This is a genomic window from Pseudomonas promysalinigenes, assembly GCF_014269025.2.
GTDB classification, from domain to species: domain Bacteria; phylum Pseudomonadota; class Gammaproteobacteria; order Pseudomonadales; family Pseudomonadaceae; genus Aquipseudomonas; species Aquipseudomonas promysalinigenes.
Genome location: NZ_CP077094.1, coordinates 4,485,719 through 4,542,764, shown reverse-complemented (window position 1 = coordinate 4,542,764; position 57,046 = coordinate 4,485,719). Strand labels below are relative to the sequence as shown.

51 protein-coding genes, 2 tRNA genes, 1 pseudogene and 1 riboswitch (2 of these 55 cut by a window edge) are annotated in these 57,046 nt (G+C 61.6%); of the genes and pseudogenes, 41 read left to right on the top strand and 13 right to left on the bottom strand.

What is annotated here, in order from left to right:
- A protein-coding gene (gene waaA / locus HU725_RS20640; RefSeq protein WP_186476362.1) for a lipid IV(A) 3-deoxy-D-manno-octulosonic acid transferase crosses the window boundary here: on the top strand, nt 1-798 show its 3' portion. Its footprint begins 477 nt before the window's first position; the window shows 798 of its 1,275 coding nt (coding positions 478-1,275); its start codon lies off the left edge, out of view; the stop codon is at nt 796-798.
- Nucleotides 799-871: 73 nt separating this feature from the next.
- Here the strand turns inward: waaA and HU725_RS20635 are convergent, their stop codons facing one another.
- Together HU725_RS20635 and HU725_RS20630 are read right to left on the bottom strand one after the other, a co-directional pair.
- Nucleotides 872-2,062, bottom strand: coding sequence for a delta-60 repeat domain-containing protein (locus HU725_RS20635; protein WP_186476363.1), 1,191 nt, complete (start codon nt 2,060-2,062; stop codon nt 872-874).
- Nucleotides 2,063-2,168: 106 nt separating this feature from the next.
- Complete coding sequence (locus HU725_RS20630; RefSeq protein ID WP_060479260.1) at nt 2,169-3,611, bottom strand: TolC family outer membrane protein; 1,443 nt, start codon at nt 3,609-3,611, stop codon at nt 2,169-2,171.
- Nucleotides 3,612-3,774: 163 nt separating this feature from the next.
- A riboswitch (TPP riboswitch) is annotated at nt 3,775-3,881 on the top strand.
- A 154-nt stretch (nt 3,882-4,035) separates the two neighbouring features.
- Between HU725_RS20630 and thiC the strand changes: the two genes are divergently transcribed.
- Together thiC and cytX are read left to right on the top strand one after the other, a co-directional pair.
- Nucleotides 4,036-5,916 carry a phosphomethylpyrimidine synthase ThiC gene (thiC, locus tag HU725_RS20625; protein ID WP_186476364.1) on the top strand — a complete coding sequence of 627 codons (1,881 nt, stop codon included), beginning with the start codon at nt 4,036-4,038 and terminating at the stop codon, nt 5,914-5,916.
- A gap of 102 nt (nt 5,917-6,018) precedes the next feature.
- Nucleotides 6,019-7,302 carry a putative hydroxymethylpyrimidine transporter CytX gene (cytX, locus tag HU725_RS20620; RefSeq protein WP_186476365.1) on the top strand — a complete coding sequence of 428 codons (1,284 nt, stop codon included), beginning with the start codon at nt 6,019-6,021 and terminating at the stop codon, nt 7,300-7,302.
- On the opposite strand, the gene HU725_RS20615 is transcribed toward cytX, so the two are convergent.
- On the bottom strand, nt 7,271-8,017 hold the full coding sequence (locus HU725_RS20615; RefSeq protein WP_060479257.1) for an RsiV family protein: 747 nt from the start codon (nt 8,015-8,017) through the stop codon (nt 7,271-7,273). The two genes, cytX and HU725_RS20615, sit on opposite strands and share 32 nt — an antisense overlap.
- 186 nt (nt 8,018-8,203) lie before the next feature.
- Here HU725_RS20615 and HU725_RS20610 point away from each other — a divergent pair, with 186 nt between their 5' ends.
- From HU725_RS20610 to HU725_RS20570, 9 genes are all read left to right on the top strand, one after another.
- Nucleotides 8,204-8,821, top strand: a complete 618-nt coding sequence (locus HU725_RS20610) for an NUDIX domain-containing protein (RefSeq protein WP_060479256.1) — start codon at nt 8,204-8,206, stop codon at nt 8,819-8,821.
- Nucleotides 8,812-9,264 carry a DUF1249 domain-containing protein gene (locus tag HU725_RS20605; RefSeq protein WP_060479255.1) on the top strand — a complete coding sequence of 151 codons (453 nt, stop codon included), beginning with the start codon at nt 8,812-8,814 and terminating at the stop codon, nt 9,262-9,264. The genes HU725_RS20610 and HU725_RS20605 overlap by 10 nt, the downstream gene beginning before the upstream one ends.
- Nucleotides 9,265-9,349: 85 nt before the next feature.
- Nucleotides 9,350-10,153 (top strand): 3',5'-cyclic-AMP phosphodiesterase, encoded by an 804-nt coding sequence (cpdA, locus tag HU725_RS20600; RefSeq protein ID WP_186476366.1) that lies wholly within the window; start codon nt 9,350-9,352, stop codon nt 10,151-10,153.
- Nucleotides 10,154-10,298: 145 nt separating this feature from the next.
- Nucleotides 10,299-10,907 (top strand): YqiA/YcfP family alpha/beta fold hydrolase, encoded by a 609-nt coding sequence (locus HU725_RS20595; protein ID WP_186476367.1) that lies wholly within the window; start codon nt 10,299-10,301, stop codon nt 10,905-10,907.
- A gap of 35 nt (nt 10,908-10,942) precedes the next feature.
- On the top strand, nt 10,943-12,847 hold the full coding sequence (gene parE, locus HU725_RS20590) for a DNA topoisomerase IV subunit B (RefSeq protein ID WP_060479253.1): 1,905 nt from the start codon (nt 10,943-10,945) through the stop codon (nt 12,845-12,847).
- On the top strand, nt 12,844-13,830 hold the full coding sequence (locus HU725_RS20585) for an esterase-like activity of phytase family protein (RefSeq protein WP_186476368.1): 987 nt from the start codon (nt 12,844-12,846) through the stop codon (nt 13,828-13,830). Before parE ends, HU725_RS20585 begins: the two co-directional genes overlap by 4 nt.
- On the top strand, nt 13,827-14,345 hold the full coding sequence (locus HU725_RS20580) for a retropepsin-like aspartic protease family protein (protein WP_186476369.1): 519 nt from the start codon (nt 13,827-13,829) through the stop codon (nt 14,343-14,345). The genes HU725_RS20585 and HU725_RS20580 overlap by 4 nt, the downstream gene beginning before the upstream one ends.
- Nucleotides 14,346-14,355: 10 nt before the next feature.
- Nucleotides 14,356-16,614 carry a DNA topoisomerase IV subunit A gene (parC, locus tag HU725_RS20575; RefSeq protein ID WP_186476370.1) on the top strand — a complete coding sequence of 753 codons (2,259 nt, stop codon included), beginning with the start codon at nt 14,356-14,358 and terminating at the stop codon, nt 16,612-16,614.
- A gap of 175 nt (nt 16,615-16,789) precedes the next feature.
- Nucleotides 16,790-17,500 (top strand): PqiC family protein, encoded by a 711-nt coding sequence (locus HU725_RS20570; RefSeq protein ID WP_060479249.1) that lies wholly within the window; start codon nt 16,790-16,792, stop codon nt 17,498-17,500.
- 270 nt (nt 17,501-17,770) lie between these two features.
- Here the strand turns inward: HU725_RS20570 and HU725_RS20565 are convergent, their stop codons facing one another.
- Nucleotides 17,771-19,228 (bottom strand): histidine kinase, encoded by a 1,458-nt coding sequence (locus HU725_RS20565; RefSeq protein WP_186476371.1) that lies wholly within the window; start codon nt 19,226-19,228, stop codon nt 17,771-17,773.
- Between the two features lie 134 nt (nt 19,229-19,362).
- On the opposite strand from HU725_RS20565, the gene serB reads away from it, so the two are divergent.
- Complete coding sequence (serB, locus tag HU725_RS20560) at nt 19,363-20,577, top strand: phosphoserine phosphatase SerB (protein ID WP_060479281.1); 1,215 nt, start codon at nt 19,363-19,365, stop codon at nt 20,575-20,577.
- A gap of 50 nt (nt 20,578-20,627) precedes the next feature.
- Here serB and asd read toward each other — a convergent pair whose 3' ends face one another.
- Genes asd through HU725_RS20545 form a run of 3 tightly spaced genes read right to left on the bottom strand, consistent with a single transcriptional unit; the run spans nt 20,628 to nt 23,901 of the window.
- The gene (asd, locus tag HU725_RS20555) at nt 20,628-21,497 is read right to left on the bottom strand and encodes an archaetidylserine decarboxylase (RefSeq protein ID WP_186476372.1); all 870 of its coding nucleotides are present in this window, start codon (nt 21,495-21,497) and stop codon (nt 20,628-20,630) included.
- A 14-nt stretch (nt 21,498-21,511) separates the two neighbouring features.
- On the bottom strand, nt 21,512-22,321 hold the full coding sequence (locus tag HU725_RS20550) for a rhodanese-like domain-containing protein (RefSeq protein ID WP_186476373.1): 810 nt from the start codon (nt 22,319-22,321) through the stop codon (nt 21,512-21,514).
- 44 nt (nt 22,322-22,365) lie between these two features.
- Nucleotides 22,366-23,901: an HDOD domain-containing protein gene (locus HU725_RS20545; RefSeq protein ID WP_186476374.1), complete on the bottom strand. Its 1,536-nt coding sequence runs from the start codon at nt 23,899-23,901 to the stop codon at nt 22,366-22,368.
- 130 nt (nt 23,902-24,031) lie between these two features.
- Between HU725_RS20545 and motA the strand changes: the two genes are divergently transcribed.
- Entirely contained in the window at nt 24,032-24,883 is an 852-nt protein-coding gene (motA, locus tag HU725_RS20540) for a flagellar motor stator protein MotA (RefSeq protein WP_060477964.1), read from the top strand.
- A 3-nt stretch (nt 24,884-24,886) separates the two neighbouring features.
- Complete coding sequence (gene motB / locus HU725_RS20535) at nt 24,887-25,906, top strand: flagellar motor protein MotB (RefSeq protein WP_186476375.1); 1,020 nt, start codon at nt 24,887-24,889, stop codon at nt 25,904-25,906.
- Between the two features lie 33 nt (nt 25,907-25,939).
- Here the strand turns inward: motB and rsgA are convergent, their stop codons facing one another.
- Nucleotides 25,940-26,971: a small ribosomal subunit biogenesis GTPase RsgA gene (rsgA, locus tag HU725_RS20530; protein ID WP_186476376.1), complete on the bottom strand. Its 1,032-nt coding sequence runs from the start codon at nt 26,969-26,971 to the stop codon at nt 25,940-25,942.
- Nucleotides 26,972-27,112: 141 nt separating this feature from the next.
- Here rsgA and orn point away from each other — a divergent pair, with 141 nt between their 5' ends.
- Both orn and HU725_RS20520 read left to right on the top strand, forming a co-directional pair.
- Complete coding sequence (gene orn / locus HU725_RS20525) at nt 27,113-27,655, top strand: oligoribonuclease (protein ID WP_060477961.1); 543 nt, start codon at nt 27,113-27,115, stop codon at nt 27,653-27,655.
- Between the two features lie 91 nt (nt 27,656-27,746).
- Nucleotides 27,747-28,358, top strand: coding sequence for a trimeric intracellular cation channel family protein (locus HU725_RS20520; RefSeq protein WP_021783871.1), 612 nt, complete (start codon nt 27,747-27,749; stop codon nt 28,356-28,358).
- A 91-nt stretch (nt 28,359-28,449) separates the two neighbouring features.
- Here HU725_RS20520 and queG read toward each other — a convergent pair whose 3' ends face one another.
- Nucleotides 28,450-29,514: a tRNA epoxyqueuosine(34) reductase QueG gene (gene queG / locus HU725_RS20515; RefSeq protein ID WP_060477960.1), complete on the bottom strand. Its 1,065-nt coding sequence runs from the start codon at nt 29,512-29,514 to the stop codon at nt 28,450-28,452.
- 63 nt (nt 29,515-29,577) lie between these two features.
- Here queG and HU725_RS20510 point away from each other — a divergent pair, with 63 nt between their 5' ends.
- The 17 genes and pseudogenes from HU725_RS20510 to HU725_RS20435 all read left to right on the top strand — a co-directional run bounded on the left by HU725_RS20510 (nt 29,578) and on the right by HU725_RS20435 (nt 46,689).
- Nucleotides 29,578-30,438 carry an NAD(P)H-hydrate dehydratase gene (locus HU725_RS20510; RefSeq protein WP_186476377.1) on the top strand — a complete coding sequence of 287 codons (861 nt, stop codon included), beginning with the start codon at nt 29,578-29,580 and terminating at the stop codon, nt 30,436-30,438.
- Between the two features lie 2 nt (nt 30,439-30,440).
- Nucleotides 30,441-30,899, top strand: a complete 459-nt coding sequence (tsaE, locus tag HU725_RS20505; RefSeq protein ID WP_189657910.1) for a tRNA (adenosine(37)-N6)-threonylcarbamoyltransferase complex ATPase subunit type 1 TsaE — start codon at nt 30,441-30,443, stop codon at nt 30,897-30,899.
- A gap of 11 nt (nt 30,900-30,910) precedes the next feature.
- Nucleotides 30,911-32,341, top strand: coding sequence for an N-acetylmuramoyl-L-alanine amidase (locus HU725_RS20500; protein ID WP_060477957.1), 1,431 nt, complete (start codon nt 30,911-30,913; stop codon nt 32,339-32,341).
- Nucleotides 32,338-34,236: a DNA mismatch repair endonuclease MutL gene (gene mutL / locus HU725_RS20495; protein ID WP_186476379.1), complete on the top strand. Its 1,899-nt coding sequence runs from the start codon at nt 32,338-32,340 to the stop codon at nt 34,234-34,236. Before HU725_RS20500 ends, mutL begins: the two co-directional genes overlap by 4 nt.
- 1 nt (nt 34,237) lies before the next feature.
- A complete protein-coding gene (gene miaA, locus HU725_RS20490) occupies nt 34,238-35,209 on the top strand; it encodes a tRNA (adenosine(37)-N6)-dimethylallyltransferase MiaA (RefSeq protein ID WP_060477955.1) in 972 nt (323 codons plus the stop codon).
- A gap of 95 nt (nt 35,210-35,304) precedes the next feature.
- Nucleotides 35,305-35,565, top strand: coding sequence for an RNA chaperone Hfq (hfq, locus tag HU725_RS20485; RefSeq protein WP_027920748.1), 261 nt, complete (start codon nt 35,305-35,307; stop codon nt 35,563-35,565).
- 12 nt (nt 35,566-35,577) lie between these two features.
- A complete protein-coding gene (hflX, locus tag HU725_RS20480) occupies nt 35,578-36,879 on the top strand; it encodes a ribosome rescue GTPase HflX (protein ID WP_186476380.1) in 1,302 nt (433 codons plus the stop codon).
- 96 nt (nt 36,880-36,975) lie between these two features.
- On the top strand, nt 36,976-38,154 hold the full coding sequence (gene hflK, locus HU725_RS20475) for an FtsH protease activity modulator HflK (RefSeq protein ID WP_060477953.1): 1,179 nt from the start codon (nt 36,976-36,978) through the stop codon (nt 38,152-38,154).
- On the top strand, nt 38,154-39,023 hold the full coding sequence (gene hflC, locus HU725_RS20470) for a protease modulator HflC (RefSeq protein ID WP_186476381.1): 870 nt from the start codon (nt 38,154-38,156) through the stop codon (nt 39,021-39,023). The genes hflK and hflC overlap by 1 nt, the downstream gene beginning before the upstream one ends.
- A 301-nt stretch (nt 39,024-39,324) precedes the next feature.
- Nucleotides 39,325-40,512 carry an ATP phosphoribosyltransferase regulatory subunit gene (locus tag HU725_RS20465; protein WP_060477951.1) on the top strand — a complete coding sequence of 396 codons (1,188 nt, stop codon included), beginning with the start codon at nt 39,325-39,327 and terminating at the stop codon, nt 40,510-40,512.
- A gap of 56 nt (nt 40,513-40,568) precedes the next feature.
- Entirely contained in the window at nt 40,569-41,861 is a 1,293-nt protein-coding gene (locus HU725_RS20460; RefSeq protein WP_028688256.1) for an adenylosuccinate synthase, read from the top strand.
- 522 nt (nt 41,862-42,383) lie between these two features.
- A pseudogene (locus tag HU725_RS23240) lies at nt 42,384-43,076 on the top strand (methyl-accepting chemotaxis protein); the annotation flags it as partial.
- A 21-nt stretch (nt 43,077-43,097) separates the two neighbouring features.
- Nucleotides 43,098-43,982, top strand: a complete 885-nt coding sequence (locus tag HU725_RS23235; RefSeq protein ID WP_409489147.1) for a methyl-accepting chemotaxis protein — start codon at nt 43,098-43,100, stop codon at nt 43,980-43,982.
- A gap of 158 nt (nt 43,983-44,140) precedes the next feature.
- The gene (locus HU725_RS20450; RefSeq protein WP_186476383.1) at nt 44,141-44,593 is read left to right on the top strand and encodes a DUF2867 domain-containing protein; all 453 of its coding nucleotides are present in this window, start codon (nt 44,141-44,143) and stop codon (nt 44,591-44,593) included.
- A 249-nt stretch (nt 44,594-44,842) separates the two neighbouring features.
- A complete protein-coding gene (locus tag HU725_RS20445; RefSeq protein ID WP_186476384.1) occupies nt 44,843-45,331 on the top strand; it encodes an Hcp family type VI secretion system effector in 489 nt (162 codons plus the stop codon).
- A 9-nt stretch (nt 45,332-45,340) separates the two neighbouring features.
- Complete coding sequence (locus HU725_RS20440) at nt 45,341-46,315, top strand: hypothetical protein (RefSeq protein WP_186476385.1); 975 nt, start codon at nt 45,341-45,343, stop codon at nt 46,313-46,315.
- Nucleotides 46,312-46,689 (top strand): hypothetical protein, encoded by a 378-nt coding sequence (locus tag HU725_RS20435; RefSeq protein WP_186476386.1) that lies wholly within the window; start codon nt 46,312-46,314, stop codon nt 46,687-46,689. Before HU725_RS20440 ends, HU725_RS20435 begins: the two co-directional genes overlap by 4 nt.
- A gap of 72 nt (nt 46,690-46,761) precedes the next feature.
- Here the strand turns inward: HU725_RS20435 and HU725_RS20430 are convergent, their stop codons facing one another.
- The 4 genes from HU725_RS20430 to HU725_RS20415 form a co-directional block, all read right to left on the bottom strand.
- Complete coding sequence (locus HU725_RS20430; protein WP_060477947.1) at nt 46,762-48,327, bottom strand: ABC transporter permease; 1,566 nt, start codon at nt 48,325-48,327, stop codon at nt 46,762-46,764.
- Nucleotides 48,327-49,340 (bottom strand): extracellular solute-binding protein, encoded by a 1,014-nt coding sequence (locus tag HU725_RS20425; RefSeq protein WP_186476387.1) that lies wholly within the window; start codon nt 49,338-49,340, stop codon nt 48,327-48,329. The genes HU725_RS20430 and HU725_RS20425 overlap by 1 nt, the downstream gene beginning before the upstream one ends.
- A 179-nt stretch (nt 49,341-49,519) precedes the next feature.
- A tRNA-Leu gene (locus HU725_RS20420) sits at nt 49,520-49,606 on the bottom strand.
- Between the two features lie 86 nt (nt 49,607-49,692).
- A tRNA-Leu gene (locus HU725_RS20415) sits at nt 49,693-49,779 on the bottom strand.
- Nucleotides 49,780-50,052: 273 nt separating this feature from the next.
- On the opposite strand from HU725_RS20415, the gene rnr reads away from it, so the two are divergent.
- The 7 genes from rnr to dnaB form a co-directional block, all read left to right on the top strand.
- Nucleotides 50,053-52,641 carry a ribonuclease R gene (rnr, locus tag HU725_RS20410; protein WP_186476388.1) on the top strand — a complete coding sequence of 863 codons (2,589 nt, stop codon included), beginning with the start codon at nt 50,053-50,055 and terminating at the stop codon, nt 52,639-52,641.
- Complete coding sequence (gene rlmB, locus HU725_RS20405) at nt 52,638-53,384, top strand: 23S rRNA (guanosine(2251)-2'-O)-methyltransferase RlmB (protein WP_060477944.1); 747 nt, start codon at nt 52,638-52,640, stop codon at nt 53,382-53,384. Before rnr ends, rlmB begins: the two co-directional genes overlap by 4 nt.
- Nucleotides 53,385-53,687: 303 nt before the next feature.
- Nucleotides 53,688-54,113: a 30S ribosomal protein S6 gene (gene rpsF, locus HU725_RS20400; protein WP_013974420.1), complete on the top strand. Its 426-nt coding sequence runs from the start codon at nt 53,688-53,690 to the stop codon at nt 54,111-54,113.
- A 28-nt stretch (nt 54,114-54,141) separates the two neighbouring features.
- Complete coding sequence (rpsR, locus tag HU725_RS20395; protein ID WP_003249563.1) at nt 54,142-54,372, top strand: 30S ribosomal protein S18; 231 nt, start codon at nt 54,142-54,144, stop codon at nt 54,370-54,372.
- Between the two features lie 33 nt (nt 54,373-54,405).
- Entirely contained in the window at nt 54,406-55,269 is an 864-nt protein-coding gene (locus tag HU725_RS20390) for a hypothetical protein (protein ID WP_186476389.1), read from the top strand.
- Between the two features lie 20 nt (nt 55,270-55,289).
- The gene (rplI, locus tag HU725_RS20385; protein WP_012316464.1) at nt 55,290-55,736 is read left to right on the top strand and encodes a 50S ribosomal protein L9; all 447 of its coding nucleotides are present in this window, start codon (nt 55,290-55,292) and stop codon (nt 55,734-55,736) included.
- A gap of 111 nt (nt 55,737-55,847) precedes the next feature.
- A protein-coding gene (gene dnaB / locus HU725_RS20380) for a replicative DNA helicase (protein ID WP_060477967.1) crosses the window boundary here: on the top strand, nt 55,848-57,046 show its 5' portion. Its footprint extends 199 nt past the window's final position; only the first 1,199 of its 1,398 coding nucleotides appear in the window; the start codon lies at nt 55,848-55,850; its stop codon lies beyond the right edge, outside the window.

Here is a 57,046-nt window from a genome sequence, read left to right as displayed (position 1 = left end):
CGTTCGGCACGTGGATATGCGCGTTTTGCCAAGCTGACCCGGCCCATGCTTGCCGAAATGAGCTTCATCGCAGTGCAGACAGAGGCTGAGGCGCAGCGCTTTCTTGACCTGGGGGCGCGGGCTGAATGCGTGCAGGTGACTGGCTCGATCAAGTTCGACCTCAAGATCGATGAGCAATTGGTGCCCCAGGCCAGAGCCCTGCGCGAGCGATGGGGCGCCACCCAGCGCCCGGTATGGATCGCCGCCAGCACCCACGAAGGCGAAGATGCCTTGATTTTGCAGGCCCACCGGCAATTGTTGCAGGTGCATGGGGATGCGCTGCTGATCCTGGTGCCGCGCCATCCTGAGCGCTTCAATGCCGTGCATGCCTCGTGCGCTGCGCAGTTCGCCACGGTACGCCGCTCCAGTGGCGCAGCGGTAACGGCCCAGGCCCAGGTGCTGTTGGGCGACACCATGGGTGAGTTGCTGTTCCTCTACGCGCTCGCCGACATTGCATTCGTGGGGGGCAGCCTGGTCGCTACGGGGGGGCATAACCCACTGGAGCCCGCCGCGTTGGCGTTGCCAATGCTGATGGGGCCCCACGTGTTCAATTTCCTTGAAATCAGCGCGATGTTGCGCGAAGCCGGCGCTTTGCAGCAGGTCGATAATGCCGATGGTCTGGCCGAAGCCGTGCGGCGCTTGATCGAGCTGCCGCAGGATGCACAGCGCATGGGTGAGGCGGGCCGGGCGGTGATGAGGGCCAACCAAGGCGCCTTGCAGCGTCTGCTGGAGGGCCTTGCCCGTTTGCTGCGCGACTGAACCGGCTTCTGCGTAGGGCTTGCGCCAAAAGACTGGGCGTCGGCCCTTACGCAGATGCTCAGGGGGTGGGCTTTCATTCGGCCAGCGGGTACCAGGCGACGAAGCCTTGGCTACCGACATACCCGCAGAGTGCTAACTCGTTGGAGCCAACCAGGTCGCACCCCAGTACGGTTGAGTTCACTTGCGCTACCACCAGGCCGCCGGGGAAATCATCGGCAACCGTGCCATCGGCATGGCGGGAGGCGATGTAGTAGCGAGCGTCACGATTCTGCTCGGTCGTTTGCCCCAGTCCATAGATGCGCTGCTGTGCGCTTTGGTCTGTGCGGGACATGACATACCTCAAGTCGGCTTCGCGGTTTGCCGGCGCTATCACCACTGGCTTGAGCAGCAGACTACCGTTGGTTTTGAGGCGAGCCAGGCATCCACGATTGTTGCCGTCGGTGTCGGTTACCCCGACTACGTTCAGCGACTGCCCATCTTCACCTGGCGCAAGCGCTAGCAGTTTGGTCGCGATGTTCACCATGCCACCTTCACCAAAGCTTTCGTCCAGTTCACCCTGCGGCGTGTAGGCCGCTACCGTGCCACCTTGCCGCTGCTGACCAGTGAGGTAAAGGCGCTTGCCCAGCACAATGGCGTTGCTAGCTTCGAAGTTTGACGGTTCGAGCACGCCGTCTTTGGCGAACGAGGTGTCCAGTGTGCCTGCCGATGTCAGTTTCAGTACGAGACCTGTTTCGGCCGGGGAGAGTAGATAGCCACCATCGGCTAGGGTTGCGGCACCAGCACCCGTCATGCCGAGAGAGGCAATGCGCTGACGGCAAGATGCAGCCTTATAGTTCGCCGGTGACGCCGTGTAGCGTGAATCATTGAAAATGAACAGTCCCTGGTCGGCAAAGCTGTCGTCCAGGCTTCCAGAAGCCAAGCAGCGGGCAGCCGCTGGATAGATGCCCTGCTCAGCGAAAAGTACGCCGCTTATAAAGATCTTCGCGTGCTCTTGGGCGTTGGATGGCTCTAGATGCACAGACAGTGCGTAGAAAATCGCCTGCTCGTCGAAGGCATGCTCGATCAAGCCCCTTTCATTGAAAGAAGTATCGAGCTCACCATCGGGCAGCAGGCGAGCCAGAGTGAATTTGCCATCTTCCTGCGCAGAGTTGCCCACCACCAGCAGCTTGCCTTCAGCTGCAGGGCACAGGGCGCCCAACCATTCGGTGAAGTTGTACTGTATTAACCGGGGGGCGGGGGGCGTAGTCTGGGGATTGTTGTACATGCTGGCCTCTCTCCAAGCGGTGGGTCAGCCACTACGCTATGAAAAAAGGCCAGCATGCGAAACTGACAGAAATACTAGTCAGGAGGGTTGGCCTGGGCGATACCTTTCAAGGCGTCGAGGGCCTGCGCTCGAAGTTTTTCGCCGCCGCCGCCGCCAGGTCCGGTGGTAGGAAGTCCTTGTCCGGGTTGTAGTCCGGTTTCAGGTACTGCCTGAGGTCCTGCAGATCCTGCGGGCTCAGCGTGCCGGCTGCCTGTTTCAGGCTCAGGTTATCCAGAATGTAGTCATAGCGGCTGTTGTTGTAGTCACGCACCGATGTGTACAGCTGGCGCTGTGCGTCGAGGACGTCGACGATGTTGCGTGTGCCAACCTGGTAGCCGATCTCGGTGGCCTCCAGCGCGCTCTGGTTGGAGATGATCGACTGCTTGCGGGCCTGCACCTGTTCCACGTCGGTATTCACCGCGCGATGCAGGTTGCGGGTGTTCTCGACTACCTGGCGGCGCAGACTTTCGCGCTGCTGCTCGCTCTGGGTCAGGCGGGCGTAGGCCTCACGGACCTGCGAGCTGGTCAAGCCACCGCTATAGATCGGGATGTTCAGCTGCAGGCCGACGCTGGTCTGCTCCACATCGCCGCTGTAGCGCTGGCCGAACGGTGATGGGTTGTTGAAGCCCAGGTTATCGTTGTCGCCTTTCTGGTATTTGGCCACGGCATCGAGGGTCGGCGCATGGCCGGCCTTGCGCTGGCGCAGGGTTTGCTCGGCGGCGGCCACGGCGTAGTTGGTGGCCAGCAGATTGAGGTTCTGGCGGCCAGCGGTTTCCACCCAGGCTTTGGCGTCGTTAGGGGTCGGCACCCTGACCGGTAGCGTGTGCACCACGCCCTGGATCGAGCTGTATTCGCGGTTGGTCAGCGTGACCAACGCCTCGAAGGCATCCTGTACCTGGCGCTCGGCGATGATCCGGTTGGCGCGGGCGGTGTCGTAGCTGGCCTGGGACTGCAACACGTCGGTCTTGTCGGAAAGGCCGACATCGAAGCGTTCGTTGGATTGGTCCAGCTGGCGCTTGAGGGCTGCTTCCTCGGCCTTGGTCGCAGCAAGATTGTCCTGGGCACGCAATACGGAGAAGTAGTTTTGTGCCGTTTGCAGAATCAGGTTCTGTTCGGTGGCCGACAATTGCAGCGCCGCCTGTTCATCGACCGCTTCAGCAGCCTGAAGCTGGAACCAGCGATCGGCGCGGAAGATCGGTTGCGCCAGGGTAGCGCTCCACGTGTTGCCGCTGCGGTTGGCCGTAGCCGAAGGCTGGTCGATTTTGGTGCGGGTGTTGAGCATCTCGGCGCCGGCCGAAAGGTTGGGCAGCAGGCCAGCCCTGGCCTGCGGTACGACTTCTTTCTGCGCGCCGTAATCGGCACGTGCGGCAGCAAGATCGGCGTTGTTGTCGACAGCTTCCTGGTAAACACTCACCAGGTCGGTCTTTACCGTCGTGGGCATGTCAGCTGCCCAGACCCCTGTATTGGACGCACAAGACACGGCTATTGCCAGTGAAAGTTTGCGCAGCATAGAGGCAATCCTTGTACGAAAAATTTAATTACTGAACTGTTGAGTATCGAACGATGGGCCAGTGTAGTGCCATGCGCATCTGCCAACAATCACAGGCTCTGCCTTTCATCCCCCTGGCCATTTACCCGCTTGGCTTTACCGGCCACACCAGTCTAGACTGCGCAGGTTCTTGTCGGGGTGCCTTGAAGCAAAGGCTGAGATCGCAGAGGTGCGGATCCCGTTGAACCTGATCAGGTTAGCGCCTGCGTAGGGAACAAGATTGCTCGCCTTCCCGGGGAGCCTCTTGTGCCAGGTCCGGGAATGTCGCAGCTGCATGCAGCTTCAGGCACCCCCATATCTGGCACTGCACTAATCAAGAGTGCGTCCATGCCGTTCAGGTTCACCCCGACATTCCACTGCTAGGAAGCCGTCTGGAGAGCCTGTGATGAGCCAACAAGAAAAAACGATCAACCTCAGCGAGTCGGCGCAAGTCGATCAGCAATCCGTGCAACCCTTCCCACGTTCGCGCAAGGTTTATGTCGAAGGCTCGCGCCCGGACATCCGCGTACCCATGCGTGAAATCAGCCTGGACGACACACCGACCGACTTCGGCGGCGAAACCAATGCCCCCGTGCTGGTCTATGACACCTCCGGCCCCTATACCGATCCCAACATCATCATCGACGTGCGCAAGGGCCTGGCCGACGTGCGTTCAGCCTGGATCGAGGCCCGTGGCGACACCGAGCGACTGGATGGCCTGAGCTCCGAATTCGGGCAGCAGCGGCTGAACGATGCGCAATTGGCCAAGCTGCGCTTCGCCCATGTGCGCAACCCGCGCCGGGCCAAGACCGGCGCCAATGTTTCACAGATGCACTACGCTCGCCAGGGCATTATCACCGCCGAGATGGAGTACGTGGCCATCCGCGAGAACATGAAGCTGCAAGAGGCGCGCGCCGCCGGTCTGCTCAACGAGCAGCACGCAGGCCACAGCTTCGGGGCCAACATTCCCAAAGAGATCACCCCGGAGTTCGTCCGCCAGGAAGTCGCCCGCGGCCGTGCGATTATCCCGGCCAACATCAACCACCCGGAGCTGGAGCCGATGATCATTGGCCGCAACTTCCTGGTGAAGATCAATGGCAACATCGGCAACAGCGCCCTGGGTTCCTCGATCGAAGAAGAAGTGGCCAAGCTGACCTGGGGCATTCGCTGGGGCTCGGACACCGTCATGGACTTGTCCACCGGCAAGCACATTCACGAAACCCGTGAGTGGATCATCCGCAATTCGCCGGTACCGATCGGCACCGTGCCAATCTACCAAGCACTGGAAAAGGTCAACGGCGTGGCCGAGGACCTGACCTGGGAGCTGTTCCGCGACACGTTGATCGAACAGGCCGAGCAGGGGGTCGATTACTTCACCATCCACGCCGGGGTGCTGCTGCGCTATGTGCCTCTGACCGCCAAGCGCGTCACCGGCATCGTCAGCCGCGGCGGCTCGATCATGGCCAAGTGGTGCCTGGCCCATCACAAGGAAAACTTCCTGTACACGCACTTCGATGAGATCTGCGAAATCATGAAGGCCTACGACGTCAGCTTCTCCCTTGGCGACGGCCTGCGCCCGGGTTCGATCGCTGACGCCAACGATGCGGCCCAGTTCGGTGAGCTGGAAACCCTGGGCGAGCTGACCAAGATCGCCTGGAAACACGATGTGCAATGCATGATCGAAGGCCCTGGCCATGTGCCAATGCAACTGATCAAGGAAAACATGGACAAGCAGCTCGAATGCTGCGACGAGGCGCCGTTCTACACCCTTGGCCCACTGACCACCGACATCGCACCCGGTTATGACCACATCACCTCGGGTATTGGTGCGGCCATGATCGGCTGGTTTGGCTGTGCCATGCTCTGCTATGTCACCCCCAAAGAGCACCTGGGCCTGCCGAACAAGGATGATGTGAAAACCGGCATCATCACTTACAAGATCGCCGCCCACGCCGCGGATCTCGCCAAAGGCCACCCTGGTGCGCAGATCCGCGACAACGCTTTGTCCAAGGCGCGTTTCGAGTTCCGCTGGGAAGACCAGTTCAACCTCGGCCTGGACCCAGACACCGCGCGAGCTTTCCACGACGAAACCCTGCCAAAGGAATCGGCCAAGGTCGCCCACTTCTGCTCGATGTGCGGGCCTAAGTTCTGTTCGATGAAAATCACCCAGGAAGTGCGTGAATACGCCGCCAAGATCGAAACCGTCGATGTGACGGTCGAGCAAGGCATGCGTGAGCAGGCCGAGCGGTTCCGCCAGGAAGGCAGCCAGCTTTATCACAAGGTGTAACTGGCTTTATAGCTGCCTCGAACCGGCCGGCTCTTCGTGGGTGACCCCGCGAACAGGCCTGCCGGCTCAGCAAATACCTCAACACTTTCGGCGATCACAACAATGACCACCCCAAGCCAATTTTCCCCCGACCACCCGGTCCCCACCCACCAACGCATCTTCGGTGCCCGTGACCTTTTCTCGCTATGGTTCTCCCTGGGCATCGGCCTGATGGTGCTACAGGTCGGCGCCATGCTGGCGCCTGGGCTGGGCCTTGCCGGCGCGGTGCTGGCCATTGCCTTGGGCACCGGTGTCGGTGTGCTGCTGCTGGGGGCTGCCGGTGTCATCGGCAGCGACACCGGCCTGTCGGCCATGGGTACCCTGAAACTGAGCCTGGGCCGCCACGGCGCACGCCTTCCGGCTCTGCTCAACCTGCTGCAATTGGTGGGTTGGGGAGCCTTCGAGATCATCGTCATGCGCGATGCCGCAAGCCTGCTGGGCGCGCGGGCATTCGGTGAAGACAGTGCCTGGAACAGCCCGATGCTCTGGACCCTGTGCTTCGGCGCCTTGGCCACCTTGTTGGCGGTCAGCGGGCCCTTGGCGTTCGTGCGCAAGGTGTTGCGCGCCTGGGGGATCTGGCTGTTGCTGGGGGCGTGCCTGTGGCTGACCTGGAACCTGTTCGCCAAGGCCGACCTTGGGCAATTGTGGAACCGCGCCGGGGACGGTTCGATGTCCCTGGCCGTGGGCTTCGACATCGCCATCGCCATGCCGCTTTCGTGGTTGCCGCTGATTGCTGACTACTCGCGCTTCGCGCGCAATGGCAAGCATGTGTTCGGTGGCACCGTGGTTGGCTATTTCATCGGCAACACCTGGCTGATGAGCCTGGGCGTGGCCTACACCCTGGCATTTGCCGCCAGTGGTGAGGTCAATGCGCTGCTGCTTGCCCTGGCAGGCGCGGGCATGGGTATACCGCTGCTGCTGATTTTGCTGGACGAGTCGGAAAAAGCCTTCGCCGACATTCACTCGGCGGCTGTTTCAACTGGTGTGTTGCTGCCGCTCAAGGTAGAGCACCTGGCGTTGGCTATCGGCGTGCTGTGCACCTTGATCGCCCTGCTGGCGCCATTGGCCCAGTACGAGAACTTCCTGCTGTTGATCGGCTCGGTGTTCGCACCGTTGTTCGGCGTCGTGCTGATGGACCACTACGTGATCCGTCGGCGGCGCCTGCCCGCCCAGGTCGAGGGGTTGCACTGGCAGGCGCTGGTGGCTTGGGTTGTGGGCGTGGTGGCCTATCACCTGATCGCCGCCAAGGCGCCAGAGCTGGGCGCTACCCTGCCAGCACTGTTGCTGGCAGGTAGCTTGCACGGGCTGCTGAGCTTCAGCCGCGGCCGGGAAATAGCTCGGGCTTGAGGATGCCGTTCAGGCGCGGATAGGGGATTTTCAGTTCGACGTGGCCCATGGAATAGGGCGCAATGGCATACACCTCGTACTTCACCACGACTGCGCCGTAGGTCAAGGCGATGTGTGGCGAGCGCTTGAATGGCCAGGTCTTGACGAACTCGGCATCCTTGTCCATGCCAACGCTGATCAGCCAGGCGCGGTGGGACTCCTCGACGGTCTTCCAGAAGGCTTGCTCCTGGCCTGGCACCAGCATGTCCTGCAGGGTCAGGACCTTATCCAGCTTGCGCGAGTAGTTGATGAAACCGCGCCCCGGCATACCGTGGGCGCCGCCACTGTCCAGGTAGCTGGACAGCTCGATGATCACCAGCCCGTCATGCTGCTCGCGTACCTTGGCTTGCAAGTAGCTGCTGTTGCGTTTGTCGGCACTGGCCAGGTATTGCTGCTCGTAGGCCTGCAGGGAGCTTGGCGCGGTGCCATGCTGATTGTCTTCGGTCAGTTGCAGCAGGCGTTTTTCGACAATGGCGTCGAGCTTGGGCTGGGCCGGGAAATGAACGGTGTCGATGTTCACCAGCGGGCAGTCGCTGGCGCTGCAGCCGGGCTTGACGTGCTCCCAGGCATCACGCTTGACCTCCAGCGGGGTCCGGTAGTTGGGCGCGAACAGGCTCTGGCAGGCGCCCAGAGCGAGTGCCAGCACGGCCACGGAAGTCAGTTTGACGAGTGTCATGATGATCCTTGCAGAACAGGGAAAAGTCGGACTATGACCGTCTGCGCGGCCTTCGGTTCGCCACTAAGCTAACAGAGTGAAGACGTACTGTCCCGAGTGTGCGAACGGTTGCCGGAAAGGGGTGAAACGCGCAAGCGTGCAGAGTAGGATGGCGCGATGCGGTATTCGAGGTAGATGGGGGTTGCAATGACAGATACGTTGAATTCGGTGCCCAAGGCGGTCGAGATCGTCAACCGGGCAAACTGTTTCAAGGGCTTTTACAAACTCGACAAAGTGCAGCTGCGCCACGAACTGTTCGCTGGCGGCATGGGCCGCGAGATCAGCCGTGAACTGTTCGTGCGCCACGACGCAGTGTGCGTACTGCCCTACGACCCGCTGCGCGACGAGGTGGTGTTGATCGAGCAGTTTCGCGTGGGCGCTCTGGAAAAAATCGATAACCCTTGGCTGATCGAAATGGTCGCCGGGCTGATCGACAAGGACGAGCAACCGGAAGAAGTCGCCCATCGCGAAGCCGAAGAAGAGGCGGGGCTGAGTTTCAGCGCCTTGTGGCCCATGACTCGCTACTTCCCCTCTCCTGGTGGTAGCGATGAGTACGTTCACCTGTTTCTGGGGCGTTGCAGCAGCGAAAGCGCCGGGGGCCTGCATGGGCTCGAAGAAGAGGGCGAGGACATTCGCGTGCGGGTCTGGTCGTTCGAAGATGCGCTACAGGCAGTGCGTGACGGGCGCATCTGCAACGCGGCGACCATCATCGGCCTGCAGTGGCTGGCGCTGAACAAAGATGAAGTTCGAGGTATGTGGAAGTGAACCTTTTGCGTGAGCGTTATCGGGTCGATCTGGCCGGGCTGCAGGCAGCCTGCGAGGCCAACTACGCCCGGCTCATGCGCCTGCTGCCCGATATGCGTACAACGCAGAGTTCCCGGCGCATTGGCATGACCCAGGGTGACCAGATGCTGGGTGTGCTAGTGCTCGATGTGCTGTTGGCTTGCCCATACACCACCACCGTGCGCGTGCGCCAGGAGCACAGCCTGCCATGGCTGCCGGTGCCGCAGCTGGAGGTGCAGGTGTATCACGATGCGCGCATGGCCGAGGTGATCAGCGCCGAGCATACCCGGCGCCTGCGCAGCATTTACCCGTACCCCAACAAGGCCATGCACCAGCCGGACGAAAAGGCGCAGCTCAATCTGTTTCTGGGTGAATGGCTCAGCCACTGCCTGGCCTGCGGCCATGAACTGGCAAGTGTGCGCTGAAATGTGATCCGCTTCGCCAGCGAGTGTTTGCTCGCCGCCAGCGCGGGCTCATAATCGGTGCAGTACCTGTTGGAGGAGACGGCCGTTGCCGCACCCAGACCCCTGCCCAGCACCCGTGCACGTGGTGCAACTGACCGACGCCCATTTGTTCGCCAGCCCGGCGGGCACCATGCTCGGTCTCAATACCCGTGAGAGCCTGCGCCATGTGGTTGCACAGGTCCGCAGGGAACAGCCGTGCGTCGACCTGTTGCTCTGTACGGGCGACCTGTCCCAGGACGGCAGTGTGGCGTCGTATGAAGCCTTTCGCCAATTGACCGGGGAAATCGCCGCGCCTACCCGGTGGCTTGCGGGAAACCACGACGAAGCCAGGCTCATGGCCGAAGTGGCGCCAGAGCTCGTGCAATCGGTCACCGATGTTGGCCGTTGGCGGGTAGTGATGCTGAACTCGGCGGTGCCAGGGGCCACCCACGGTTTGCTTGCCCAGGACCAGCTGTCGATCCTCGATGACGCGCTGGCCACGGCCGGCGAGCGCTATTGCCTGGTGTGCTGCCACCATCAGCCGGTAGATGTGGGTTGCGCCTGGATAGCCCCGATTGGGTTGCGCAATGCCGATCAACTGTTGCAGCGCCTGCGCAGCCACCCACAGGTAAAGGCCTTGCTCTGGGGGCATATCCATCAGCCGTGGGATGAACGGCGTGACGGCTTGCGCTTGCTGGCTACGCCGTCGACCTGCATCCAGTTTGCGGCGGGCAGTGAGGCTTTCAAGGTCAGCGAAGAGCAACCGGGGTATCGCTGGCTGCGCCTGCATGCCGATGGGCGCTTGGAAACCGGCGTGCAACGGGCCACTGACTTTACCGTGCAGCTGGATTTCGACAGCCCAGGCTATTGATACAGTGGGGGCGAGCAATCGCGCCGGCTGCCGGATGAAAGTGTTGCGAAATAGGCCATCCAGCGCCAAAACCCGGCGAACACGCTACACTGCGCGTCCCTGCGCCCGTATCAATGGGCGCGAAGCCGCAGATTTCGGGGGCAGCATGTCGGGTTCCATCCTCTATATCCATGGCTTCAACAGTTCGGCACAGTCCACCAAGGCGCGCCAGCTGGCGGCTGCCATGCAGCAGATGGGCCTGTCGCAGCAGCTGCGCATCCCGGACCTGCACCACCACCCGCGCCAGGCCATGATCCAGCTCGAAGCTGCCATCGCCGAACTCGGGGCGCCCCTGCTGGTAGGCAGTTCGCTCGGCGGCTACTATGCCACGCACCTGGCCGAGCGCCATGGGCTCAAGGCGCTGCTGGTCAATCCGGCGGTCACTCCCCACACCCGGTTTGACGGTTACCTGGGTACCCAGCGCAACCATTACACGGGCCAGGCCTGGGAGCTGACCCTGGACCATGTGCAGGCGTTGGCCGAGCTCGAAGTACCGGCTCCGACCGAGCCAGGCCGCTATCAGGTGTGGTTGCAGACCGCCGACGAAACCCTGGACTACCGCCATGCCCAGCAGTACTACCGGGCGTGCGCCCTGCGCATTCAGGCCGGTGGCGACCACAGTTACCAAGGCTTCGCTGAGCAGTTGCCCGGGCTGCTGGCGTTCGCTGGCATTGCCCGGCAGCAGTATGCGGCGCTCGATTTTTCTGTATTTTGATCTTTTTGCATTCACCAGACTGACGACGAGAACCCATGGCCAATCCCAGCGCTAGCGCTTATAACGCAGACGCCATCGAAGTCCTCTCCGGCCTCGACCCGGTGCGTAAACGCCCGGGTATGTATACCGATACCAGCCGGCCCAACCACCTGGCCCAGGAAGTCATCGACAACAGTGTCGACGAAGCCCTGGCCGGTCACGCCCGTTCGGTGCAGGTCATCCTGCACGCTGATCATTCCTTGGAGGTCAGCGACGACGGCCGTGGCATGCCGGTGGATATCCACCCTGAGGAGGGTGTGTCAGGGGTCGAACTGATCCTCACCAAGCTGCATGCTGGTGGCAAGTTCTCCAACAAGAACTACCAGTTCTCCGGCGGCCTGCATGGCGTGGGTATTTCGGTGGTCAATGCCCTTTCGACCCAAGTGCGCGTGCGTGTAAAACGCGACGGCAACGAATACCAGATGACCTTTGCCGACGGCTTTAAGGCCAGTGAGCTGGAAGTGGTCGGCACGGTCGGCAAGCGCAACACCGGTACCAGTGTGTATTTCAGCCCCGACCCGAAGTACTTCGATTCCGCGAAGTTCTCCATCAGCCGGCTCAAGCATGTACTCAAGGCCAAGGCCGTACTGTGCCCAGGCCTGCTGGTCAGCTTCGAAGACAAAGCCAGCGGTGAAAAGGTCGAGTGGCATTACGAAGACGGCCTGCGCTCTTACCTGGTCGATTCTGTCAGCGAGTTCCAGCGCCTGCCTGACGAGCCATTCTGCGGCAGCCTGGCAGGTAACAAGGAGGCCGTGGACTGGGCGCTGCTGTGGCTGCCCGAGGGCGGTGACAGCGTTCAGGAAAGCTATGTCAACCTGATTCCCACCGCCCAGGGCGGTACCCACGTCAACGGTCTGCGCCAAGGCTTGCTCGATGCCATGCGCGAATTCTGCGAGTTCCGCAACTTGCTGCCTCGCGGGGTGAAGCTGGCGCCTGAAGACGTCTGGGAGCGCATCACCTTTGTGCTCTCGATGAAGATGCAGGAGCCCCAGTTCTCTGGCCAGACCAAGGAGCGTCTGTCATCCCGCGAGGCTGCGGCGTTCGTCTCCGGTGTGGTCAAGGACGCGTTCAGCCTGTGGCTCAACGCCCACCCTGAGCTTGGCATGCAGCTGGCGGAACTTGCCATCAGCAACGCCGGCCGGCGCTTGAAGGCCAGCAAGAAGGTCGAGCGCAAGCGCATCACCCAAGGCCCCGCGTTGCCTGGCAAGCTGGCCGATTGCGCAGGGCAGGACCCAATGCGTGCCGAGCTGTTCCTGGTGGAGGGTGATTCGGCCGGTGGTTCGGCCAAGCAGGCGCGTGACAAGGAGTTCCAGGCCATCCTGCCGCTGCGCGGCAAGATCCTCAACACCTGGGAGGTGGACGGCGGCGAGGTGCTGGCCAGCCAGGAGGTGCATAACATCGCCGTGGCGATCGGTGTAGACCCTGGAGCGGCCGATCTGTCGCAGCTGCGTTACGGCAAGATCTGCATCCTCGCCGACGCCGACTCCGACGGCTTGCACATCGCCACCTTGCTATGCGCCCTGTTTGTCCAGCACTTCCGCCCGTTGATCGAGGCCGGCCACATCTACGTGGCCATGCCGCCGCTGTATCGCATCGACTTGGGCAAGGAAATTTACTACGCCCTGGATGAAGCCGAGCGTGACGGTATCCTCGACCGCCTGGTGGCCGAGAAGAAGCGCGGCAAACCGCAGGTTACCCGCTTCAAGGGCCTCGGTGAGATGAACCCGCCGCAGCTGCGTGAAACGACCATGGACCCGAACACCCGGCGCCTGGTCCAGCTGACCTTGGACGATGTACAGAGCACCACCGAAATCATGGATATGCTGCTGGCCAAGAAGCGCGCAGGCGACCGCAAGAGCTGGCTGGAAACCAAAGGCAATCTGGCTGAGGTACAGGTTTGATCCGTCTGCTGGTCGCGGCCTGTCTAACGCTGGTGGCCTTGCCGAGCCTGGCTGCCAACTGGCCTGAACTCAAGTTGGCCTCCGAGCACCCTATCGAGGGCATGCGCGGCGGCAACTTGTCTGGCCTGGCTGCATGCCGTGGTGGGCTTTGGGGTGTTTCCGATCGTGATGACGATCGCATCTACCGCTTTGACCAGCAGAACGCCGTCTGGCGCGCCCAGCCGCTGACATTCACGCCACCGCCGGTGCCCGAAAGCGGCCTGCCGTGGGGGTTGAAGTCGCGAAACTGGGCGGCGTCCTACATCCGGGGTGGCGAACTGGATTATGAAGGCATCACCTGTGACCAGGCGGGCAACCTCTATCTGGTCAGCGAAGCCCACGCCGCGGTGCTGCAACTGCCGACCGAGGGTGAGCCGAGCTGGTTGAGGATCGACCCGGCAATGGTGCGCCAGGCCCGTGCCAGTGGCATGCTGCTCAATTTCAATGCGTTGTTCGAGGGTTTGGCCATCAGTCCGGCAGGTGACCGTCTGTGGCTTGCAGCCGAGCGTGAACGCCGGGGGCTGGTGGCCATCGAGCGCCAGCAGTCGGTTTGGACCTGCGGGCGCAGTTGTGTGCTGCTCAGCGAAGCCGGCGTCGAAATGCAGCCAGCGCAGATGCCCAACCCCCGTGCGCTGTCGCGTGACTTTGCCGACCTTGCCTGGTTCGAAGGCAAGCTGTTCACCCTCGAGCGAAACGCCTACCGGGTATGCCGTCGTGATGCCAATGATGGCAAGGTCGAGCGTTGCTGGTCGTTCGCAGCCGAGGCCTTGGTGCCGCAGCGCCTCTATGATCAGCCGTTCGGCCTGGCTGAAGCGTTGGTGATCGATGCCAAAGGCGCGTGGATCGGCCTGGACAACAACAACGGTGACCGTGCCGATGGCGAAAACCGGCCGATCGTCTGGCGCTTCCACGCACCACCAGGTGGCTGGAGCGTTACGCCATGAGTCAGCCAGCGGGCAAGCGTGCCGGCAAGATACTGTTGATCCTCGCCTGGGCGGCGGGCCTGTTCCTGGCCACGCGCTTTTTCGGGCAGTGGGAAGACCACCAGCGCAACCCGAACGCGCAGGTGCAATCCGAGCACGGTGACGGTTTCATCGAAGTACGCCTGGTTGGCAACGGCCAGGGGCATTTCGTGGCCGATGGTGCGATCAACGGCCAAAGCGTGCATTTCATGCTCGATACCGGCGCCACCGATGTGGCGATTCCAGAGTCATTGGCCCAGAGCCTTGACCTGCAGCGTGGCAGCTCGGTGGTGCTGAGCACCGCCAACGGCCGTACCGAAGGCTATCGAACGCGCCTGAGCAGCCTGCAGTTGGGGGATATCCGGCTGCACGATGTGCGCGCTCTGGTAGTGCCTGGCCTGGACGGGGAGACCGTGCTGTTGGGCATGAGCGCCCTCAAACAACTTGAATTTACCCAGCGCGGCGGCACCATGCTGCTGCGCCAGAACCTGAAATGACGAGGCCCGCATGAGCGACCCATTGGAACTCAGCCTGGATGGCGTCGAACGCCGCTCGCTGGCTGACTACACCGAACAGGCCTACCTCAACTATTCCATGTACGTGATCATGGACCGGGCCTTGCCGCATATCGGCGATGGCCTCAAGCCGGTGCAGCGGCGCATCGTCTACGCCATGAGCGAGTTGGGGCTCGATGCCGACGCCAAGCACAAGAAATCCGCCCGAACCGTCGGCGACGTGCTTGGCAAGTTCCACCCTCACGGCGACTCGGCCTGCTACGAAGCCATGGTGCTGATGGCACAGCCATTCAGTTACCGGTACACCCTGGTCGATGGCCAGGGCAACTGGGGTGCGCCGGATGACCCTAAATCCTTCGCGGCCATGCGCTACACCGAGGCGCGTCTGTCGCGCTATTCGCAAGTGCTGCTCAGTGAAGTGGGGCAGGGTACCGTCGACTGGGCGCCAAACTTCGACGGCACCCTGCAGGAGCCTGCTGTTCTGCCTGCGCGCCTGCCCAACATCCTGCTCAATGGCACCACCGGTATCGCGGTGGGCATGGCCACCGACGTGCCGCCGCACAACTTGCGGGAAGTGGCCAGCGCCTGTGTGCGCCTGCTCGATGAGCCCAAGGCCACCATCGAGCAGCTGTGCGAGCACATCCAAGGCCCTGACTACCCGACCGAGGCTGAAATCGTCACCCCCCGCGCGGAAATCCAGAAGATTTACGAAAGCGGCCGTGGCTCCATTCGCATGCGAGCCGTTTACCGGGTCGAGGACGGTGATATCGTCGTGACGGCGCTGCCGCACCAGGTTTCCGGGGCCAAAGTGCTGGAGCAGATCGCTGCGCAGATGCAGGCCAAGAAGCTGCCGATGGTGGCCGACCTGCGTGACGAGTCGGACCATGAGAACCCCTGCCGTATCGTCATCATTCCGCGCTCCAATCGCGTCGATGCCAACGAATTGATGCAGCACCTGTTCGCCACCACTGACCTGGAAAACAGCTATCGGGTCAACGTCAACATCATAGGCCTCGACGGCCGCCCGCAGCTTAAGAACCTGCGTGCGCTGCTGCTGGAGTGGCTGGAGTTCCGTACCAACACCGTGCGCCGCCGCCTCCAGCACCGGCTGGACAAAGTGCAGAAGCGGCTGCACCTGTTGGAAGGCTTGCTCACTGCGTTCTTGAACCTGGATGAAGTGATCCACATCATCCGTACCGAGGAGCATCCAAAACAGGCTCTGATCGAGCGCTTCCAGCTAACGGAAATCCAGGCCGACTACATACTCGAGACGCGTCTGCGGCAATTGGCGCGCCTGGAAGAGATGAAAATCCGTGGCGAACAGGATGAACTGCTCAAAGAACAGGCCAAGCTGCAAGCCCTGCTGGGCAGCGATGCCAAGCTGCGCAAGCTGGTGCGTAGCGAGCTGATCAAGGACGCCGAGACCTACGGTGATGACCGCCGCTCGCCGATCGTCGAGCGTGCCGAAGCCAAGGCGCTTTCGGAAAACGAACTGATGCCGACTGAGCCTGTGACCGTAGTGCTGTCGGAAAAGGGCTGGGTGCGTTGTGCCAAAGGCCATGATATCGACGCTACCGGGTTGTCCTACAAAGCTGGCGACGGTTTCAAGGCTGCCGCCGCCGGGCGCTCCAATCAGTTCGCGGTGTTGATCGACTCTACGGGGCGTAGTTATTCGCTGCCGGCCCATAGCCTGCCATCGGCACGTGGCCAGGGCGAGCCGCTGACCGGCCGCCTGACGCCACCGCCAGGGGCGACCTTCGAATGTGTGCTGTTGCCGGAGGATGACGCCTTGTACGTGGTGGCATCCGACGCCGGTTACGGCTTCGTGGTCAAGGGTGAGGACTTGCAGGCCAAGAACAAGGCTGGCAAAGGGCTGCTTAGTCTGCCCAACGGCGCCAAGGTCATGAGCCCGCGCCCGGTGGCCGATCGAGAGCAGGACTGGCTTGCGGCGGTGACCACCGAGGGGCGTCTTCTGGTGTTCAAGGTTTCCGACCTGCCACAACTGGGCAAAGGTAAGGGCAACAAGATCATTGGTGTGCCGGGCGATCGAGTTGCCAGCCGTGAAGAGTTCGTCACCGATCTGGCAGTGCTTGCCGAGGGTGCGACCCTTGTATTGCAAGCCGGCAAGCGTACGCTTTCGCTCAAGCCGGACGACCTTGAGCACTACAAAGGTGAGCGTGGTCGGCGCGGTAGCAAATTGCCACGTGGCTTCCAGCGGGTCGACAGCCTTCAGGTGGAGATGCCGGGATAGCGCTTGGCAATGTCTGGAACGGCATTTTCAGCGCCGTTGCGGGCAGAAACGCTGGAGTCGAACGGATATTTCGCGGATGATAGTGCCCCTGTGGGGCCGGCGTCGCCGTGTGCCCTGACGAATCTCTATCAGTATCACTGCGGTTTGCCTGGTGGCGACCGCCTGGATGGGTTGAATGAAATTCCTGCGCCTTCCATTTGCGCTGTTGATGACGGGTTTACTGGGGCTGGCCGGGTGCAGCGTGCACCAGCCAGTCGCCCTGTACCAACTCGACAGCGGTGATCCTGGCCAGCCCACGCAAAGTGCGGGCATGGCCGTTGTGCTCGGCCCCGTGTCGGTGGCCGATTACCTTCAGCGCGAAACCTTCTTGCAGCGTCAGGCCGATGGCAGCCTGAGTTCGGCAACCGATGGTCGTTGGGCCGGTAGCCTCTCGTCGGACATCGACCAGTTACTGGTGCGGCAGCTGGCCTGGCGCCTGGACAGCCAACGCGTGGTGCTGGCCCCGGCCAGCAGCGGCTTCAGCCCGGACGTGCAAGTACTGCTGTCGATCACCCGCCTGGATTCGGGCAAAAACCAGCCTGCCGTGCTCGATGCACAATGGCGTCTGCTGGACCGCCGAGGCCGGGTGCGTGACAACCGCATCGTCCACTTGGAGCAGCCCCACGAGGGCAGTGAGTCGTCCCAGGTCCAGGCCCAAGGGCAATTACTGCAAAAGCTTGCCGAGCAGCTCAGCACAGCGGTGAAGCCGCTGGCCAATCAGCCAGCGATTGCGGAAGAAGCGCCCAAGAAGCCCGCCGCGCCGGTACAGGTCAGGAAAGAACCAGAAAAGTCGAAGATCCCTATGGCTTCGCCGATCCGTACGGATATGGAAGTCTATCGGTTCTGACCGAACACCCGCATCAATGCCCGCCATCTAGCGTGGTGCTGTTCATTTGGAAGGCCGGGGCCGCTTGCGGCCCTTCGCACCATGCATCCCTCACAGGCCTGCACAAGGTAAGAGACCAGCCCAACCTGAGGGCGCGGCTCTAGCCGCGAACACTGGCACCAACCGGTGCCATCAGGACGTTGCCATGTTCGCGGTTGAATCCGCCTGAGGGGCGCACAAGATGCCAGTCACCCTGTGGGCGAGCTCAACCGCAGTAATGCCGCCGGGCAGTCAGGCCCGGCGCTCGTGCATTCGGGCCAGCTGACGTTCCAGCATCGATGGGTAGGGTTCCATCAGCCGTTCTACGCAGCATGCGCCTTCAGGGCTGGCTATGGGGCGAATGCGGGCGCGCTTGCGAATCAGCTCGTCGTCACTGATCTGGCGCTCCACCAGCAGCAGGTTGCGGCTGTGCTGAGACAGCGCCAGGGCATCCTGAGCCTTTTCGGCCATCAGCAGGTCGACCTGCTCCAGCCCTTGCAAGTCGTCGCCCAGGGCCAGGCCCAGTTGCAGTTGCAAGGTGATGCCGCTGTCAGCCACTTCGATTTGCAGAGCATGCCCCAGCGCGCGCAACAGCTCGCCACAACAGATGGCATTGGTCAGGTAATCCTCGCCGCAGTCGCGGCTGTGGAAAAGCACCAGCGTGCTGCCATCGTTCAATGTGTGGATTTCGCCTTCATACAATGAAGCTGCCTGCTCAAGGCAACCGCGATAGCGTTCCAGCAGCTCGGTCAGGCGGGAGCGCGGCAGCCTGCGCAGTTGCTCCTGCGAGCCCAGTTGCACGGCCAGCACGGCGGTATTCTGGGGCTCGTCGGACTCCACTACCGCCGTGTTGGCTGCAGGTTGCTTGTCGTCATCGAGTAGCCCGGCGAATGCCTCGTCGTCGTCCTCATCTGCCTGGACCACAGCCTTGGCGCGTTGCGCGGGTTTCAGCGGGGCGTCTTCATCCAGCTCGAAGGCATCTTCGTCTTCTTCCTCAGGCTCTGGCTCCGGTGGCGGAGGCGGGGCCAGACGGGCATGCAACTGGCGGGCGATGTCGCCAATCTCGTCCTGACGGTCGATGGCCGGCGTGTACGGATGCGGGTCACGCAGCCAGACTCTCAGTTGCAGCAACGGCAGGGTGATGTGCCGGCCTTGGCGCAGGCTCAGGCTCAATGCCAGGGCCAGCAGGATGGCCGCAAGGATACCCATGCTCTGCAGGCTGATCAGCATCGGCTGCTGGAACTGGCTCATATCCAGGCTGATACGCAGCTGCCCGGCGGTCACGTCCTGGAAGGTGATCTTCGTCTGGTAAAGGCCTTCGGCCTCGCCCAGCAAGCTATTACGTGGGCGCTGGCCTGCCTCAGCGAGGATGCGGTTGTCCACGCTGTAGATGGCCGCGTGGGCCACCAGCGGGTTCTTCACCAGGTTGCCCAGCAGCACGTTGAGGCTGAGGATGTCGTTGGACACCAACAGTTCGGTCGCCGAAGTGGCCGTCTGGATGGTCAGGCTCTGGCCCAGGGCGTCCGCCTGTTCGTGCATGGCCTGCTTGAACTGCAGGCCCATCACGCAGGCATAGATCACCAGTGCCAGTGCCACCAGGAATATGTTCGTGGTGGCGATGCGCAGTGCTAGGGGCACGCGACGTTGGCGCAGGGCTCGGAAGATCATGATGAAGAAATTGTCGGTTTTGACTGGCGTGGGCCGGTTCACAGAGCTCGGCTCTTAATGGCATGAAAGTGTCGGCAGTATAGCGAGCAGTGTTTTGTCGGCAAAGTAGAGTTGGCGCCCGATGGTCATGGAAAATCGGTAGAATGCGCATTTTTCATCGAAGTCGGAGCCAGGTTGTGCGCGAAATCGTTCTGATCAACATCACCGGTGAGGACCGTCCGGGTCTTACCGCCGCCCTTACCGGCGTCCTTCTCCAGGGCGGTGTGAACATCCTCGACATCGGCCTGGCGGTCATGCATGGCACCCTGTCCTTCGGTATTCTGGTCGATATTCCGGACAACGAAGTGGCCACGGCGCTGCTGCAAAGCGTGCAGTCCAAGGCCCACGAGCTGAACCTTCAGGCGCGCTATACGCCGATTTCCGAGGCCGACTATCAGCACTGGGCCGATGCACAGGGCGAAGCGCGACATATCGTGACTCTACTCAGCCGCAAGATCACCCCCGAGCAGTTGAACCGCGTCAGTGCCGTCATCAGTCAGTACGGCCTGACCATCGAGCGCATCGAGCGCCTGTCGGCACGGGTGGCTTTGGATGCACCGAGTGAAAAGGGCAAAGCGGCCGTTGAAATTTCCGTACGTGGCGTCCCGAGCGATGCTCAAGCACTGCGCAGCGACTTTTTCACTTTGGCCCAGACGCTGCAGGTCGACATCGCGTTCCAGCAAGACGACCTGTTCCGTCGCAACCGTCGCCTGGCTGTGTTCGACATGGACTCCACGCTGATCGAGGCTGAAGTCATCGACGAGCTGGCCAAGGCGGCTGGTGTAGGCGAGCAGGTTGCGGCGATCACCGAGCGCGCGATGCGCGGCGAGCTGGATTTTCGCGCCAGCTTCAAGGAGCGCATGGCGCTGCTCAAGGGCCTGGATGTGGGTGTGCTGGACCAGATCGGCGCTTCGCTGCGCCTGACCGAAGGTGCCGAAAACCTGTTCGCCGAGCTCAAGCGCCTGGGCTATAAAACGGCGATTCTCTCTGGTGGCTTCTCGTACTTCGCCAAGCAGGTGCAGGCGCGCCTGGGTATCGATTACGTCTTCGCCAACGAGCTGGAAGTAGTCGACGGCAAGGTCACTGGGGTTGCGGTGGAGCCGATAGTCGATGCCCAGCGCAAGGCTGAGCTGTTGCAGCAACTGGCCAACGAAGAAGGCCTGCAACTCGAACAGACCATCGCCGTGGGCGATGGCGCCAACGACCTGCCAATGCTGGCATTGGCCGGGCTTGGCGTTGCCTTCCGCGCCAAACCGCTTGTGCGCCAGTCGGCCAAGCAGGCGATCTCCACCTTGGGGCTCGATGGCGTGCTTTACTTGCTGGGCCTGCGCGACCGCGACGCCCGCGGCTGATACACGCCAAAACAAAAGGCCCTGCATTTGCAGGGCCTTTTTCTTTCAGGTCAGGCTTGGGCTTGGGCGGGCGTTGCCAGCAGCTCACCCATGCGTACTGCCGATGCCGCACCTAGTGTCTGTGCCCATTCCACCTGCTCTGGCCCGAACAGCACGATCGCGGTCGAGCCCAGCTTGAAGCGACCCAATTCGGCGCCCTTCTCCAGGTGAATAGGCGCACGGGCGCCTTCATCGTAGCGGAAGGTCTTCAGTTCACGCTTGGGTGGCGTGACCAGCCCGGCCCAAACGGTTTCGATCGAAGCCACGATCATGGCGCCGACCAGCACAACAGCCATCGGCCCGCGCTCGGTGTCGAACAGGCACACCACGCGCTCGTTGCGGGCGAACAGTTCAGGCACGTTTTCGGCCGTGGTCTGGTTGACCGAGAACAGCCGGCCTGGCACATACACCATCTCGCGCAGGGTGCCGGCCAGTGGCATGTGCACGCGGTGATAATCCTTGGGCGACAGGTAGATGGTCGCAAACTGGCCGCCCATGAATGGCGCGGCCAGGGCTGGGTCGCCGCCCAACAGTTCCAGGGCACTGTAGCTGTGGCCCTTGGCCTGGAAGATACGGCCGTGCTCGATCGGGCCTAACTGGCTCACGGCGCCGTCGGCTGGGCACAGAACTGCGCCCGGCGTTTCATCCAGCGGGCGAGCGCCTGGCTTCAGGGCGCGGGTAAAGAAGGCATTGAAGTGCTCGTAGGCGGTCAGGTCTTCGACCAGCGCTTCGCTCATGTTCACTTGGTAACGCTTGGCGAACCAGGCGGTGAAGGCGTTTTTGAACCAGCGCACGCGGCACTCGGCGATGCAGCCAGCCAGGCGCGACAGCAGATGGTGCGGTAACAGGTACTGGCTGAGAATGAACAGGCGGGATTTCATTACGTTGAATGTCCTTAAACTTCGACAGGCGTGTCCGGGTGGTTGCCCCATTCGCTCCACGAGCCGGCATAAGCCTTGATGCGTGGATAACCGAGGGCCTTGGCCACCAGGTAAGTGAAACCGGAGCGGCGGTGGGTCTGGCAGTGGGTGATCACTTCCTTGTCAGGGGTGATGCCCAGTTGCTCGAGCACTTGAGCGATATCTTTGCGAATGCGCAGGTGATCGTTGAGGTCCATGCCGGCAGTCCACTCGAAATTGATGGCGCCGGGAATATGCCCAGCCTTGGCGGCCAGGACTTTTTCGCCGCAGAATTCCTGCGGGCCACGGGCATCCCAGATAACCAGGTCATCAGCGCCCAGGCGGCTTTGCAGGTACTCGCGGGTGGCAGTAGGTTCGGCGTGCAATTGCAGGTGTACGGGCGTACTGGCGGGAGCTGGCAGGTCAGTGGACAGCTTGTCTGCTGGCCACGCCTGGATGCCGCCATTGAGGTAGTGGTAGCGATGATGGCCGATCACATCTAGCAGCCAGATGAAGCGGCCGGCCCAGCCACCGCCCTCGTCGTCGTACACCACGTAAACTGCGTCATCGCGGTGGCCCAGCTCGCTGAACAGCCTTTCCAGGTCGGCCAGCGTCGGCAGCAGGCCGGGGGCCGGGGGCTGGCCGAGTTGGGTGCGCTTGCCTTCGACGAAACGGGCGCCGGGGATGTGGCCGCTGACATAGCGGTTGGCACTGCTCAGGTCGACCAGGATCAACTGCGGTGAGTCCAGGCGCGGTAGCAGGTCAGCGGCCTCGATCACCAAAGGCAAGCCGGAAAAGTCAGTCATCCACGTTCTCCAGTGTGGAAAGAGCAGCGATTGTAGCGCAAGGCTCAGGCTCCGCGGTTGCCGAAGACTGCCAGCGCACGCTCGATACATTGCGAAGTCTTACCGAAGGCTTGCGTGCTGACATCGGCCAGCGGCTTGCCGCCTTGGTCGGCAACGACCAGCATCAAGACCTGGTCACCCACCGCAAGGGAACGCAGCAGCATGTGCTCGCTGGGGAACAGCGCCCGCAACGGCGCTGGCAGTAATGCCGAAAATTGGCCGTGGTTGGCGGGTGTCAGGCGCAGCTGGCCGGCCTTGGCCATGAGCTTGTGCAGCAGCTTGTGCTGCGCGAGCGGCAAGCTGATGGCCCCGGCCTCTTTAGGCAGGCCGGCAGTCTGTTGCACGCGCAGGGTTTCGCGGGCACCGTCCAGCGATAGCAGCATGACCCGCTGCATGCCGCAGGCGAGCATGGCTTCGCGCGCGTGGGTGGCCAGGTGAACGGCATTGGTGAATGGGCTTGGTTGTGCCAACAGTTGCTGGCACAGCTTGCGCCAACGGCCAAGGTCCTCGCTGGACGGGGGCGGTGGCGTCAGCATGTCTGGGTGCGGGCGGCGCTGGTCCCATGGCCAGATCAAGGCTTCTGCAGGGTGGAACACTGCGTGACTGGCGTGACGCCGGGCGCTGGCGGCAGCTTGTTGGTGCACTTGCTGTTGCACATCTTCCAGCGATGTTTGCAAGTAAAGCGCAGTCAGCAGTTGCCAGCGCAACAAATGAGGGTTGTCCCAGCCAACCTGGGCTGCCAGCGCCAGGTTGTTGGCCAGCAGCACGGTGTTGGCCGGTTCGTTGAACCAGCGGCGCAAGCCAGCGGCTTCATCCAGGCGGTGCTGCTGGGTGAGCAGGTCTTGCTCGCGGGCAATATTCAGCACCAGGGCCAACTGGTCGCGCTCTTCGAGCAGCAGGCGATAACCCTGGGTGACCCACTTCGGCAGGCGCCAGTGCTCAGCCACGGCCTGGCACAGGGCGAAGATGCGTACACCGAACAGTTCCTGTTCCACCTCGGCGGCCGCCTCGCCTTTGTGGATGACCCGCAGTTCCCAGGCATCGAGCAGCTTGGGGTAGGCCAAGGCTAGAGGCCACAGCGGTGCCAGGAACAGCAGGCTGCCCCAGTGGATTTCCTGCCACAGGCGCGCCAGGCGGCTGGCGAACAGGCCGCTGGCCTGTTGCGCTGCGTGTTGGCTGATCAGCAGGAACTGGCGCAGCACCGGGGGTATGTCGTGCTCCGGCAAGGCCGGCAGACGCATCAGTAGCTCCTTGCTGCGTACCAGGCCCAGGCGGTTGAGGGCAATTTCCAGGCTTTCAGCAGGTTCGGCCTGGCTGGCGTTGCCGGGGTGGTTGGCCTCGCGCATCACCGACAGCACCAGCGCCGGGCTGTCCTGCATCAGTTCGGCGATGTCGCGCAACGAGCGACGGCTGTCATTGATGGCGCTCATGACTCGGTCGTAGCTGGGCTTGGGCACCGGTACACGCACGCCGTCGAGCAGCTTGATCCAGGCTTCTACCGTACGCGGATTCTGAGAGGGCACCTTGGATTCCATTGGCATTTTGACATCAGTCCGAACTGGCTTTTCGCTTTGAGTGGCTATAGTCTGGCGCAGTTCTGCCGATAAGTAGAAGAAGAGTTTTAAAGCTCCCGCCCCTCACCCTGACCACGACAGCAAGTGCTTTGAACCTATGGCTAAAATTATCGGCATCATCGTCGTATTCGCGAGCGTGCTCGGCGGATATGTGCTTTCCCATGGCAAGATCGCGGCACTGATCCAGCCGTTCGAAGTGCTGATCATCGGCGGTGCGGCCTTCGGCGCCTTCATGCAGGCCAACCCCGGTTACATGACCATGCATGTAATCAAGAAGTCGATGAAGATGTTCGGCTCGCGCTTCTCCCATGCTTTCTATCTGGAAGTACTGGGCCTGGTCTACGAAATCCTCAACAAGAGCCGCCGCGAAGGCATGATGGCGATCGAGAGTGATATCGAAGACGCCGCAGCCAGCCCGATTTTCGCCAAGTACCCAGCAGTGCTGGGTGACGAGCGCATGACCGCGTTCATCTGTGACTACCTGCGCATCATGTCCACCGGCAACATGGCGCCCCACGAACTCGAGGGGCTGTTCGACATGGAACTGCTGAGCATGAAGGAAGAGCTCGAGCACCCTTCACATGCGGTCACAGGGGTCGCCGACGGCATGCCTGGTTTCGGTATCGTTGCAGCCGTATTGGGTATCGTGGTGACCATGGCTTCGCTTGGCGATGGCGACCAGAAGGCGATCGGCATGCACGTCGGTGCGGCACTGGTCGGTACCTTCTTCGGTATTCTGGCTGCCTATGGCTTCTTCGGCCCGCTGGCCAAGTGCCTGGAGCACGATGCCAAGGAAGAGCTCAACCTCTACGAGTCGATCAAGGCCTCGCTGGTGGCTTCTGCCTCCGGCATGCCGCCTTCGCTGGCCGTGGAGTTCGGGCGCAAGGTGCTCTACCCCAAGCACCGCCCGACTTTTGCCGAGCTGGAACAAGCGGTTCGTGGTCGCTGAGTCATGGAGAACAATCAGCCGATAATCATCAAGCGCGTCAAGCGCTTCGGTGGCGGGCACCATGGTGGGGCCTGGAAGATCGCCTTTGCCGACTTCGCCACGGCGATGATGGCGTTCTTCCTGGTGTTGTGGCTGCTGTCCACGGCTACACCTGAACAGAAGATTGCCATCGCCGGTTACTTCAAAGACCCGATCGGCTTCTCCGATAGTGGCACGCCTTATGTGATCGACCTGGGCGGTTCGCCGCAACTGGCGCCGGAAAAGACCATCAACCCGGAAGTGAAATCCGAGCCTACGCCTGATACCAGTATTCAGCTGGACAAGGATCAGGTCGAAACCATGGCCGAGCAGGTCGAGCGCGAGCGTCTGGAGTTGCTGTTGCAGGAGCTGCAGAACAAGGTCGAGGAAAACCCTCAACTGCAGAAGTTCAAGGATCAGATCCTGTTCGAAATCACTCAGGACGGCCTGCGTATCCAGATCATGGATGCCGAGAACCGGCCGATGTTCGACATCGGCAGCGCGCGCCTGCAGCCGTACTTCGAGGACATCCTGCTGGCCATGGCCGATACCATCAAAGCGGTGCCGAACAAGATCAGCATCAGTGGCCACACCGATGCCAAGCCGTATTCGGGCACTGGCGATTTCGGTAACTGGGAGCTGTCGGCCAACCGCGCGAACGCAGCGCGGCGAGCGCTGGTTGCAGGGGGCTATCCGGATGGCCAGGTGGCGCGAGTGGTGGGCTATGCCTCGTCGTCGTTGTTCGACCGCAAGAACCCGTTCAACCCGGTCAACCGTCGCATCGACATCATCGTGCTGACCAAAAAAGCCCAGCGCAACATCGAAGGCGAGCAGGGTACACCTGAAGCTTCCAGCCAACCGGCTTCGCCAGCCCCAGTTGACGCACCGTCAGCCCCAGCCGGGGCGCAGGAAGCCCCGGCCCCGATGCAGCCGCGTGAACTCAGGCAAAAGCTGAACATCTTCGAAGATGGCACTTTGAAGATGGATGAGCAGAAGGATCAGTAGCGAGCGTTGGGGCTGCTTGGCAGCCCCTTCGGATCAGTAGCTGTCTTCGGGCAGGCTAGCGATGATCGAGCGGTAGCTGTTCATTCGCTGCGGCTTGATGCGGCCGTCTTCAAGGGCCTTTAGCAGTGCGCAGCCCGGCTCGCGATCATGCTTGCAATCGCGGAAGCGGCAAGTTCCGAACAGGTCGCGAAACTCGATGAACCCCTCTTCGACATCGTCGCGGCTGACGTGGCCAAGGCCGAATTCGCGAATGCCCGGCGAGTCGATCAGGTCGCCCCCGTTGGGGAAGTGATAAAGACGCGCGGTGGTCGTGGTGTGTTGACCTTGGCCGGACCATTCGGACAGGTCGCCCACCCGGGTGCCAGCGTCAGGCAGCAGGCTGTTGACCAATGACGACTTGCCCACGCCCGACTGGCCGACGAACACGCTGATGTGCCCGTCCAGCATCTGCTGCAGGCGCTGCATGCCGTCGCCCTGATGGGCGGAAACCTCCAGCAGCGGGTAGCCCAGGTCGCGATAGACCTCGAGTAACGCGTGCAGGCCGGGGCCATTGTCGGCGTCGATCAGGTCGGCCTTGTTCAGCAGTAGCAGCGGGCGGATGCCGGCATGCTCAGCGGCCACCAGATAGCGGTCGATCAGGTTCGGATGTGGCTCCGGCGCCGGGGCGAAGACGATGACGATCAGGTCGACGTTGGCTGCGACCGGCTTGAGCTGGCCGTGGTTGTTCGGCCGGCACAGCTCAGTGCTGCGTGGCATCTGCGCGACGATCACGCCGATGCCTTGGTTGCCAGCGCGCCAGACGACCCGGTCGCCGGTGACCAGTGCTGGCAAGTTGGCCCGCAGGTGGCAGCGGAATACCTGGCCGGCGACCTCGCCATCCTGGGCCTCGACCTCCACCTGCACACCGAAGTGCGCGATTACCAGGCCCAGCTGTTCCGGCCCCAGATCGCCACCCTCCAGCTCCTGCAGCACGTGCTGTTCGCGTTTGGCGGCGCGAGCTGCGCGTTCGTTCTGGATTTTTTCGATACGCCAGTTCTGGCGCCGATTGAGCTGGCGTTTGGCCATGGACCTTCCAAGGAGGGGCAAATTGAAAACGGCAGGCAGTTTAGCACGCCAGGCCGATGACCATTCTGGTTACCTTTGCGCCAGGCATGCGCAGGTCGACCTCGCTAGGCTACTATGACGGGCTATACGAGGAGCCTTTTCATGCATAACCCACAGAACCTGATCTGGATCGATCTGGAAATGACCGGTCTGGACCCGGACCACGACGTCATCATCGAGATGGCCACCATCGTCACCGACAGTGAGCTGAACACGTTGGCCGAAGGGCCGGTGATAGCCATCCACCACAGTGACGAAGTGCTGGCGCGCATGGACGAGTGGAATACCCGCACCCATGGTGCCTCGGGCCTCACCCAGCGCGTGCGCGAAAGCAAGGTCAGCATGGCAGAAGCCCAAGCACAGACCATCGCGTTCCTCGAACAATGGGTGCCCAAAGGCAAGTCGCCAATCTGTGGCAACAGCATCTGCCAGGATCGCCGCTTCCTTTACCGCCATATGCGCGAACTGGAAAACTACTTCCACTACCGCAACCTCGATGTCTCCACGCTCAAGGAGCTTGCTGCGCGCTGGGCGCCGGAGGTTCGTGACAGCTTCAAGAAGGGCGGCACTCACCTGGCCCTGGATGATATCCGCGAGTCCATCGCTGAGCTGCGCCACTACCGCGAGCATTTCATCAAGGTGTGAACCCAAAGGGCGCGGATAATGTGCCTGCGCCCTCTTTTGGTGCCCGAAGCAACTGGTTAGACTGCGCGCCTTTCTCGCACGGACCCGCACCATGTTGCTGATGCTCTACCTGATAGCCATTACCGCCGAAGCGATGACCGGTGCGCTGTCTGCCGGCCGGCGCGGCATGGACTGGTTTGGCGTGGTGCTGATCGCCTGCGTGACCGCCCTGGGGGGTGGCTCGGTGCGCGATGTGCTGCTTGGGCACTACCCTCTGACCTGGGTAAAACATCCTGAGTACTTGGTGCTGACCAGCCTGGCAGCGCTCTTGACGATTTTCATCGCGCCTATGATGCGCCGCTTGCGCTCGCTATTTTTGGTACTCGATGCGTTGGGCCTGGTGGCGTTCACGCTTATCGGCTGCATGACTGCGCTGGAAATGGGGCAGGGCATGTTGGTGGCATCGATCAGTGGCGTGATCACTGGTGTATTCGGCGGGATTCTGCGGGATATCTTCTGCAACGACATCCCACTGGTGTTCCGTCGCGAACTCTATGCCAGCGTATCGTTCGCTGCGGCGTGGTTCTACCTAGGCTGCGTTTACTTCAAAGTGCCGGCGGAGCAGGCGATGCTGCTGACTTTGTTCGGTGGCTTTCTGGTGCGCTTGCTGGCCATTCGCTTCCATTGGGAAATGCCCAAGTTTCACTATAACGATCAGCAATAGCTTGTGGTGGGTGCTGGCGATCACTGGCAACGCCTAAACCCTCAATCGCGATGGCCTACCGCCAAAGGTTGGCACCCCACTATGGGTTTGGCTATCTGAGGCCATGCCGGGCCAATGCCCACTCGACATGCTCGCGCACCAGCTCCGACTCATCTTCGCGCCTGGCCTTCAACGCCTCGATCACCGGGATGGTCGAGGGCGCATTGCCCAGCCCCACCGCCAGGTTGCGCAAGAAGCGCTCATACCCCGCCCGGCGTAGTGGCCCGCCTTCGGTCTTGCGCAAGAACGTGCGTTCGTCCCACAGAAACATTTCAGCCAGCTCGGCGTTTTCCAGCCCATGGCGCGGTTGGAAATCCTGTTCCTTGCTGTAGTTGGCGAAGCGGTTCCACGGGCAGACGACCTGGCAGTCGTCGCAGCCGAATACGCGGTTGCCCATCATGGCGCGCAATTCGACCGGGATTGGCCCACGTAGCTCGATGGTCAGATAGGAAATGCAGCGCCGTGCATCCAACACATAGGGCCCCACGAACGCCTTGGTTGGGCAGATGTCCAGGCAGGCCTGGCAGCGCCCGCAGTGTTCGCTGGTGTGCGCTTGATCCACCGGCAACGGCAGGTCGACGAACAGCTCGGCCAGAAAGAAGTAGCTGCCGGCCTTGCGATTGAGCAGCAGGGTATTCTTGCCTATCCAACCTAGCCCCGCCTGTTCGGCCAAGGCTTTTTCCAGCACCGGGGCGCTGTCGACGAAGGCGCGGTAGCCGAATGGGCCGATGGCCTCCTGAATGCGATCGGCCAGAAACTGCACGCGCTTGCGAACCAGTTTGTGATAATCACGGCCCAGTGCATAACGCGATATATAGGCCTTTTCAGGCTGGGCCAGGCGCTGGGCCATTTGCGTGTCGCCGGGAAGGTAATCCATCCGCAGCGAAACCACGCGTACGGTGCCGGGAATCAGTTGGTCGGGGTGGGCGCGCTTGCTGCCATGGGCGCCCAGGTACTCCATCTCGCCCTGATAGCCGGCGTCGAGCCAGCGTTGCAGATGCTGTTCGTGCTCCCCAAGGTCGACGCCGGCAATGCCTACGTGGGCAAAGCCGAGTTCTTGGCCCCAGATCTTGATGGATTGGGCCAGTTGGGCAAGGTCAGGTGTCAAGGCGGACATGGTGGGCAGGCAATACAGGCTCAGGTGCGTATAATTCTGCCAGACATTGGAGCCTTTGACCCTATGGCGCAGACCAAACACCCAAGCAATGCCCCTGAACTGCTGAGCAGCCTGACGGTCGCACACCTGCCGGCACGTGATTCCCAAGCCCACAAGGGTGACTTTGGCCATGTGCTGGTTGTGGGTGGAGACCTTGGCACTGCTGGCGCCGTTTTGCTCAGTGCCGAGGCGGCGCTGCGTTGCGGCGCGGGGCTTGTCAGTTTAGCGACTCGCCCGGAGCATGTGGTTGCGAGCTTGGCGCGCCTGCCGGAGAGCATGTGCCTGGGAGTTGAATCGGCCAACCAGTTGGTCGGTGTACTAGAGCGTGCGACGGTAGTGGTGGTGGGTCCGGGGCTTGGGCAAGCGGCCTGGGGGCGCAGCTTGCTGTCGGCGGTGGCCAAGGCCGAGCGGCCGCAGGTTTGGGACGCCGATGCTCTGAACCTGCTGGCCAGCACCCCCTTGGCGCTGCCCAGTGGTAGCATCCTCACCCCGCACCCCGGCGAGGCGGCGCGATTGCTGGGCATTTCCACCGAGGCGGTGCAAGCCGATCGTCCCGGCGCGGCACGCAAATTGGCCCGCCGCTATGCCAGTATCTGCGTGCTCAAGGGCGCCGGTACCTTGGTGGCTGACCCCGCCGGCCGGTTGCTGGTGTGTGAGCGGGGCCATCCGGCGATGGCCGGTGCCGGCTTGGGCGATGTGCTGACCGGCGTGCTGGCAGCTTTGCTGGCCCAGGGGTTGGACGCCTGGAGCGCTGCAGGCCTTGGCGTATGGCTGCATGCCTGCGCCGGCGAGCGATTGGGCGTCAAAGGCAGAGGCCTGGCAGCCAGCGATCTGGCGCCGGTCATTCGAGAGTTGTTGGAGGAGCATTCTGCGTGTCTGGCTTAACCCTGTTTCTGGCCGATGAAGCGGCCACGGTCGATTTCGGCGCAAAGCTTGCCGAAGTGACCGGCGGTCATGGCGTGATTTTTCTGGAAGGTGACCTGGGTGCTGGCAAGACCACGCTTTCGCGTGGCTTGATCCGCGGTCTGGGCCATACTGGTGCAGTGAAAAGTCCTACGTTCACAGTGGTGGAACCCTACGAAATCGGTGAAGTTCGCGCCTACCATTTCGATCTGTATCGCCTGGTCGATCCGGAAGAGCTGGAGTTTATGGGGATTCGCGATTATTTCGAAGGCGACCCACTGTGCCTGTTCGAGTGGCCACAAAAGGGTGCGGGCGTTTTGCCAAAGCCTGACCTGACCATTACCATAAGCCCCCAAGCGGGCGGCCGCTCGCTTGTCCTTAGGCCGCAGGGGGCTCGCGGCGAGGCCTGGTGCACTGCACTGGCCGAACACTATAAACAGTAAGTGGGGTAGGTATGCGCATACGCGCACTGGTCGCTGTGGTTGGATTGCTGCTGGCAGCGGTGACCGTTGACGCTCTGGCCGTCACACAAGTCAAGAGCGTGCGCCTGTGGCGCGCGCCGGACAACACGCGGCTGGTCTTCGATCTTTCTGGCCCCGTGCAGCATAGTGTCTTCACCCTCAGCGCGCCCGATCGCCTGGTGATCGACATCAATGGCGCGACCTTGGGCGCACCGTTGAAGGTATCGACAGCCAACACGCCAATCAGCAGTGTGCGTTCCGCCCAGCGCACGCCAACCGATCTGCGCGTGGTGGTCGACTTGAAAAAGTCGGTCACGCCCAAGAGCTTCACACTGGCGCCCAATGCCCAGTATGGCAACCGCCTGGTAGTCGACCTGTACGATCAGGAAGCCGACGCCATCGCGGCGACTGCACCGACGCCACCGCCTACTCCAACGCCAACCCCGGCGACCACGCCAGCCGTTCCGGTGAGCCCGGCCCAACCGGCGATCAAGCTGCCACCGGTGCCCAGTGGCAAGCGCGACATCGTCGTCGCCATCGACGCCGGCCATGGTGGTGAAGACCCAGGCGCCTCCGGCTCGCGCGGCCAACACGAGAAAGACATCGTGCTGCAGATCGCCAAGGAGTTGCAGCGCCAGATCAACACCGAAAAGGGCTACCGTGCCGAGTTGACACGTACCGGTGACTACTTCATCCCGTTGCGCAAGCGCACCGAGATCGCCCGCAAGAAGGGCGCCGACCTGTTCATTTCCATCCACGCCGACGCCGCGCCATCGCGTGCCGCATTCGGCGCTTCAGTGTTCGCTCTGTCCGATCGGGGTGCCACGTCCGAGACGGCGCGCTGGCTGGCCGACACTGAAAACCGCTCTGACTTGATCGGCGGCGCCGGCAACGTCAGCCTTGATGACAAGGACCGCATGCTCGCAGGCGTGCTGCTCGACCTGTCGATGACTGCCACGCTCAGCTCAAGCCTGAACGTGGGGCAGAAGGTGCTCGGCAACATGGGCCGGGTGACATCGCTGCACAAGCAGCGGGTGGAGCAGGCGGGCTTCATGGTGTTGAAATCGCCCGACATTCCATCGATTCTGGTGGAAACCGGGTTCATTTCGAACAACAGCGAAGCGGCCAAACTGGCCACCGCCAGCCATCAACAAGCCCTGGCCCGCTCGATCCATACGGGTGTACGCCAGTACTTCCAGCAGAACCCGCCGCCGGGTACCTACGTGGCGTGGCTGCGAGACAGTGGCAAGATCGCCCAAGGGCCGCGTGAGCATACCGTGCGTCCGGGCGAAACCCTGGCGATGCTCGCTGTGCGCTATCAAGTCAGCGTGACCAGCCTGCGCAGCACCAACAACCTCAAGAGCGATGAGCTCAAGGTTGGCCAGCAACTCGACATTCCTGCTACCACGCTGGCCGCACAATGAGTGGCGGCTCGCGCATACAGCTGCTAAGCCCGCGGCTGGCCAACCAGATTGCCGCAGGTGAGGTGGTCGAGCGGCCAGCGTCGGTGGCCAAGGAGCTTTTGGAAAACAGCCTGGACTCCGGGGCTCGTCGCATCGATGTTGAGGTCGAGCAGGGCGGGGTGAAGTTGCTGCGTGTGCGCGACGATGGCAGCGGTATTTCCGCAGATGACTTGCCCCTGGCCTTGGCCCGTCACGCCACCAGCAAGATTCGCGAACTCGAAGATCTTGAAGGCGTTTTGAGTCTGGGTTTCCGAGGCGAGGCGCTGGCCTCGATCAGTTCGGTGGCGCGGCTGACCCTGACGTCGCGCACCGCCAGTGCAGGTGAAGCCTGGCAGGTCGAGACCGAAGGCCGTGACATGACACCCCGTGTGCAGCCCGCTGCGCACCCAGTCGGCACCTCGGTCGAGGTGCGCGACCTGTTCTTCAATACCCCGGCCCGGCGCAAGTTTCTCAAGGCCGAAAAGACCGAATTCGATCACCTGCAGGAAGTCATCCGGCGCCTGGCTCTGGCCCGCTTCGATGTAGGCTTTCATCTGCGCCATAACGGCAAGAGTATTCTCAGCCTGCATGAGGCCCATGATGAAACCGCCCGTGCGCGAAGGGTTGGTGCCATATGTGGCCCGGGGTTCATGGAGCAGGCGCTGCCGATCGATGTCGAGCGCAATGGCTTGCGCCTGTGGGGCTGGGTTGGCCTGCCGACGTTCTCGCGCAGCCAGGCGGACCTTCAGTATTTCTTCGTCAATGGCCGCGCGGTGCGGGACAAACTGGTCGCCCACGCCGTGCGGCAGGCCTACCGGGATGTACTGTTCAACGGTCGGCACCCGACTTTCGTGCTGTTCCTGGAACTAGAGCCCAACGGCGTCGACGTCAATGTGCACCCGACCAAGCACGAAGTGCGCTTTCGCGAAGGCCGTTCGGTGCATGACTTTCTCTACGGCACACTGCACCGGGCCCTGGCTGACGTACGTCCAGAAGACCAGCTGGCCGCCCCAGCCGCTGTTCCCGACCAGGCCCGAGCGACCGGGCAGCAAGCCGGCGAGTTCGGCCCCCAGGGTGAAATGCGCTTGGCCTCGCCTGTGCTCGAGCAGCCGCAGGCGCCGCAGCATGGCATTTCCAATGGCGGCAGTGGCGCAGGTTATCAGTACCAGTACACCCCGCGCCCCTCGCAGCCATTGCCTGCCGCCGAAGCCCAGGCGGTCTATCGGGAGTTCTTCAAGCCACTCAACGATGCTGCGCCAGCATCCACGGGGTTGCCAGAAAGCCAGGGCGACATCCCGCCCCTTGGCTACGCCCTGGCACAGCTCAAGGGTATCTACATCCTGGCCGAAAACGCCGTAGGGCTAGTGCTGGTGGATATGCATGCGGCCCATGAGCGAATCATGTACGAACGCTTGAAGGTGGCGATGGCCAGCGAAGGGCTCAGTGGCCAGCCACTGCTCGTGCCGGAAACCCTGGCGTTGAGCCAGCGCGAGGCTGATTGCGCCGAGGAACACGGCCAGTGGTTTCAGCGCTTGGGCTTCGAGCTGCAGCGGCTGGGGCCAGAAACCCTGGCGATCCGCCAGATCCCAGCACTGCTCAAGCAGGCCGAGGCCAATCGCCTGGTGCAAGACGTGCTCGCCGACCTGATGGAGTACGGCACCAGCGACCGAATCCAGGCGCATCTCAACGAGTTGCTCGGTACTATGGCGTGCCACGGCGCGGTGCGTGCCAACCGGCGCCTGGCAATCCCCGAGATGAATGCCCTGCTGCGCGACATGGAAAACACCGAGCGCAGCGGTCAGTGCAACCATGGTCGTCCGACCTGGACCCAGATGGGCCTGGACGATCTGGACAAACTTTTCCTGCGCGGTCGATGACATGAGCGGCAAGCCACCTGCAATCTTTCTCATGGGCCCGACGGCTGCCGGCAAGACCGACCTTGCCATCGAGCTGACCAAAGTGCTGCCTTGCGAGCTGATCAGCGTCGACTCGGCGCTGGTGTACCGCGGCCTGGACATCGGTTCGGCCAAGCCTTCCAAAGAAACCTTGGCGGCCTATCCGCATCGTTTGATCGATATCCGCGACCCGGCCGAAAGCTATTCGGCCGCTCAGTTTCGCACTGACGCCTTGGAGGCGATGGCCGACATCAGCGCGCGCGGCAAAATCCCGCTGCTGGTGGGCGGCACCATGCTCTATTACAAGGCGTTGATCGAAGGCCTGGCGGACATGCCGGCGGCCGATGCTGCTGTGCGCGCGGCCCTTGAGGCCGAGGCCCAGGCGCTGGGCTTGGTTGAGCTGCACCGGCAACTGGCACTGGTGGACCCGGAGTCGGCAGCGCGTATCCACCCCAACGACCCGCAGCGGCTTATCAGAGCGCTGGAAGTTTATCGGGTCAGCGGCCAGAGCATGACCGCTCACCGCCAGCGTCAATTCGCTGAAAGTAGCGCCGCAGACGCAGGCGCTGGCGGGCATTTGCCCTATACTGTCGCGAGTTTGGCGATCGCCCCGGCTGACCGTCACATTCTGCACAAACGAATTGCGTTACGATTTTCGCAAATGTTGGAACAGGGCTTCGTCGACGAGGTCCGATCGCTGCGGGCCAGAAGTGACTTGCACGCCGGGCTGCCGTCTATACGGGCTGTAGGGTATCGACAGGTCTGGGATTACCTGGACGGCAAGCTGACTGAGAATGAGATGCGCGAACGCGGTATCATCGCTACTCGACAGCTGGCCAAGCGGCAGTTCACCTGGCTGCGTGGCTGGCCTGACGTGCACTGGCTCGACAGCCTGGCCTGCGACAATCTGTCCCGCACCTTGAAATACCTTGGGGCCGTCTCCATATTGAGCTGAGTCCCTGCTGATAGCCGTCTATTCTTGCGAAGGGGCGGCCTGAACTTATCGATTTTTGTGATTTTCCAATATTTATCCTTACAGGAGTGCGGCATATGTCAAAAGGGCATTCGCTACAAGACCCTTACTTGAATCAACTGAGAAAAGAAAAGGTCCCGGTTTCGATCTACCTGGTCAACGGGATCAAGCTGCAGGGCTCGATCGAATCTTTTGACCAGTTCGTGGTACTGCTGAAGAACACTGTCAGCCAGATGGTCTACAAGCACGCCATTTCGACCGTCGTCCCTGCTCGTCCGGTTCGCCTGCCAAGCCCGTCCGATTCCGAACACGGCGACAGCGAGCCAGGCAACGCCTGATAGGAGCCTGCATTGTTCTTTGAGCGCCACGGTGGTGGTGAGCGGGCGTTGCTCGTTCACTTGGAAGGTCAGAACCCTGAGGCGCGCGAAGACCCGCAGGAGTTTCAGGAACTGGCATTATCGGCCGGAGCCGACATCGTCTCCTTGGCCACGGTAGCCAGGCATCAGCCTACGGCCAAATACCTGATTGGCAGCGGCAAGGTCGAGGAATTGCGCGACCTGGTCAAAGCCGAACAGGTAGACCTGGTGATTTTCAATCACACCCTCACGCCCAGTCAGGAACGTAACCTCGAACGCGTCTTCGAGTGTCGCGTGCTTGACCGCACCGGGCTGATTCTCGACATCTTCGCCCAGCGGGCGCGTACCCATGAAGGCAAGCTGCAGGTCGAACTGGCACAGCTTGATCACATGAGCACGCGGCTTGTACGCGGCTGGACTCACCTGGAGCGGCAAAAGGGTGGTATTGGCCTGCGCGGGCCGGGTGAAACCCAGCTGGAAACCGACCGCCGTCTGCTGCGGGTGCGTATCCGCCAGATCAAGAGGCGCCTAGAGAAGGTGCGCAGCCAGCGTGAGCAGGCCCGTCGCGGCCGCAAGCGTGCGGACATTCCTTCGGTATCGCTGGTTGGCTACACCAACGCCGGCAAGTCCACCTTGTTCAATGCGCTGACCGAATCAGCGGTATACGCGGCCGACCAGTTGTTCGCCACCCTGGACCCGACCCTGCGCCGGCTGCAATTGGCCGACCTGGGCCCGATCGTGCTGGCCGACACCGTGGGCTTCATTCGCCACCTGCCGCACAAGCTGGTTGAGGCATTTCGGGCTACGCTCGAAGAGTCGAGCAACTCCGATCTGCTGGTGCACGTGATCGACGCCCATGAGCCTGAGCGCATGGAGCAGATCGAGCAGGTGCTGGCCGTGTTGGGAGAGATCGGTGCCGAAGGCTTGCCGATACTCGAGGTCTATAACAAACTCGACCTGCTTGAAGATGTCGAGCCGCAGATTCAACGCGATGCCGATGGCAAGCCGCAGCGGGTCTGGGTATCTGCACGAGATGGACGTGGCCTGGAGCTTGTCGGCCAGGCGATTGCCGAGTTGCTGGGGGATGATCTGTTTGTCGGTACCCTGTGTCTTGAGCAGCGTTTTGCCCGCTTGCGCGCGCAATTCTTTGCCTTGGGTGCCGTGCAAAGTGAAGAGCATGACGAAGAAGGGCGCAGTCTGCTGAGTGTTCGTCTGCCCAGGGTCGAATTGAATCGCCTGGTCAGTCGGGAAGGCATGGAGCCGCAAGTGTTTGTCGAGCAACACACTTTGCAATAAATGCCCGGTGAGGTCGTCGGGCAGCAGTGGCAGGCATTCTGTAGCATTGGACGGCGCGCCGTGGGCGCGTCTTTGCTTTATCAGATGGAGAGCGCTATGGCTTGGAACGAGCCGGGTGGCAACTCGAACAATCAGGATCCCTGGGGCGGCCGTCGCGGTGGCGGCGGTGGTGGCGACAAGAAGGGTCCACCGGATCTGGACGAGGCCTTCCGCAAGCTGCAGGACAGCCTCAACGGTATGTTCGGCAGTGGCAAGAAACGTGGCGGCGGTGACCGCAATGTCGGCAAGGGTGGTGGCTTCGGCCTGCTGGGCATCGGCCTGGCGGTGCTTGCTGCAATCTGGCTGTACAGCGCCGTGTACGTGGTCGACGAGCAGGAGCAGGCCGTGGTGCTGCGCTTCGGCAAGTACTATGAGACGGTCGGTCCCGGCCTGAACATCTACTTCCCGCCAATCGATCGCAAATACATGGAAAACGTCACGCGCGAGCGTGCCTACACCAAGCAGGGGCAGATGCTCACCGAAGACGAGAACATCGTCGAGGTGCCGCTGACCGTCCAGTACAAGATCAGCAACCTGAAGGATTTCGTGCTCAACGTCGACCAGCCTGAGGTCAGCCTGCAGCATGCGACCGACAGTGCCCTGCGCCATGTGGTGGGTTCCACCTCGATGGACCAGGTGCTGACCGAGGGTCGTGAGCAGATGGCCGTGGATATCCGCGAACGCCTGCAGCGCTTCCTCGACAACTACCGCACCGGTATCACCGTCACCCAGGTCAACGTACAGAGCGCGGCAGCCCCGCGTGAAGTGCAGGAAGCCTTCGATGACGTGATCCGCGCCCGCGAAGACGAGCAGCGTGCCCGCAACCAGGCCGAGTCCTACGCCAACGGCGTGGTGCCCGAAGCCCGCGGTCAGGCGCAGCGCATCATCGAGGACGCCAACGGCTACCGCGATGAGGTCATCGCCCGTGCCAAGGGTGAGGCCGACCGCTTCACCAAACTGGTCGGCGAGTACCGCAAGGCCCCTGACGTGACCCGTCAGCGCTTGTACCTGGAGACCATGCAAGAGGTCTACAGCAATTCGAGCAAGGTCCTGGTCACGGCCAAGGATGGGCAGAACAACCTGCTCTATCTGCCGCTGGACAAAATGGTCGAAGGTAGCCGCAAAGCCGCCACCCCGGGCAGCAGCGTCAGCCCGTCGGCCAACGATGCGGCCGCGCGTACGGCGCAAGACCTGCAACAGCAACAGCAGCCGCTGCGCACTAGGGAGAGCCGCTGATGAGCAACCGATCGCTGATCGCCCTGATTGCCGTAGTGGTACTGGCTATCGTGGCCTGGAACAGCTTCTACATCGTGTCCCAGACCGAGCGGGCAGTGCTGCTGCGCTTCGGTAAGGTGGTACAGGCCGATGTCCAGCCTGGCCTGCACGTGAAGATCCCGTACGTGAACCAGGTGCGTAAGTTCGATGCACGCCTGATGACCCTCGACGCACCGACCCAGCGGTTCCTGACCCTGGAGAAGAAAGCGGTGATGGTCGACGCCTACGCCAAGTGGCGCGTCAAGGATGCCGAGCGCTTCTATACCGCTACTTCCGGCATGAAACAGATTGCCGACGAGCGTCTGTCGCGTCGCCTGGAAAGCGGCCTGCGTGACCAGTTCGGTAAGCGTACCCTGCACGAGGTGGTTTCGGGTGAGCGCGATGCGCTGATGGCTGACATCACTGCATCGCTGAACCGCATGGCCAATAAGGAGCTGGGTATCGAGGTCGTCGACGTACGCGTCAAGGCCATCGACCTGCCCAAAGAAGTCAACCGCAGCGTGTTCGACCGCATGAGCACCGAGCGTGAGCGTGAAGCCCGCGAACACCGTGCCAAGGGTAACGAGTTGGCCGAAGGTATTCGCGCCGATGCCGACCGCCAGCGCCGTGTGTTGCTGGCCGAAGCCTATCGCGAAGCGGAAGAGACCCGCGGTGACGGCGACGCCCAGGCGGCCGCCATTTATGCCAAGGCCTACACCCAGGACGCTGATTTCTACGCGTTCTACCGTAGCCTGCAGGCCTACCGTGAAAGCTTCTCCAGCAAGAGCGACGTGCTGGTTCTGGACGCGAAGAACGAGTTCTTCCGCTTCCTGGACAAGAGCAAGCCTTGATGCTCAGGCCCTGATCTTCATCCAGCGGCACCCCGCCTGGCAGCTAAAACACCAGGCGGGGTGCATCCTGAATGAAAAGGGGTGTATGATGCGGCAGCCGGGAAATTTCCCGGCTTTTTTGCGTCTGCAAGGTTGATTGGCCTAGCGCCAGTTGACGGTTTGGTCAGCTCGCAAGGCAATTCGAGGGTATCGGGTACGGTGGCTGCGCTGGGATCAGTGCTGCCCGCTGCTGTGCGCGATACCAGCTTTACTGACGGCTAGCCAGCTGGCGAGCCGCCCGGACCAGAGGGGAAATGGCGTAATGGCAACGGTAGACCGCTGGCTGCTGCCAGATGGCATCGAGGAAGTACTGCCACCTGAGGCTGCGCGTATCGAGATCGCGCGCCGCCAGGTGTTGGACCTGTTCCAGAGTTGGGGCTACGAGCTGGTCGTCACCCCGCATATCGAGTACCTGGAGTCGCTGCTGACCGGCGCCGGCCAGGACCTGGATCAGCGCACCTTCAAGGTGGTCGACCCGCAGTCGGGCCGCCTGATGGGCTTCCGCGCCGACTTCACCCCGCAGGTTGCGCGCATCGACGCCCACACCCTGCGACGTGAAGGCCCGAGCCGGCTGTGCTACGCAGGCAGCGTGCTGCACGCCCAGCCCCGCGCCCTGTCCACCTCGCGCAGCCCAATCCAGCTGGGTGCCGAGTTGTACGGCGACGCCAGCCCTACCAGCGACGTCGAAGTCATCAGCCTGATGCTCGCCACGCTGCAACTGGCCGATGTGGCCGATGTGCACATGGACCTGGGTCACGTCGGTATCTACCGCGGCCTGGCGCGTGCGGCTGGCCTGTCGGGTGCAGTCGAGCAGCAACTGTTCGACGCCCTGCAGCGCAAGTCGGTCGATGAAGTGCAGGCGCTGACTGCCGACCTGCCCAAGGATCTGGGCAGCATGCTGCGCGCTCTGGTCGAGCTGTGCGGTGGTCGTGAAGTGCTGGCCGAAGCCCGTGTGCGCTTGGGCCGTGCCCCAGCCAGCGTGCTGGCTGCGTTGGACGACCTGCTGGCGATCGCTGACCGCCTGGCCGCGCGCTACCCGCAGCTGCCGCTGTACTTCGACCTTGGCGAGCTGCGCGGATACAACTACCACACCGGTGTGGTGTTCGCTGTATTCGTGCCGGGCGAGGGTCAATCGATCGCTCAGGGTGGGCGCTACGATGACATCGGGGCCGACTTTGGCCGGGCGCGTCCGGCTACCGGTTTCTCCACGGATTTGAAGACCCTGGTCACACTGGGGCGAGCGGAGGTCGTATTGCCAACTGGCGGCATCTGGATGCCGGACAGTGGCGACGCGGCCCTCTGGCAGCAGGTCTGCCAGTTGCGCAGCGAGGGCCAGCGTGTGGTCCAGGCTCTGCCTGGCCAGCCGTTGAGTGCTGCTCTCGAGGCGGATTGTGATCGGCAATTGATTCAGCAAGACGGGCGCTGGCAGGTTCTGCCGCTGACCCAGTGAGTTTCTGCGTCGGCAGTAGGCCGGCAACCAAGTTTGCGTGAATGAGGACCAATGTAATGGGTAAGAATGTCGTCGTCCTGGGCACCCAGTGGGGTGATGAGGGCAAAGGCAAGATCGTCGATCTGCTGACCGAACATGCTGCCGCTGTAGTGCGCTACCAGGGCGGCCACAACGCTGGCCACACCCTGGTGATCAACGGTGAAAAAACCGTTCTGCACCTGATTCCCTCGGGCATCCTGCGTGAAGGCGTCCAGTGCCTGATCGGCAACGGCGTAGTCGTTGCTCCAGACGCTTTGATGCGTGAAATCACCAAGCTGGAAGAGAAAGGCGTACCGGTGCGCGAGCGCCTGCGTATCTCTCCGGCAGCCCCGCTGATTCTGTCGTACCACGTGGCCCTGGACCAGGCCCGTGAAAAAGCCCGTGGCGAAGCCAAGATCGGCACCACCGGCCGCGGTATCGGCCCAGCCTATGAAGACAAGGTTGCTCGTCGCGGCCTGCGCGTTGGCGACCTGTTCCACCGCGAGCGCTTCGCCGCCAAGCTGGGTGAGCTGCTGGACTACCATAACTTCCAGTTGGTGAACTACTACAAAGAGCCGGCAATCGACTTCCAGCAGACCCTGGACGAGTGCATGGCCTATGCCGAACAGCTCAAACCGATGATGCTCGACGTCACCGCCGAGCTGCACAACCTGCGCCGCGCCGGCAAGGACATCATGTTCGAGGGTGCTCAGGGTTCGCTGCTGGACATCGACCACGGTACCTACCCGTACGTGACCAGCTCCAACACCACTGCAGGTGGCATCTCCACCGGTTCCGGCGTTGGCCCGATGTACCTGGACTACATCCTGGGCATCACCAAGGCCTACACCACTCGCGTGGGTTCCGGCCCGTTCCCGACTGAATTGTTCGACGAAACCGGTGCCACCCTGGCCAAGCGTGGCCATGAGTTTGGTTCGACCACTGGCCGTGCTCGCCGTTGCGGCTGGTTCGACGCCGTCATCCTGCGCCGCGCCATCGACGTCAACAGCATTTCGGGCATCTGCCTGACCAAGCTGGACGTGCTCGACGGCCTGGAAACCATCAACATCTGCGTTGGCTACAAAAACGAGAACGGTGCCGTCATCGATGCCCCGTCCGATGCTGACAGCTACATCGGCCTGGAGCCGGTGTACGAAGAGATGCCGGGCTGGAGCGAATCGACCTTGGGCGTGAAAACCCTGGAAGAGCTGCCGCAAGCTGCGCGTAACTACATCAAGCGTATCGAAGAGCTGGTAGGCGCCCCGATCGATATCATTTCGACCGGCCCTGACCGCAACGAAACCATCGTTCTGCGCCATCCGTTCGCCTGATCCTCATCCAGGTTGAGCCAACGCCGCGCTCCTGAAAAGGAGCGCGGCGTTTTCATTTGGATACACGATTGGTCGGCCTCCTAGACCTTGGCGTATCTCCCCGCTGCCTGCGGCACAACCCTTGCTGTAAGAAGTCTCTGTAGATGCCATCAAAGTAGTGGCGCCAGAAAACACGAGGGTTACACCGTGTCTGCAATCCTTTCATTGTTACGAAGCCGCCTCTTGCGGCCTGTGTTTGTTGCCCTTGGTATCGCCCTTTTGGTGCAGGTACTGGTTGCCGTTGCGCTGGCCCGAAGCACCGTTACGGCCTTGGAGGCTGACCTGGGCGAGCGTCTGGGCCATGACAGCCGCCAGCTCGCCAACGAACTGGAGCAGGCAGGAGAAGACGTGCGCACCGGGCTGCAGAGCCTTTCCAGCAGCACCCGCCAGCGCTTGAGCGCGGGGCTTTCCACACGCTTGCAGGACGAGCAGCGACAACTGCGTGCCACCTTGGAAAAAAACCTCAAGGATTCGGCCAACGATATGGCTGAGCTGCTGGCCTCGGTGGCCCCACGGGCGATCTGGGACAACGATGTACCGGTGCTTTCCGAGTTCGCCCGCCGCGCCCAGCGCAACCCCAATGTTCTCTTCGTGATCTACGACGATGCTCAGGGCCAGCACCTGACCCGGTATCTGAACCGGCAGAACCCGATCAACCAGGCCTTGATCGAAAAGGGCCAGGGCGAGCGGGCACTGGACAAGGTGCTGGAGGCGGCACGCCGCGACCCGGCGGTGTATTACGTCGAAGCCTCCATCAACCCCAACGGTGCCGAGATAGGCAAAGTGCTGATGGGCGTTTCAACGGCGGGCGTTGACCAAGAGCTCAAAGCGCTCGACCAGCGCTTCAGCGCTTTGATCGCCAGTGGCGAGCAACTGGTGGGCGACAGCCTCGGCGCTGCGGCGGCCGATAGCGGCAAGGCCCTTCGCGAGCGCCTGGAAACCGCGCAGGCCAGCGCCAGTGCCATGCAAGCCAACACCGCACAGAGCGTGCGCGAGGCGGCGGCCGAGCTGCGCTGGCGCATTGGCCTAGGTTTGGTCGTGGTGGGGCTGGGCGTGCTGTTGGTGGTGGCCGTGGTACTGGGGCGCCGGGTGTTGAGCAAGTTGCGCCTGTTGATCACTGCCCTCAATGACCTGGCGGCCGGGGAGGGCGACTTGACCAAGCGGGTGCCCCTCGACAGCCGTGACGAGATTGGCGACATGGCTTCGGCGGTCAACCGCTTTGTCGACAAACTACAGCCCATCGTCCGCGAGGCCGGTGAGGTGGCCCAGCGCACCGGTGTCGAGATCGGCACCATGGCCCAGCGCAATGCCGGCGCCGATGCCGCGGCGGCGTTGCAGCGTGACGAAGTGGCCGCCAGCCTGCGCGATCTGTCGAGCATGGCCGACGAGGCCCAGGCTGAAAGCCATGCCATGCAGGCGGCGTTGCAGCAGGTCGTGGACATTCGCCAGGCGACCGATGAGAACAGTCGTTCCTCGACGCAACTGGCAAGCCTGATCGAGAACCTTGCCGGCCAGGTGGAAACTGGCTCGCAGGTGATCGAGCGCCTGGCCAAGCAGAGCGAGCAGATTGAAGTGGTGCTGACAGTCATCCATGGCATCGCCGAACAGACCAACCTGCTGGCCCTCAACGCTGCAATCGAAGCGGCACGCGCTGGCGAGACGGGTCGCGGGTTTGCTGTAGTGGCCGATGAGGTGCGGGCGCTGGCGAGCAAAACCCAAAGCTCTACCGGTGATATCCAAGCGCATATTGCCGCGCTGCAGAAGGGTGCCAAGGAAGCAGTGGCGACCATCAGCCAGGCCGGGCTCAAGGCCAGTGAAGGGCTGCTGGTGCTGCGTGACAACGAGCGTCGCCAGCAGTCGGTACAGGCCGCCGTGGAGCAGGTGCATGCTGCCATCGGCGTGGCGACCCGGGCTGCCGAGCAGCAAGCCCATGGTGCACAGGCGGTGCGTGGGAGGGTGGAAAACATCCATGCCCAGGCCGAGCGCTCGGCTGAGGTGGTGATGCAGACCACGGCCAGCAGCAAGGTGCTGGATGATCTGGCGGCCCAGTTGCGCGCCAGCCTTGGTCAGTTTCGGGCGTAAGTTGGGGCAACTGCCTTGCCCAATTGCCGAGCCCTGGTGCGGACCCTGTGGGAGCGGGCTTGTCGAGGCGTCGAACCGCCGCGAACACGGGCGAAGCCCGTGCCATCCAACTCGCGCTGTTGATATGCTGTGGGCGAAACATGACAAGGGAGTTGCTCATGTCCGCCCAATTGGTCGCCGCCCAGGCCGACCTCGATTTTCTCCACAGTGCCAGCGTACAGCTCACTGCCCCGATGACCGCCCTGCAAGCCTACTGCGCCATGACCTCGGATGTCCCAGGCTGGCTGGCCAGGGCCTTCCGCATTCGTGACTTCATCTCGCGTCGTTTCAATGTCGCCGATATCCATGGCTTCTCTCCCCGCGACCCAGGGCATGTGCCGGCTATAGGTGAGCATCTGGACTTCTTCACCGTCGAGGCCATCAGCGACCAGCAACTGGTGCTGACCTCGCGTGATACGCACTTGGCGGTGATGGTCTGCATGGAGGTGGCTGGGCTGCGCTTGAAAGTGACCACGTCGGTGCGGTGTTTCAACGCCTTTGGCCGGCTATACATGCTGCCGGTTGGCCAGGTGCATGGCTTCATCGTGCGTCGGATGCTGGCGAATTTGTAGGCAGCCCTGAATGTGAGGGTGAAGCATTCATTTACGTGATCAAGCCTGCATCTTCATCAAAATTGTAGGAAATTTCCCAAATAGATCCCGTTAGAATGTTTGCTGTTGCAGCGCTAGACACAGGGAGCTAGTGTCAATCGGGCCTGGAGGCTCTCGGCAAACTTCGCAGCTTTCTTCAGGAGCAACCTCAGGGCGGCGATGTCGGAACATCGTCGTTATCAGCCCAATCTTTACCAAGGAGAGGTAAGCATGGCTTTCGATGCCTATATTCAAATCGCGGAAATCACTGGCGAAGCGCTGGACGAGCAGTACCCCAACTGGATCGAAATCATCGGCTACAAGTTCGGTGCAAACCAGAGTACCTCTGCCACCGCAAGCTCAGCGGGCGGCGCATCATCAGGCCGCACCACGCTCACCAACTTTACCTTCACCAAATACCTGGACAGTGCTAGCTGCAAGCTGCTGGAGGCTAGCTGTGCCGGGCAGCACCTGAAGGAGGTGAAGCTCGTGCTCTGTCGTGCTGGTGGCGATAAGCTCAAGTACTACGAAGTCGTCCTAGAGGAAGTGATCATCGCCGACTATGCACAGAGCGCCAGCGCTGGGGTGCCAGTGGAAGTCGTGCAGCTTAACTACGGGCGCATAAAGACGACCTACACGCGGCAGAAACACCCTGACGGCATTGCTGGCGGCAACGTCACGGGCGGTTGGGACCGCATCAACAATAAGAAGTATGCGTGAGGTGCGACCATGTCCGAGGCGCGCAGCTTCATTAATCCGCAAGCGCAGTCGTATGAGTCCCTGAAGGCCGACACCCCGATGTCGGCCAACCAGCGGGCCAAGTTTGATGTATTGAATGCGCATATCGCCAATGGAGTAGTTGTTGGTGGGGAGCTAGTGATTGTGGGCGACCCGAATACACCGTCATGTACGAGTCATGAGGCATTTTTGATGGCGAAGGCGGCGGGGATACACCACCAGCTTGAAATCAATGGCGCAGGCGTAGATGATTTTTTTCTGGATAACTACGAGATGTTGAAAAGCTTGCTGGCCCATGCGTCGATGGGGGTGGGAGCTGTGAGCGACGGGTGGCACAGGCACCTTGAGGCAATCAAGAAAACGTTGGAAGAAATTGAGATATTACATCGGCACTATTTGAAAAGCGGGACGCTGAAAGCACGCGACGAATTTTACGCCAAGAGGATGGTTTTGTTCGTTAGATTGGAAGAACAGTTGAACAAAATGGCTGCTTACGGTTCAGGGCTGCGCAATAAAGGCGCGATGAAAAGAACTCTGGAGATCTCCACCAAGAGCTACCTTCACACAGGCGAAATTGCTGGATATGCGGAGAAAGTTGCTGGAGTTTCGAAAGCAGCAAATTTCATAAAGTCGGGTACTTACATCGGCTTGGGGCTCGACGTAGCTTCAACGGGTTTGAGTATCCATCATGCCTGTGCATTCGGACGTCCAGAAGACTGCAGGAAGGCCAGGTATGTGGAGGGCGGCTCCCTGCTTGGTAGTACGGGGGGATCGTTCGCTGGAGGGGCGATTGGTGGGTCTCTAGGTGGAGCTGGGTGTGTAATGTTCCTCGGGATAGCGACAGGCGGCCCGGGGGCCCTCGCGTGCACTGTGATCGGGGGTGCTATTGGTGGCGCCGCAGGCGGTTCGGTCGTGGGAGATATCGGCGAGATGTTAGGTGAGTTGTTGTATGAGGTAACTCAATGAATGGCTTCGACCTCAGATGGTTAGGCCTTCCTTTGATGATGGCCATGTTCATAATCATGGCTGTATGGATATATGTTTCGGTTCGCTATGTGAATTACATAGAGTCGTTGCTTTCCAACAGCTCGATGGTTTTGGGCAACAAAAAGATTTTTGGTCACGCGGGCTTGCTGGGTAAAATAATGCGTACCGGTTCGGTGTCTCTTTTATTGTCGATACGGTCGCTTTGTGTTCGTAAGGGAGTGCTGGATGTTGAAGATGTGAAAAAATTCCCTGAGCGATTGCGGTGTGTGCTTGTTGGGTTGTGGTTCGTTCAAGCTGCTATTTTTTTGTCACTTATTGCACTTTGGGGATGGTTGCGATTTGTAGGCAGTTAATCTTGAAAATGTTACTAGCCCGTAAGGTTGTGTTGCTAGCGGTCCAGGCTGTCTGTCAGCCTGGACCCATTTTCAAGCTTTGTTCAAATACATCCGCGTAGTTAGTAGATAAACCGGCAACCCCGAAACCACAATCAACAGCGCCGCATAAGGCGCCGCCGCTGCAAACTCGACGTTGGCCGTATGCGCCCAGACCTCAGTGGCCAGGGTGGTCATGCCAGTCGGGCTGAGCAGCAGGGTAGCTGTAAGCTCCTTCATTGCATCAAGGAACACCAAGGCGAAGGCCGCCGCCATGGCCGGGAAGATGATCGGCAGGGTCACCCGGCAGAACGCCGCGAAGCTGCTGGCACCCAGGGTGCGGGCCGCTTCTTCGAGGGTCGGCGAAGCCTTGTTCAGCGCGGTGCGTACCGGCGCCTGGGCCAATGGCAGGAACAGCAGCGCATAAGCCAGCAGCAACAGCGCGGTAGTCTGGTACAGCGCTGGCACGTAGTGCAAAGAGAACACCACCAGCGCCAGGGCGATCACCAAGCCGGGCAGGGCGTGCAGCAGGTACGGCAGGCGTTCTGCCCACATGGCCAGGCGGCCTTTGTAGCGCACCACCAGGAAGCTGACCGGCAACGCCAACAGCACACAGACGCCCGCCCCCCCCAGTGAAACCGACAACGAGGTCAGCAGAGCCTTGCTGATCGCGGCCACCGGGAAGGCTGCCGAAGAGCCCACGCTCAGCCAGTAACCCAGCATCGCCAGCGGAATCCCGCTGCCGAGAATGGCCAGGCCCAGGCAGAACAGTTGCCCCAAAGGCATCCAGCCGCGCAGGCGCACAGGTTGCCCGCGGCGTGCTACGCCCTGGCCAATACGCACATGGCGAGCCTTGCCGCGCACTCGCAGTTCAAGCCACAGCATCAGCAAGCACAGTGCAAGCAGTACTGCTGAGAGCATGGCCGCATTGGCGTTGCTAAATTCCAGCTCGAACTGTTGGTAGATCGCCGTGGTGAAAGTCTGCAGCCCGAGGATCGACAAGGCGCCGAACTCGACCAGCATGTGCAATGCGATCAGTAGCGCGCCGCCAAGTATCGACGGCCACAACAGTGGCAGAGTGATTTTGCGGAACACGCCCCAGCGGCTGTAGCCCAGTGTGCGTGCAGACTCTTCCAGCGAAGTGTCGAGATTGCGCAGGGTGGCGGCCACCGGCAGGAATACCAGTGGGTATTTGGACAGCGCCATGACCATGATCGCCCCGCCCAGCCCTTCGAAGTCCGAGCTCAGCGACACCCAGGTGAAGCTGCTGATGAACGACGGCACTGCGAACGGCAGGCACAGCACCACGCCCCATAGCCGGCGGCCGGGCAGGTTACTGCGCTCCAATAGCCAGGCCAGAGCCAGGCCTACGACCATGCACGCCAGCGTCACCCCAGCCATGAGCAGCAGGGTATTGCGCATCAGGCCCCAGACAAAGGGACGCCAGAGTAGGTGCAGTGCTTCCCGCCACCCAGCTTCCCAGGCCTTCATGGCGACGTACAGCAACGGCAGCAGGCTCATCGCCACCAGGAACAGCACAGGCAGCACCACCCAGGTCGATGGGCGCTTGCGGCGCGGTACGAAGCGTACCGGCACCGGCTGGGACAGGGCGGCAGTCATCAGAGCAGGCCGACCTCGCGTTCAAGCTCGATCGCTTCCTCGGCATTGCCCAGATCGGCAGGCGAGATTTTCGGTGGGCGCAGGTCTTCGAACGGTTTCAGTCCGCGATCGGAAACCATGCCCTTGTGCAGCGGGTACTCGGCGGTGGTCTGGGTGATCACGCGCTGGCCTTCTTCGCTGGCCATCCAGTTGAGCAGCGCCTGTGCCTCTTTCGGGTGTTTGCTGGCCTTGACCACGGCGGCGCCGGAGATGGTGACCAAGTTGCCGGCATCGCCATCGGCCAGGTAGTAGAGCTTGCTGTCCAGCTTGCCGCGCTCGCGCTCAAGTGCATACCAGTAGTAGTTGTTCACCAGGACCGCAGCGACTTCACCCTTTTCGACGGCCTTCAGGGCGACCATGTTGTTGGTGTACGTCTTGCCGAATGCCTTGAGTCCAGTCAGCCATTCTTCGGTGGCCTCACGCCCGTGCATCTTCAAGATGGCCACGGCCTGCTCCTGGAAAGCGCCGCTGGTCGGCACATAGCCTACGCGACCTTCCCACTCCGGGCTGGCGAAGTCCATGACCGTTGTCGGCAGGTCTTTTTCGTCCACCTTTTTCGGATTGAAGACCACGATACGGGTACGCGCCGTGATACCCATCCAAGTGCCGTTGGCGCCTACATATTCCTTGGGCACCATGTTGGCTGTGGCGTCATCGATCTTAGCCAGCAGGCCCAGTTCGCCCAGGTTGTTCAATGGTGGGGATTCTTCGGTGTAGATCAGGTCGGCTGGCGAGCGGTCGCCTTCTTCGATGACCTGGCTAGCCAGCTGGTTGCTGCTGCCCTTGCGGATATTGATGTGGATGCCGGTCTTGGCCTCATAGGCCTTGGCGATGGCTTCGCCGATTTCCTTGTGCTGGCCGTTGTACAGGGTCAGGGTGACCGGCTCATCTGCCATGGCGGCCGGGGCGCCGATCACCAGGCTCAGAACTGCGGCTGCCAGGGTGCGCATCAGCGGTTGCGGGCGGATCGTCATGCGGGTACTTCCTCGCTTACGGCTACATATTCGGAAACAATGGTAAACGAAATCGTTTCTCATGTGGCCGGCTGACGAGAAATTCATGGGCAGACCGATGGGCAATGCCGCCGCTGCCAGGGGAGGGGATAAAAATGCAGGCAAGAAAAAACCCACTAGCAAGCTAGTGGGTTTTTGTATGGTGCCCAGGAGAAGACTCGAACTTCCACGACCGTTAAGTCACTGATACCTGAAACCAGCGCGTCTACCAATTCCGCCACCTGGGCAAAGCTTTACATCATCTGCTGAATGCGACTATCGTTCGCTTCACACAGTAGTAACAGATCCTTGGTCATCTGTTACTTGAAATACTTGGTGCCCAGGAGAAGACTCGAACTTCCACGGCCGTTAAGCCACTGATACCTGAAACCAGCGCGTCTACCAATTCCGCCACCTGGGCACACATTTCGAGATTACCTGATGCTTTACAGCGCCGCTCATCTCTACTACAACTTCGGGGTTGTCCGTCGTTGTGGTGCGCACTATACGGACGGCCTCGGGGGCTGTAAACCCCCCAAGCAAAAAAAATTTCAAAAAATTCAACTTGTTGATTCCGAAGGCCATTTGCCCCTCTTTATATGCAGCAGCGGGGGCTGTCCAAGGCTGACATTTCCGGTTTCAATACGCACATGCCAGAATTCCTATCTATATATACCAAGGTGAACCCCTTCTGATGGCCGATTGGCAATCCCTCGATCCCGAGGCCGCTCGCGAAGCGGAAAAATACGACAACCCTATCCCCAGCCGTGAGCTGATCCTGCAGCGCCTTGCCGACCGTGGCGAACCGGCCGCGCGCGAGGAGCTGGCGGCAGAATTCGGTCTTCATGAGGAAGACCAGATCGAAGCGCTGCGCCGCCGACTGCGCGCCATGGAGCGCGACGGCCAGCTTATCTATACCCGGCGCGGCACTTATGCCCCGGTGGACAAGCTCGACCTTATCTGCGGCCGCGTCTCCGGCCACCGTGACGGTTTTGGTTTCCTGATCCCTGATGACGGCAGTGAAGACCTGTTCCTGAGCCCTGCGCAGATGCGCCTGGTGTTCGACGGCGACCGCGCCCTGGCCCGTGTTTCTGGCGTCGACCGCCGTGGCCGTCGCGAAGGCGTGCTGGTCGAAGTCGTCTCCCGTGGGCATGAAAGCGTAGTCGGCCGCTACTTCGAAGAAGGCGGCATCGGCTATGTCACTCCGGACAACCCGAAGATCCAGCAGGAAGTGCTGGTAACCGCCGGGCGCAACGGGGGGGCCAAGATTGGCCAGTTCGTCGAGATCAAGATCACCCACTGGCCTACGCCGCGCTTCCAACCCCAGGGTGATGTGGTCGAGGTGATCGGCAACTACATGGCCCCGGGCATGGAAATCGACGTTGCCCTGCGCAGCTACGATATCCCCCATGTCTGGCCAGACGATGTGGTCAAGGAAGCGCGCAAGTTCCGCTCCGAAGTCCAGGAGAAGGACAAAGAGAAGCGTATCGACCTGCGCCATCTGCCGTTCGTCACCATCGACGGCGAGGACGCGCGCGACTTCGATGACGCCGTGTACTGCGAACCCTTGGGCAAGCTGCGCATGTTCTCCGGTGGCTGGCGCCTCTACGTGGCAATCGCCGACGTTTCCAGCTACGTGCGCCTGGGTTCGGCCCTGGATAACGAAGCCCAGCAACGCGGCAACTCGGTCTATTTCCCCGAGCGCGTGGTGCCGATGCTGCCTGAGGAGCTTTCCAACGGTCTTTGCTCGCTGAACCCGCACGTCGATCGGTTGGCCATGGTCTGCGAAATGACCATGAATAAAGCCGGCCAGATGGTCGATTATCAGTTCTACGAAGGCGTCATCCACTCCCATGCCCGGCTAACCTACAACAAGGTCAGCAGCATGCTTGAGCATGCCCGTACCCGCGAGGGCAAGGCGCTGCGAGAAGAGTACAAAGCGGTTCTGCCGGACCTCAAGAACCTGTACAACCTGTACAAAGTGCTGGTGGATGCCCGTCATGCCCGTGGTGCCATCGACTTCGAAACCCAGGAAACCCGTATCATCTTCGGGGAAGATCGTAAGATCGCGGAAATCCGCCCGACGGTGCGCAACGAGGCGCACAAACTGATCGAAGAGTGCATGCTGGCGGCGAACGTTGCCACTGCAGCGTTCTTGCAAAAGCACGAAGTCCCGGCTCTCTATCGGGTGCATGACGGCCCGCCACCGGAGCGTTTGGAAAAGCTGCGCGCTTTCCTCGGCGAACTTGGGCTGACCCTGCACAAGGGCAAGGACCCATCGCCGAAGGACTATCAGGCACTGCTGGCGAGCATTGCCGGGCGCCCGGACTTCCATCTGATCCAGACCGTGATGCTGCGCTCGTTGAGCCAGGCGGTGTACAGCACCGACAACAACGGCCACTTCGGCTTGAACTACGAGGCGTACACGCACTTCACCTCGCCGATCCGCCGTTACCCGGACTTGCTCGTGCACCGTGCAATCCGAAGCGTCATCCGCTCCAAGGTCGATACCCCGCACGTCAAGCGTGCCGGTGCCATGAGCATCCCCAAGGCGCGTATCTACCCGTACGATGTGAATGCTCTGGACCAGCTTGGCGAGCAGTGCTCGATGACCGAGCGCCGCGCTGATGAAGCTACCCGCGATGTGGTCAACTGGCTCAAGTGCGAGTTCATGAAAGACCGCGTGGGCGAGACCTTCCCAGGTGTGATCACAGCGGTCACCGGCTTTGGTCTGTTCGTCGAACTGACTGACATTTATGTCGAAGGCCTGGTGCATGTCAGTGCGCTGCCCGGTGACTATTACCACTTCGATCCGGTACACCACCGCCTGTCCGGCGAGCGTACGGGTCGCAGTTTCCGTTTGGGCGATACCATCGAGGTCAAGGTCATGCGCGTTGACCTCGACGAGCGCAAGATCGACTTCGAAGTCTCTGAGCAGCAGCTCAGTGCGCCTGTCGGCCGTAAAGGCCGTGGTAGCGCTACGCCGCAGAGCGAAGCGGGCGAAGCCGCGCCTCAAGCGCCAGTCGAAGCCAGGGCTACACCCAAGCCGCGCAGCCGCAAGAGCGAAGCGGCCGAAGCGTACTTCCCCAAAGACGCCGTGCAGCGTAATGCCGAAGTGCGCAAGAGCCGCGAGATGAAAAAGGCACTGATGAGCGAGGCGCGCAGTGGTGGCCACGCCAGCAGCAAGTCTGACAAGGGTGCCAAAACGTCCGGCAAGCCGACCAAGCACCGTAAAGGCCCGTCGAAGTCCGGCGCGCCACGCAAGAGCAAGAACAAGTCATGAGTCAGCTGGAAAAAATCTACGGCGTACACGCCGTGCAGGCATTGCTGCAGCATCATCCCAAGCGGGTCAAGCAGATCTGGCTGTCTGAGGGGCGCAGCGAGCCGCGCATGCAGGCGCTGTTGGCACTGGCCGCAGAAAACCGGGTGCCGGTCGGCCAGGCCGAGCGCCGTGAGATGGATGCCTGGGTCGAGGGTGTGCACCAAGGCGTCGTTGCCGAGGTCAGCCCGAGCCAGGTGTGGGGCGAATTGATGCTCGAGGAGTTGCTTGAGCGTACTGAAACGCCGCCGCTGATTTTGGTGCTCGATGGCGTGACCGACCCGCACAACCTTGGCGCCTGCCTGCGCACCGCCGACGCTGCCGGTGCAACTGCAGTGATTGTGCCCAAGGACAAGTCGGCCACCCTGACACCGGTGGTGCGCAAGGTCGCTTGCGGTGCAGCCGAGGTGATCCCGCTGGTGGCGGTGACCAACCTGGCGCGCACACTGGAGAAGCTGCAGCAGCGTGGCCTTTGGGTGGTCGGGACTGCCGGCGAGGCCGAGCAGGAGATTTATCAGCAGGACCTCACCGGCCCGCTGGTGATGATCATGGGTGCAGAAGGCAAGGGCATGCGCCGCTTGACCCGGGAGCATTGCGATTTCCTCGTGAAACTGCCCATGAGCGGTAGCGTCAGCAGTTTGAATGTGTCGGTCGCCACAGGCGTCTGCCTGTTCGAAGCCGTGCGCCAGCGTCAGGCCAAGCGCTGATATCCAGCCTGCTTCTGCCCTTGCGGGTCAATCCGCTCCGATCGCTATCGCTTAGGCTCATGCCTTGCGCGGTTGCGGTAGGAGCGGGTTAATCCGCGAACGGGCCATCAGCCTGTGAATATGTATCAGGCTGTTCAAATAATCACCAATCACCTTGCTTGTGCGCCAAGCCTTCTCTACAATTGCGCCCCTTGCCGAGCTGGCAGGCGCCCATGTGCCTTCCCTCCGTGCAAGACATACAGTGTCATTCACTCCTTGTCTGACCAGATTCGCTGGCAGACTACTAACCCGTAAGGAGCATTCATGCGTCATTACGAAATCATCTTCCTGGTTCACCCGGACCAGAGCGAGCAAGTCGGCGGCATGGTTGAGCGTTACACCAAGCTGATCGAAGAAGATGGCGGCAAAATCCACCGCCTGGAAGACTGGGGCCGTCGTCAACTGGCCTACGCAATCAACAATGTTCACAAGGCTCACTACGTGATGCTGAACGTTGAGTGCACCGGCAAGGCCCTGGCCGAGCTGGAAGACAACTTCCGCTACAACGATGCCGTTATCCGTAACCTCGTCATCCGTCGCGACGAAGCCGTAACCGGCCAATCCGAGATGCTGAAGGCTGAAGAAAACCGCAGCGAGCGCCGTGAGCGTCGTGAGCGTCCTGAGCATGCTGAATCCGCCGATGGCGACGACAGCAATGACAGCGACTCCAGCGATAACGCTGACGAGTAATCCACGGACCTTTAGAGGAGCCTATTAAATGGCACGTTTCTTCCGTCGTCGTAAATTCTGCCGCTTCACTGCTGAAGACGTGAAAGAGATCGACTTCAAAGATCTCAACACCCTGAAAGCTTACGTATCCGAAACCGGCAAGATCGTTCCAAGCCGTATCACCGGTACCAAAGCTCGTTATCAGCGTCAGCTGGCTACCGCTATCAAGCGCGCCCGCTTCCTGGCCCTGCTGCCCTACACCGACAGCCACGGCCGCTGAGACCGGGTCGTCGACAAGCAGTAAGGGATTAGCATGCGAGCGTTAGCAAGTTTCATCATGCGCGGTCGTGTGCAGGCCACCCTGGTGGTGGTCATCAGCGCGGTACTGCCGCTGCTGTTCTGGTTGAGTGCCGCTGCTGGCAGCCTTGTGCTGCTGCGGCGTGGCTTCAAGGATGCTTCAACGGTCGTCGCTGGCGGCCTGCTGGCCGGGCTGGCCGTGTGGTTCATGGGCGATCCGATCACCTTTTTGGTGATCGCCGGTGCCCTGGGCCTGGCCGCGCTGCTGCGCGCCGAGCATCCCTGGAGCCGTGTGCTGCTTGCCAGTGCCGTGTTCGCCGTGGTTTTCAGCCTCGTGCTCGACATGGCGCTGGCGCAAACCTTCGATGTGCTGGCCAAGGCATTTGCCGAAGCCATGCCGAAAATCGAAGGGCAGCCGGTGCTCTCCGGTGAGCTGATCCGCCCTGTGCTGGTCGCCTCCACAGCAGTGACGGTGCAATTGTTCAGCGTGTTGGCCCTGGTGCTGGCGCGTTATTGGCAGGCGGCGTTGTACAACCCTGGAGGCTTCGGCCGCGAGTTTCGCGCGTTGAAGTTGCCAAAGCAGACCATGGCGGTATTGGTGGCAGTGATGGTGGTGGCTCCGTTCATCGGGTCGCAATTCATCATCCTGGCATCGGCATCCAGCCTGGTTCTGGTGCTGGCCGGCATCGCTTTGATGCATGGGCTGGTGGCACAGGGGCGACTGGCCGGTTTCTGGCTGGTGGGCATGTACGTGACGTTGCCGCTGATCATGCAGCTGATCTACCCGTTGCTGATGGTCCTGGCCATTGTCGACAGCCTGATTGATTTTCGCGGTCGCAAGTCCCCTCCGGGGAAAGACTCCGCGAACGGTGAAGGTTAAAAGTTAAGAGGTTTTACCAAATGGAACTGATCCTGCTGGAAAAAGTCGCTAACCTGGGCAACCTGGGCGACAAAGTAAAAGTTAAGGCTGGTTACGGCCGTAACTTCCTGCTGCCATTCGGCAAGGCCACCGTTGCCAACGCCGCCAACCTGGCTGCGTTCGAAGAGCGTCGCGCCGAGCTGGAAAAAGCAGCTGCTGACCGTAAATCTTCGGCTGAAAGCCGTGCTGCCCAACTGGCCGAGCTGGAAGTGACCATCACTGCCACCGCTGGCGACGAAGGCAAGCTGTTCGGTTCGATCGGCACCCACGATATCGCTGACGCCCTGACCGCCTCCGGCGTTGAAGTGGCCAAAGCCGAAGTTCGTCTGCCGAACGGCACCATCCGTCAAGTTGGCGAATACGACGTAGCCGTGCACCTGCACAGCGACGTTGAAGCCACCGTACGTGTGGTCGTCGTAGCTGCCTAAGCTGCGCTGACCGGTGGTCCCTAACGGGATAGCCGGTTAACATCGGGCACGGTCCTGTTCATTCAGGCCGTGCCCTTTGTCTTTTTCATCCTCCAGAATTCTTTCGTGGCCATGAACGAGATCACCAACTCCGAACAGCTCGACCTGCAAACCGCAGCCCTGAAGGTGCCGCCGCATTCCATCGAGGCCGAACAGGCCGTGCTCGGTGGCCTGATGCTGGACAACAACGCCTGGGAGCGGGTGCTGGACCAAGTGTCGGATGGCGACTTCTACCGGCATGACCACCGCTTGATCTTCCGTGCCGTGCACAAACTGGCCGACGCCAACCAACCGTTCGACGTCGTCACCCTGCACGAGCAACTGGACAAGGAAGGCCTTTCATCCCAGGTCGGTGGCCTTGCGTACTTGGCAGAGCTCGCCAAGAACACGCCCTCGGTAGCCAACATCAAGGCCTACGCCGCGATCATTCGCGAGCGTGCGACGCTGCGCCAACTGATCAGCATCAGTACCGATATCGCCGACAACGCCTTCAACCCGCAAGGGCGCAACGCCGAAGAAATCCTCGACGATGCTGAACGGCAGATCTTCCAGATCGCCGAGGCGCGGCCGAAGACCGGCGGCCCGGTGGGGGTCAACGAACTGTTGACCATGGCCATCGACCGTATCGACACGCTGTTCAACTCCGACAGCGACATCACCGGCGTATCCACCGGCTTCACCGATCTGGACGAAAAGACCAGCGGACTGCAGGCAGCCGACCTGATCATTGTCGCGGGCCGCCCATCGATGGGTAAGACCACCTTTGCCATGAACCTGGTGGAGAACGCCGTTTTGCGCACGGACAAAGCGGTGCTGGTGTTCTCCCTAGAGATGCCAGGCGAATCGCTGATCATGCGTATGCTCTCGTCGCTCGGCCGCATCGACCAGACCAAGGTGCGTTCCGGTCAGCTGGACGACGACGACTGGCCGCGCTTGACCTCGGCCGTCAACCTGCTCAACGACCGCAAGCTGTTCATCGACGATACTGCGGGCATCAGCCCGTCCGAGATGCGCGCGCGCACCCGGCGTCTGGCCCGAGAGCATGGCGAGATCGCCATGATCATGGTCGACTACCTGCAGCTGATGCAGATCCCAGGGTCGGCCGGTGACAACCGGACCAACGAAATTTCCGAAATTTCCCGCTCCCTGAAAGCCTTGGCCAAGGAATTCAACTGCCCGGTGATTGCGCTCTCGCAGCTCAACCGCTCCCTGGAACAGCGGCCGAACAAGCGCCCGGTGAACTCCGACTTGCGTGAGTCCGGTGCGATCGA

Bases quoted from the DNA above. Each gene is read 5' to 3' on its own strand.
- HU725_RS20570 (WP_060479249.1), top strand. From the start codon at position 16,790: ATGAAATTCCTGCGCCTTCCATTTGCGCTGTTGATGACGGGTTTACTG.
- HU725_RS20425 (WP_186476387.1), bottom strand. From the start codon at position 49,340: ATGACGATCCGCCCGCAACCGCTGATGCGCACCCTGGCAGCCGCAGTT.
- parE (WP_060479253.1), top strand. From the start codon at position 10,943: ATGGCCAATCCCAGCGCTAGCGCTTATAACGCAGACGCCATCGAAGTC.
- rsgA (WP_186476376.1), bottom strand. From the start codon at position 26,971: ATGGCCAAACGCCAGCTCAATCGGCGCCAGAACTGGCGTATCGAAAAA.
- motA (WP_060477964.1), top strand. From the start codon at position 24,032: ATGGCTAAAATTATCGGCATCATCGTCGTATTCGCGAGCGTGCTCGGC.
- HU725_RS20390 (WP_186476389.1), top strand. From the start codon at position 54,406: ATGCGAGCGTTAGCAAGTTTCATCATGCGCGGTCGTGTGCAGGCCACC.
- rpsF (WP_013974420.1), top strand. From the start codon at position 53,688: ATGCGTCATTACGAAATCATCTTCCTGGTTCACCCGGACCAGAGCGAG.
- mutL (WP_186476379.1), top strand. From the start codon at position 32,338: ATGAGTGGCGGCTCGCGCATACAGCTGCTAAGCCCGCGGCTGGCCAAC.
- HU725_RS20435 (WP_186476386.1), top strand. From the start codon at position 46,312: ATGAATGGCTTCGACCTCAGATGGTTAGGCCTTCCTTTGATGATGGCC.
- HU725_RS20635 (WP_186476363.1), bottom strand. From the start codon at position 2,062: ATGTACAACAATCCCCAGACTACGCCCCCCGCCCCCCGGTTAATACAG.
- rplI (WP_012316464.1), top strand. From the start codon at position 55,290: ATGGAACTGATCCTGCTGGAAAAAGTCGCTAACCTGGGCAACCTGGGC.
- HU725_RS20510 (WP_186476377.1), top strand. From the start codon at position 29,578: ATGGCGCAGACCAAACACCCAAGCAATGCCCCTGAACTGCTGAGCAGC.
- HU725_RS20500 (WP_060477957.1), top strand. From the start codon at position 30,911: ATGCGCATACGCGCACTGGTCGCTGTGGTTGGATTGCTGCTGGCAGCG.
- hflC (WP_186476381.1), top strand. From the start codon at position 38,154: ATGAGCAACCGATCGCTGATCGCCCTGATTGCCGTAGTGGTACTGGCT.
- rlmB (WP_060477944.1), top strand. From the start codon at position 52,638: ATGAGTCAGCTGGAAAAAATCTACGGCGTACACGCCGTGCAGGCATTG.
- HU725_RS23235 (WP_409489147.1), top strand. From the start codon at position 43,098: ATGGCTTCGGCGGTCAACCGCTTTGTCGACAAACTACAGCCCATCGTC.
- HU725_RS20595 (WP_186476367.1), top strand. From the start codon at position 10,299: ATGTCGGGTTCCATCCTCTATATCCATGGCTTCAACAGTTCGGCACAG.
- HU725_RS20465 (WP_060477951.1), top strand. From the start codon at position 39,325: ATGGCAACGGTAGACCGCTGGCTGCTGCCAGATGGCATCGAGGAAGTA.
- queG (WP_060477960.1), bottom strand. From the start codon at position 29,514: ATGTCCGCCTTGACACCTGACCTTGCCCAACTGGCCCAATCCATCAAG.
- asd (WP_186476372.1), bottom strand. From the start codon at position 21,497: ATGAAATCCCGCCTGTTCATTCTCAGCCAGTACCTGTTACCGCACCAT.
- rnr (WP_186476388.1), top strand. From the start codon at position 50,053: ATGGCCGATTGGCAATCCCTCGATCCCGAGGCCGCTCGCGAAGCGGAA.
- miaA (WP_060477955.1), top strand. From the start codon at position 34,238: ATGAGCGGCAAGCCACCTGCAATCTTTCTCATGGGCCCGACGGCTGCC.
- orn (WP_060477961.1), top strand. From the start codon at position 27,113: ATGCATAACCCACAGAACCTGATCTGGATCGATCTGGAAATGACCGGT.
- motB (WP_186476375.1), top strand. From the start codon at position 24,887: ATGGAGAACAATCAGCCGATAATCATCAAGCGCGTCAAGCGCTTCGGT.
- parC (WP_186476370.1), top strand. From the start codon at position 14,356: ATGAGCGACCCATTGGAACTCAGCCTGGATGGCGTCGAACGCCGCTCG.
- HU725_RS20630 (WP_060479260.1), bottom strand. From the start codon at position 3,611: ATGCTGCGCAAACTTTCACTGGCAATAGCCGTGTCTTGTGCGTCCAAT.
- HU725_RS20440 (WP_186476385.1), top strand. From the start codon at position 45,341: ATGTCCGAGGCGCGCAGCTTCATTAATCCGCAAGCGCAGTCGTATGAG.
- hfq (WP_027920748.1), top strand. From the start codon at position 35,305: ATGTCAAAAGGGCATTCGCTACAAGACCCTTACTTGAATCAACTGAGA.
- HU725_RS20580 (WP_186476369.1), top strand. From the start codon at position 13,827: ATGAGTCAGCCAGCGGGCAAGCGTGCCGGCAAGATACTGTTGATCCTC.
- HU725_RS20450 (WP_186476383.1), top strand. From the start codon at position 44,141: ATGTCCGCCCAATTGGTCGCCGCCCAGGCCGACCTCGATTTTCTCCAC.
- hflK (WP_060477953.1), top strand. From the start codon at position 36,976: ATGGCTTGGAACGAGCCGGGTGGCAACTCGAACAATCAGGATCCCTGG.
- HU725_RS20460 (WP_028688256.1), top strand. From the start codon at position 40,569: ATGGGTAAGAATGTCGTCGTCCTGGGCACCCAGTGGGGTGATGAGGGC.
- HU725_RS20550 (WP_186476373.1), bottom strand. From the start codon at position 22,321: ATGACTGACTTTTCCGGCTTGCCTTTGGTGATCGAGGCCGCTGACCTG.
- HU725_RS20430 (WP_060477947.1), bottom strand. From the start codon at position 48,327: ATGACTGCCGCCCTGTCCCAGCCGGTGCCGGTACGCTTCGTACCGCGC.
- HU725_RS20610 (WP_060479256.1), top strand. From the start codon at position 8,204: ATGACAGATACGTTGAATTCGGTGCCCAAGGCGGTCGAGATCGTCAAC.
- HU725_RS20545 (WP_186476374.1), bottom strand. From the start codon at position 23,901: ATGCCAATGGAATCCAAGGTGCCCTCTCAGAATCCGCGTACGGTAGAA.
- HU725_RS20615 (WP_060479257.1), bottom strand. From the start codon at position 8,017: ATGACACTCGTCAAACTGACTTCCGTGGCCGTGCTGGCACTCGCTCTG.
- HU725_RS20445 (WP_186476384.1), top strand. From the start codon at position 44,843: ATGGCTTTCGATGCCTATATTCAAATCGCGGAAATCACTGGCGAAGCG.
- HU725_RS20520 (WP_021783871.1), top strand. From the start codon at position 27,747: ATGTTGCTGATGCTCTACCTGATAGCCATTACCGCCGAAGCGATGACC.
- cytX (WP_186476365.1), top strand. From the start codon at position 6,019: ATGACCACCCCAAGCCAATTTTCCCCCGACCACCCGGTCCCCACCCAC.
- rpsR (WP_003249563.1), top strand. From the start codon at position 54,142: ATGGCACGTTTCTTCCGTCGTCGTAAATTCTGCCGCTTCACTGCTGAA.
- thiC (WP_186476364.1), top strand. From the start codon at position 4,036: ATGAGCCAACAAGAAAAAACGATCAACCTCAGCGAGTCGGCGCAAGTC.